Source organism: Pseudoalteromonas sp. SWYJ118, from assembly GCF_015864505.1.
Lineage (GTDB): Bacteria > Pseudomonadota > Gammaproteobacteria > Enterobacterales > Alteromonadaceae > Pseudoalteromonas > Pseudoalteromonas arctica.
Genome location: NZ_JADYXC010000011.1, coordinates 1 through 57,671 on the forward strand (window position 1 = coordinate 1; position 57,671 = coordinate 57,671).

General features: G+C 40.3%; 49 protein-coding genes and 1 other RNA gene (1 of these 50 running past the window's edge). 33 read left to right on the forward strand and 17 right to left on the reverse strand.

From position 1 onward, the window contains the following. Nucleotides 1-226: 226 nt before the first annotated feature. From I6F48_RS11705 to pspF, 7 genes are all read right to left on the reverse strand, one after another. Entirely contained in the window at nucleotides 227-712 is a 486-nt protein-coding gene (locus I6F48_RS11705) for a VOC family protein (protein ID WP_197119477.1), read from the reverse strand. Nucleotides 713-801: 89 nt separating this feature from the next. Then, a complete protein-coding gene (locus I6F48_RS11710) occupies nucleotides 802-1,563 on the reverse strand; it encodes an ATP-binding cassette domain-containing protein (protein WP_197119478.1) in 762 nt (253 codons plus the stop codon). Next, nucleotides 1,563-2,555, reverse strand: a complete 993-nt coding sequence (locus I6F48_RS11715) for a peptide ABC transporter ATP-binding protein (protein ID WP_166421609.1) — start codon at nucleotides 2,553-2,555, stop codon at nucleotides 1,563-1,565. Before I6F48_RS11715 ends, I6F48_RS11710 begins: the two co-directional genes overlap by 1 nt. Then, complete coding sequence (locus I6F48_RS11720; RefSeq protein WP_197119479.1) at nucleotides 2,556-3,449, reverse strand: ABC transporter permease subunit; 894 nt, start codon at nucleotides 3,447-3,449, stop codon at nucleotides 2,556-2,558. Continuing rightward, nucleotides 3,436-4,470, reverse strand: coding sequence for an ABC transporter permease (locus I6F48_RS11725; RefSeq protein WP_165740563.1), 1,035 nt, complete (start codon nucleotides 4,468-4,470; stop codon nucleotides 3,436-3,438). The genes I6F48_RS11720 and I6F48_RS11725 overlap by 14 nt, the downstream gene beginning before the upstream one ends. After that, on the reverse strand, nucleotides 4,470-6,077 hold the full coding sequence (locus tag I6F48_RS11730) for an ABC transporter substrate-binding protein (protein ID WP_197119480.1): 1,608 nt from the start codon (nucleotides 6,075-6,077) through the stop codon (nucleotides 4,470-4,472). The genes I6F48_RS11725 and I6F48_RS11730 overlap by 1 nt, the downstream gene beginning before the upstream one ends. A gap of 15 nt (nucleotides 6,078-6,092) precedes the next feature. Next, nucleotides 6,093-7,157, reverse strand: a complete 1,065-nt coding sequence (pspF, locus tag I6F48_RS11735; RefSeq protein ID WP_165740565.1) for a phage shock protein operon transcriptional activator — start codon at nucleotides 7,155-7,157, stop codon at nucleotides 6,093-6,095. A 186-nt stretch (nucleotides 7,158-7,343) separates the two neighbouring features. Between pspF and pspA the strand changes: the two genes are divergently transcribed. The 9 genes from pspA (at nucleotide 7,344) to I6F48_RS11780 (ending at nucleotide 18,744) form a co-directional block, all read left to right on the forward strand. After that, nucleotides 7,344-8,003, forward strand: coding sequence for a phage shock protein PspA (gene pspA / locus I6F48_RS11740; protein WP_002958333.1), 660 nt, complete (start codon nucleotides 7,344-7,346; stop codon nucleotides 8,001-8,003). 67 nt (nucleotides 8,004-8,070) lie between these two features. Further along, nucleotides 8,071-8,304: an envelope stress response membrane protein PspB gene (gene pspB / locus I6F48_RS11745; RefSeq protein ID WP_024612319.1), complete on the forward strand. Its 234-nt coding sequence runs from the start codon at nucleotides 8,071-8,073 to the stop codon at nucleotides 8,302-8,304. Next, complete coding sequence (pspC, locus tag I6F48_RS11750; protein ID WP_149591832.1) at nucleotides 8,301-8,702, forward strand: envelope stress response membrane protein PspC; 402 nt, start codon at nucleotides 8,301-8,303, stop codon at nucleotides 8,700-8,702. Before pspB ends, pspC begins: the two co-directional genes overlap by 4 nt. Nucleotides 8,703-8,765: 63 nt before the next feature. Further along, complete coding sequence (locus tag I6F48_RS11755) at nucleotides 8,766-10,184, forward strand: YcjX family protein (protein ID WP_197119481.1); 1,419 nt, start codon at nucleotides 8,766-8,768, stop codon at nucleotides 10,182-10,184. Beyond that, nucleotides 10,181-11,206 carry a TIGR01620 family protein gene (locus I6F48_RS11760; protein ID WP_197119482.1) on the forward strand — a complete coding sequence of 342 codons (1,026 nt, stop codon included), beginning with the start codon at nucleotides 10,181-10,183 and terminating at the stop codon, nucleotides 11,204-11,206. Before I6F48_RS11755 ends, I6F48_RS11760 begins: the two co-directional genes overlap by 4 nt. Nucleotides 11,207-11,355: 149 nt before the next feature. Further along, the gene (gene megL, locus I6F48_RS11765; protein ID WP_197119483.1) at nucleotides 11,356-12,537 is read left to right on the forward strand and encodes a methionine gamma-lyase; all 1,182 of its coding nucleotides are present in this window, start codon (nucleotides 11,356-11,358) and stop codon (nucleotides 12,535-12,537) included. A 237-nt stretch (nucleotides 12,538-12,774) separates the two neighbouring features. Continuing rightward, nucleotides 12,775-13,572, forward strand: coding sequence for a phenylalanine 4-monooxygenase (phhA, locus tag I6F48_RS11770; RefSeq protein ID WP_002958327.1), 798 nt, complete (start codon nucleotides 12,775-12,777; stop codon nucleotides 13,570-13,572). 37 nt (nucleotides 13,573-13,609) lie between these two features. Next, entirely contained in the window at nucleotides 13,610-13,954 is a 345-nt protein-coding gene (locus tag I6F48_RS11775; RefSeq protein ID WP_002958326.1) for a 4a-hydroxytetrahydrobiopterin dehydratase, read from the forward strand. Nucleotides 13,955-14,085: 131 nt separating this feature from the next. Further along, nucleotides 14,086-18,744 (forward strand): leucine-rich repeat domain-containing protein, encoded by a 4,659-nt coding sequence (locus I6F48_RS11780; RefSeq protein WP_197119484.1) that lies wholly within the window; start codon nucleotides 14,086-14,088, stop codon nucleotides 18,742-18,744. 44 nt (nucleotides 18,745-18,788) lie between these two features. On the opposite strand, the gene dapD is transcribed toward I6F48_RS11780, so the two are convergent. From dapD to map, 3 genes are all read right to left on the reverse strand, one after another. Further along, nucleotides 18,789-19,616: a 2,3,4,5-tetrahydropyridine-2,6-dicarboxylate N-succinyltransferase gene (dapD, locus tag I6F48_RS11785; RefSeq protein WP_002958324.1), complete on the reverse strand. Its 828-nt coding sequence runs from the start codon at nucleotides 19,614-19,616 to the stop codon at nucleotides 18,789-18,791. Between the two features lie 9 nt (nucleotides 19,617-19,625). Then, a complete protein-coding gene (glnD, locus tag I6F48_RS11790; RefSeq protein WP_007580974.1) occupies nucleotides 19,626-22,244 on the reverse strand; it encodes a [protein-PII] uridylyltransferase in 2,619 nt (872 codons plus the stop codon). 66 nt (nucleotides 22,245-22,310) lie between these two features. Beyond that, entirely contained in the window at nucleotides 22,311-23,096 is a 786-nt protein-coding gene (gene map, locus I6F48_RS11795; protein WP_007580976.1) for a type I methionyl aminopeptidase, read from the reverse strand. 271 nt (nucleotides 23,097-23,367) lie between these two features. Here map and rpsB point away from each other — a divergent pair, with 271 nt between their 5' ends. The 14 genes from rpsB to I6F48_RS11865 all read left to right on the forward strand — a co-directional run bounded on the left by rpsB (nucleotide 23,368) and on the right by I6F48_RS11865 (nucleotide 36,728). Continuing rightward, nucleotides 23,368-24,096, forward strand: a complete 729-nt coding sequence (rpsB, locus tag I6F48_RS11800; RefSeq protein WP_007580978.1) for a 30S ribosomal protein S2 — start codon at nucleotides 23,368-23,370, stop codon at nucleotides 24,094-24,096. Between the two features lie 103 nt (nucleotides 24,097-24,199). Then, nucleotides 24,200-25,051, forward strand: coding sequence for a translation elongation factor Ts (tsf, locus tag I6F48_RS11805; RefSeq protein ID WP_007580981.1), 852 nt, complete (start codon nucleotides 24,200-24,202; stop codon nucleotides 25,049-25,051). 157 nt (nucleotides 25,052-25,208) lie between these two features. Then, nucleotides 25,209-25,958, forward strand: a complete 750-nt coding sequence (gene pyrH / locus I6F48_RS11810) for a UMP kinase (RefSeq protein WP_007580982.1) — start codon at nucleotides 25,209-25,211, stop codon at nucleotides 25,956-25,958. A 49-nt stretch (nucleotides 25,959-26,007) separates the two neighbouring features. Then, nucleotides 26,008-26,529 carry a ribosome recycling factor gene (gene frr, locus I6F48_RS11815; protein ID WP_206008562.1) on the forward strand — a complete coding sequence of 174 codons (522 nt, stop codon included), beginning with the start codon at nucleotides 26,008-26,010 and terminating at the stop codon, nucleotides 26,527-26,529. 58 nt (nucleotides 26,530-26,587) lie between these two features. After that, complete coding sequence (locus I6F48_RS11820) at nucleotides 26,588-27,367, forward strand: isoprenyl transferase (RefSeq protein WP_007580985.1); 780 nt, start codon at nucleotides 26,588-26,590, stop codon at nucleotides 27,365-27,367. Between the two features lie 19 nt (nucleotides 27,368-27,386). Then, a complete protein-coding gene (locus I6F48_RS11825) occupies nucleotides 27,387-28,253 on the forward strand; it encodes a phosphatidate cytidylyltransferase (protein WP_007580986.1) in 867 nt (288 codons plus the stop codon). Then, nucleotides 28,250-29,455, forward strand: coding sequence for a 1-deoxy-D-xylulose-5-phosphate reductoisomerase (gene ispC, locus I6F48_RS11830; RefSeq protein WP_165739361.1), 1,206 nt, complete (start codon nucleotides 28,250-28,252; stop codon nucleotides 29,453-29,455). The genes I6F48_RS11825 and ispC overlap by 4 nt, the downstream gene beginning before the upstream one ends. 1 nt (nucleotide 29,456) lies before the next feature. After that, nucleotides 29,457-30,809 carry a sigma E protease regulator RseP gene (gene rseP, locus I6F48_RS11835; protein ID WP_010553745.1) on the forward strand — a complete coding sequence of 451 codons (1,353 nt, stop codon included), beginning with the start codon at nucleotides 29,457-29,459 and terminating at the stop codon, nucleotides 30,807-30,809. A gap of 96 nt (nucleotides 30,810-30,905) precedes the next feature. Then, entirely contained in the window at nucleotides 30,906-33,377 is a 2,472-nt protein-coding gene (bamA, locus tag I6F48_RS11840) for an outer membrane protein assembly factor BamA (RefSeq protein ID WP_007580991.1), read from the forward strand. An 11-nt stretch (nucleotides 33,378-33,388) separates the two neighbouring features. Then, nucleotides 33,389-33,907: an OmpH family outer membrane protein gene (locus I6F48_RS11845; RefSeq protein ID WP_007580993.1), complete on the forward strand. Its 519-nt coding sequence runs from the start codon at nucleotides 33,389-33,391 to the stop codon at nucleotides 33,905-33,907. Between the two features lie 7 nt (nucleotides 33,908-33,914). Further along, nucleotides 33,915-34,937: a UDP-3-O-(3-hydroxymyristoyl)glucosamine N-acyltransferase gene (gene lpxD / locus I6F48_RS11850; protein ID WP_007580995.1), complete on the forward strand. Its 1,023-nt coding sequence runs from the start codon at nucleotides 33,915-33,917 to the stop codon at nucleotides 34,935-34,937. A 26-nt stretch (nucleotides 34,938-34,963) separates the two neighbouring features. Continuing rightward, nucleotides 34,964-35,416 carry a 3-hydroxyacyl-ACP dehydratase FabZ gene (gene fabZ, locus I6F48_RS11855; protein ID WP_007580997.1) on the forward strand — a complete coding sequence of 151 codons (453 nt, stop codon included), beginning with the start codon at nucleotides 34,964-34,966 and terminating at the stop codon, nucleotides 35,414-35,416. A gap of 2 nt (nucleotides 35,417-35,418) precedes the next feature. Beyond that, complete coding sequence (gene lpxA / locus I6F48_RS11860) at nucleotides 35,419-36,189, forward strand: acyl-ACP--UDP-N-acetylglucosamine O-acyltransferase (RefSeq protein WP_007580998.1); 771 nt, start codon at nucleotides 35,419-35,421, stop codon at nucleotides 36,187-36,189. Between the two features lie 146 nt (nucleotides 36,190-36,335). Then, nucleotides 36,336-36,728, forward strand: a complete 393-nt coding sequence (locus I6F48_RS11865; protein WP_010553743.1) for a septal ring lytic transglycosylase RlpA family protein — start codon at nucleotides 36,336-36,338, stop codon at nucleotides 36,726-36,728. On the opposite strand, the gene cydC is transcribed toward I6F48_RS11865, so the two are convergent. Genes cydC through I6F48_RS11890 form a run of 5 tightly spaced genes read right to left on the reverse strand, consistent with a single transcriptional unit; the run spans nucleotide 36,711 to nucleotide 43,128 of the window. After that, entirely contained in the window at nucleotides 36,711-38,456 is a 1,746-nt protein-coding gene (cydC, locus tag I6F48_RS11870) for a thiol reductant ABC exporter subunit CydC (RefSeq protein ID WP_197119485.1), read from the reverse strand. The genes I6F48_RS11865 and cydC overlap by 18 nt on opposite strands. Then, complete coding sequence (gene cydD, locus I6F48_RS11875) at nucleotides 38,449-40,242, reverse strand: thiol reductant ABC exporter subunit CydD (protein ID WP_197119486.1); 1,794 nt, start codon at nucleotides 40,240-40,242, stop codon at nucleotides 38,449-38,451. The genes cydC and cydD overlap by 8 nt, the downstream gene beginning before the upstream one ends. Continuing rightward, nucleotides 40,232-40,396, reverse strand: a complete 165-nt coding sequence (gene cydX, locus I6F48_RS11880) for a cytochrome bd-I oxidase subunit CydX (RefSeq protein ID WP_002958303.1) — start codon at nucleotides 40,394-40,396, stop codon at nucleotides 40,232-40,234. The genes cydD and cydX overlap by 11 nt, the downstream gene beginning before the upstream one ends. A gap of 12 nt (nucleotides 40,397-40,408) precedes the next feature. After that, the gene (gene cydB / locus I6F48_RS11885) at nucleotides 40,409-41,548 is read right to left on the reverse strand and encodes a cytochrome d ubiquinol oxidase subunit II (RefSeq protein ID WP_231615223.1); all 1,140 of its coding nucleotides are present in this window, start codon (nucleotides 41,546-41,548) and stop codon (nucleotides 40,409-40,411) included. Then, nucleotides 41,545-43,128: a cytochrome ubiquinol oxidase subunit I gene (locus tag I6F48_RS11890; RefSeq protein ID WP_197119487.1), complete on the reverse strand. Its 1,584-nt coding sequence runs from the start codon at nucleotides 43,126-43,128 to the stop codon at nucleotides 41,545-41,547. The genes cydB and I6F48_RS11890 overlap by 4 nt, the downstream gene beginning before the upstream one ends. Nucleotides 43,129-43,429: 301 nt before the next feature. Between I6F48_RS11890 and lpxB the strand changes: the two genes are divergently transcribed. The 6 genes from lpxB to I6F48_RS11920 all read left to right on the forward strand — a co-directional run bounded on the left by lpxB (nucleotide 43,430) and on the right by I6F48_RS11920 (nucleotide 51,387). After that, complete coding sequence (gene lpxB / locus I6F48_RS11895) at nucleotides 43,430-44,587, forward strand: lipid-A-disaccharide synthase (RefSeq protein WP_197119488.1); 1,158 nt, start codon at nucleotides 43,430-43,432, stop codon at nucleotides 44,585-44,587. Continuing rightward, nucleotides 44,577-45,179 carry a ribonuclease HII gene (rnhB, locus tag I6F48_RS11900; RefSeq protein ID WP_197119489.1) on the forward strand — a complete coding sequence of 201 codons (603 nt, stop codon included), beginning with the start codon at nucleotides 44,577-44,579 and terminating at the stop codon, nucleotides 45,177-45,179. The genes lpxB and rnhB overlap by 11 nt, the downstream gene beginning before the upstream one ends. A 2-nt stretch (nucleotides 45,180-45,181) precedes the next feature. Next, nucleotides 45,182-48,673 (forward strand): DNA polymerase III subunit alpha, encoded by a 3,492-nt coding sequence (gene dnaE / locus I6F48_RS11905; protein WP_197119490.1) that lies wholly within the window; start codon nucleotides 45,182-45,184, stop codon nucleotides 48,671-48,673. A 16-nt stretch (nucleotides 48,674-48,689) separates the two neighbouring features. Then, complete coding sequence (gene accA / locus I6F48_RS11910) at nucleotides 48,690-49,646, forward strand: acetyl-CoA carboxylase carboxyl transferase subunit alpha (protein ID WP_197119491.1); 957 nt, start codon at nucleotides 48,690-48,692, stop codon at nucleotides 49,644-49,646. An 82-nt stretch (nucleotides 49,647-49,728) separates the two neighbouring features. Beyond that, nucleotides 49,729-51,033: a tRNA lysidine(34) synthetase TilS gene (gene tilS, locus I6F48_RS11915; protein WP_165728541.1), complete on the forward strand. Its 1,305-nt coding sequence runs from the start codon at nucleotides 49,729-49,731 to the stop codon at nucleotides 51,031-51,033. Then, nucleotides 51,034-51,387 carry a hypothetical protein gene (locus I6F48_RS11920; RefSeq protein WP_165728542.1) on the forward strand — a complete coding sequence of 118 codons (354 nt, stop codon included), beginning with the start codon at nucleotides 51,034-51,036 and terminating at the stop codon, nucleotides 51,385-51,387. Between the two features lie 29 nt (nucleotides 51,388-51,416). On the opposite strand, the gene I6F48_RS11925 is transcribed toward I6F48_RS11920, so the two are convergent. Then, nucleotides 51,417-52,313 carry a GGDEF domain-containing protein gene (locus I6F48_RS11925; RefSeq protein WP_024590733.1) on the reverse strand — a complete coding sequence of 299 codons (897 nt, stop codon included), beginning with the start codon at nucleotides 52,311-52,313 and terminating at the stop codon, nucleotides 51,417-51,419. Between the two features lie 133 nt (nucleotides 52,314-52,446). Here I6F48_RS11925 and I6F48_RS11930 point away from each other — a divergent pair, with 133 nt between their 5' ends. Further along, nucleotides 52,447-54,420 (forward strand): monovalent cation:proton antiporter-2 (CPA2) family protein, encoded by a 1,974-nt coding sequence (locus I6F48_RS11930; protein ID WP_197119492.1) that lies wholly within the window; start codon nucleotides 52,447-52,449, stop codon nucleotides 54,418-54,420. Nucleotides 54,421-54,435: 15 nt separating this feature from the next. Here I6F48_RS11930 and I6F48_RS11935 read toward each other — a convergent pair whose 3' ends face one another. After that, nucleotides 54,436-55,581 carry a patatin-like phospholipase family protein gene (locus I6F48_RS11935; RefSeq protein WP_197119493.1) on the reverse strand — a complete coding sequence of 382 codons (1,146 nt, stop codon included), beginning with the start codon at nucleotides 55,579-55,581 and terminating at the stop codon, nucleotides 54,436-54,438. 239 nt (nucleotides 55,582-55,820) lie between these two features. On the opposite strand from I6F48_RS11935, the gene I6F48_RS11940 reads away from it, so the two are divergent. From I6F48_RS11940 to I6F48_RS11950, 3 genes are all read left to right on the forward strand, one after another. Next, on the forward strand, nucleotides 55,821-56,696 hold the full coding sequence (locus I6F48_RS11940; RefSeq protein ID WP_197119494.1) for a DUF3014 domain-containing protein: 876 nt from the start codon (nucleotides 55,821-55,823) through the stop codon (nucleotides 56,694-56,696). Nucleotides 56,697-56,835: 139 nt separating this feature from the next. Then, an RNA gene (ffs, locus tag I6F48_RS11945) (signal recognition particle sRNA small type) lies at nucleotides 56,836-56,932 on the forward strand. Nucleotides 56,933-57,229: 297 nt separating this feature from the next. Further along, a protein-coding gene (locus I6F48_RS11950; RefSeq protein ID WP_197119495.1) for an acetyl-CoA hydrolase/transferase family protein crosses the window boundary here: on the forward strand, nucleotides 57,230-57,671 show its start. It continues 1,085 nt past the right edge of the window; the window shows 442 of its 1,527 coding nt (coding positions 1-442); its start codon is at nucleotides 57,230-57,232; its stop codon lies off the right edge, out of view.

The following is a 57,671-nucleotide window of genomic DNA, read 5'->3' on the forward strand; positions in this document are numbered from 1 at the left end:
AAAGTTAGGAGGCTGGAAAGATACCAAGCGCACAGGGCGTGCATCTGTGAAAGTGTTATGGCAAGGATGGCTTAAGTTACAAGCCATCCTGGAAGGCTACGATTTAGCAAAATCTCTTGAGTCAGACTTGTGATCAAGAGACAGCTTTTAAAGCGCCTTTTTTATTGTCTTAAATAAAGTTGGTATATTACCAATTCGCTTAATTAAGTATTATTGCGGATTGGTATTAATTACCTCTGGCAATAAACTCAATCCGATTGCCGCTAGGCTCTCTTATCATCATATGTTGGGTTGGACCTTTACCTAAGTTTTCTGGTGCAAACTCTATAATAATATTATTTTGCATTTTTAAGTGTGTATGTAGCTCGCTTAACTTTTTGATACTTTCAACACTGAGTGCTAAATGATGTAAGCCGACATTTTCTGCCCGATTAAACTCTACACGCTTGTCATCATTTTTAACGCGCCACAGTGTAATAGTTATTTTGTTATTAGATAAAAAATAAGCAGGATAGGTTGGGTCATTTCCCAGCACTTTAAAACCAAGTACATCTGTAAAAAATACTTTAGATGAATCTAAATTGGACACTGTTAAACCAAGGTGATCAACACCGCCAACCCAATTTTTAACGTTTTTTGATGTATCAGCAATGGCTGAGGCAGACAAAAGGAGTAAGGGGGAAAGGCTAAGCAATAACGTTTTTTTAAGCATGAGGTCTCTTGTTAATTAAATAAAGTTAACAACAAGACCCATCTAAATACGGTTACCTTACAAAAAAGGTATAAATTTATAAGCTGTTTTTAGCAGCTAAGTAATCGCTGCGTTACTTTTGATTGGGGGTTTTGAAAAACATCTTCAGTAGGGCCGTATTCAACTACTTCGCCTTTATCGAGTACAACCACATAATCACTGATGTGGCGCACTAGGCTTAAATGATGAGTGATCATCACGTACGTAAGGCCTGTGTCGCGCTGCAGCTTAAGTAATAAATTCACTATTTGCGCACGTATAGACGGGTCTAAAGACGAAACGGCTTCATCGAGCACAATCACCTTAGGATCTAAGATTAATGCACGAGAAAACGCTACACGCTGTAGTTGCCCCACACTAAACATATGCGGGTAGTAGTGTTTATGATCGATTAACAAACCCACCTTTGAAAGCGTTGCATCAATCTTTTCAGTTCGTTCGGCTTCATCAAGCTCAGTATTATATTGCAGGCAATCATCAAGCATTTCGCCAATAGTTAACCCCGGGTTGAGCGATGCAGCTGAATCTTGAAAAATCATACGAATATGGCGACATTGATTATCGCGTACGCCATTATCTTCGATAATATTATTCTCGAGCAAAATTTGCCCGCTATCAGCAGTATCAGCTCCTGAAAGTAGTTTTGCTAACGTACTTTTACCTGCGCCTGTTTCACCAATTATGGCAATACTTTCGCCTTTACCCACGCAAAACGAAATATTTTTAAGTACTTCAAACTTTTTACGTGAAAAAAGCCCAGCTCGCACATTAAATGTTTTTGATAGCGCTTGTACTTTGAGTAGCGGTTGCATTATTTCATGTCCTTAATTAACGGAAAATGGCACGCATAACTATGACCATGATGCTTAGTAAGGGTGGGAGTTACCACGCAGGCTTTTTGTGCTTGCGGACAACGCGGCCCGAGGCGGCAGCCAATAGGTAAATGTTGTAGAGTAGGGATAGTTCCTTTAAGTGCATAAAAAGGTTCTTTATGCGCTAAACCTTGTTCGTAGTCTGGCAAACTTTTTAATAATGCTTGCGTGTATGGATGGCGAGGCTGTTTAAATATTTCATGAGTTGGGCCTGCTTCAACCATTTGCCCGCAATATAAAACATGAATACCATGCGACCAATGTGCAATCTCTTCAAGTTCATGAGAAATCATTAAAATAGACATGTTTTTAAGCTGGTTTAAGCTTTTTAATAACCTAAATACTTGCGCGCGAGTTGTGCTTTCAAGCGCTGTAGTTGGCTCATCAGCTATTAATAACTTAGGTGTGCGAGCAATGGCCATTGCAATCATTACTTTTTGGCATACGCCTTCTGAGAGCTCATGAGGGTAACTGCTTAGTACCGCTTCGTGGTTTTTAATGCCCACTTTATGAATAAGTGCTTTTACTCTGTCTTTTCTTTCGCGGTTGCGTTTTAAAAAGAAACCTTTAGTTGCTACCTCAGGGAGTGTTTCGGCAATTTGATCAAATATTTTAGCGGTTGGGTCAAGGCAGCGGCTTGGATCTTGATAGATCATCGCTATATCTTGGCTTACTATTTTACGGCGCTTCTCTGGGCTTAAACGCATTAAGTCTACGCCGCGCCAATGAATACGGTCGGCAGTAATATCCCAGCGTTCGTTCAATACACCAATAATCGCTTTTGCTATTAGGCTTTTACCAGAGCCAGACTCGCCTACAAGCGCATGTACTTCGCCTTCTTTTAAGCTGAAACTCACTCTGTCTACGGCTCTAATTACAGTTTCAGAGGTACGTAGTTCAATTGTTAAGTTACGAACATCGAGTAATTGCATTTAATCAGCCTTACGTGCTTTAAGCACTTGTCGCAGGCCATCGCCTACTAAATTAGTAGATAACACGGCTAAAAATAACAGCACACCAGGTAGCGCTACAGTCCACGGCGCTAAATAAATAAGGCCTAGGTTTTCGGCTAATATTGCGCCCCATTCGGTCGTTGGTGGCTGAGCCCCTAATTTTAAAAATCCCAGTGCTGAAATATCTAATATAGCGGTAGAAAGCGCCATCGTGAATATAACCACAATATGTTCATAAATATTAGGGAAAATACCGCGCGATATAATATGCCAATTAGATGCGCCATCGAGTTTAAATGCGGTAATGTAATCTTTACTTAATTCATCAACAATTAGGTTACGCACTGAGTGAATAAACTGCGGCAGTAGCGCTAAAATAATCGCCCATACGGTATTCATTAAACCTGGGCCGAGTATGGCGATTATGATTATTGCCAATAACAAAGAAGGAATAGAAAGCGTTATATCAAGCAAGTGATTTAAAAAGCTTGAACGCAGCCCTTTACTAATCCCTGCAAAAGTACCCACTAACACACCAAAAATAGTCGTGATTAGGGCGGCTACAACAGAGAGGCCAAACGTATACGTAGCCCCATTCATTAAGCGCGATAGTACATCACGGCCTAAATCATCGGTACCTAAAAGAAAGCGTACATCGCCCATTTCTCGCCACGATGGCGGAATAAGCAGTGCATCACTGTGTTGTTGGTTTACACCATACGGGGCTAAAAAAGGAGCGGTGGCGGCTAATAGTGCAAACGCCATAAATATCCATAAACCAACCAAAGCAGGGTGGTTATTTTTAAATTTTCGCCAAAGTCGCGCGAGTGGCGATTTATTCGACTCTTCAGAAAATAAATTAAACTTTGCCATGAGCCTGATTCCGCGAGAGTGGATCGAATAAAGTGTAAGTAAGTTCAGCTGTAATAGAAGCTAAAATAACAAATAAAGATACCGCCATTAATCCGCCTTGAATTGCAGGAAAGTCACGCTGATAAATACTATCGATTAACCATCGGCCAATACCCGGCCACGAAAAAATAACTTCGGTAATCATCGCAAGCGTTATTAGCGTACTAAATTGCAAACCAATTTGCTTAATTACCGGCAGTAATGCATTACGCAGTGCATGGTGCATGATAAGTTGACGGCGGTTAAGGCCTTTTGCCCTAGCTGTTTTAATAAAGTTTTGATCCATTACCTTAAGCATCGACTCGCGAGTAAAGCGAATTAATACGGTTGTAGGATACATAGCAAGTACAATTGTAGGGAGCGTTAAATGGCGCAGCGCATCAACAAAAGCCATGCCTTTATACGGAAAGCCAGCAAGTGCAATATCAATTAAAATAAACCCAGTATTTGCGGGTATTTCGTAAAGGAGCCCCATTCTCCCCGACATAGGAAACCAGCCAAGCTTTAATGAAAAAACCATTATTAATAACAATGCGAGCCAAAATACAGGCATTGAATAACCCAACATAGTGGTCGAGTTTATAAGCTTGTCGGGCCAACGTTTATGATAGCCAGAGCCTAAAATGCCAGTCGGTACACCAATAACAACCGATACAATTAATGCGTATACGCTTAGCTCTAAAGTGGCCGGTAGCAAATCAACAATATGGCTAAAGACACTGTTACCTGAGGCAAACGAAAGCCCCCAATCACCCTGAAATATTCGCCCTAAAAAGGCAATGTATTGCATAAAGTAATTGCTGTTGTATAAATATTTGTCTTCAAGCTCACTATGCTGTGCAAAGTTACTGCTCGGTATGCCACTTAAATTACTGAGTGGATCACCGGGAAATAAATACGCCAGCGAAAACGTAAATACACTAAGCATTAGTATCATAAAAAGGAATAAACCAAGGCGGCGTAAAATATAATCTAAGATCATTATTTTTTCCTCGCATTGGCAAGTGAAATAGCGCCAAACGGGCCAAGTGTTATGCCTTCCACATCGGCGCTACTCGCTTGAAAGCGCAGGCCATGAGCAATAGGCAATAACGGCAGCTCTTTAATAATCAAACTTTGTGCATCGTCGTAGTATTTTTTACGTTTGTTTAAATCAGTGGTGTCGAGTGCTTGAGTAAGCAATAAATCAAATTGGGGATTACACCAGTTTGCTGGGTTTTTGCCACTAAAAGTAGCGGTACAACTGAGCAGTGGGCTAAAAAAGTTATCAGGATCGGGTGTATCTGCCGCCCAACCAAGTAACACGCTGTCGTGCCTGTGCTCGCCAATACGCTGAATAAACGTGTTCCACTCATATTCTACAATACTTACATTAACGCCTACTTTGCGCAAATCGCTTTGCATAAGCTCAGCCATTTTACGTGCGTTAGGGTTATAAATACGACTCACAGGCATAGCCCATATTGTCATATCAAAGCCATCAGGTAAGCCTGCTTCAATAAGTAACTTTTTAGCAAGTTCTGGATCAAACGTAGGAATATCTTCTTGTGGCTCAAACGCCCAAGAGGTTGGCGGCAAAATAGATTGTGCGCGAGTACCGTTACCGTAATAAACCGCCTGCATTATTTTATCTACATCTATTGCATGCGCGAGTGCTTGGCGTACGCGTAAATCGTCAAACGGGGCACGTTCTGTATTAAACGCCCAATAACCTATGTTTAAGTTTGTTTCTTTTTCAATATTTATATCATCGCGTTGCGCTAAAATACTTAATTGCGCACTACTTGGATGAGCCGTTACATCGCACTCTTTAGTTAGCATTTTAGCTATGCGCGCAGTGCCATTAGGCGTTATGTCGTAAACCAATTGTTCAAGTGCTACATCGTGCTTCCAATAAAGTGGATTACGATAAAAGCGTACAAGGTGATCTCGACGGTATTCTTTATAAATATACGGGCCAGTGCCAATCGGGTACTGATCAAATAAATTTTCTTGATTGTTTTCCTTGAGTTTCATGGCATATTCTTCTGAAAGCACCACAGCAAAATCGGTAGCCATATTGGCTAAAAAGCTACTTTCAGGATTAAACAATTCAAAACGGACTTGATAGTCAGACACGCGGACAATTTTACGAATAAGTTGATCAATCCCCACACTTTGAAAATACGGGTAATTGGCATCGCCCACAAAGTGATATGGATTATATACATCGAATAATCGGCTAAAGGTAAATATAACGTCGTCGGCGTTAAAATCCCGCGATGGGGTAAAATAAGAAGTTGTATGAAACTTTACATCTTTACGCAGGGTAAAGGTAACCGATTTACCATCTTTACTAATTTTCCAATCAGTCGCCAGCTCACTTTGAAATTCTGCCGTAACAGGGTCAATGCTAATTAAACGGTCGTATAATTGGTTAGCAATTATATCAATAGTTGAACCGGTGGTCGTGACTTGCGGATTAAACGACACAGGGTTGGCTTCAGCGCAGTAAACTAAGCCTTGGTTTTTTTCTTCTATGATTTCTTCTTTGCTATCAAGGCAACCAACCAAAGTGGTGGCAAGCAAAACAAGTAATAATTTATGCACCCGCATAACCTCTGACTATTGTTGATCCAACAAGTTGTATTTTTTAAGATAACCACGTAATTGATGATACGTTAAACCAAGTACTTCTGCAGTTTTCTTTTGATTAAATTGGCTATGTTCGAGCGCTTTATTAATCATGTTTATTTCAAAGTCGTTTGAACGTTCTTTTAAGCTACACGGAAATTGAATATCAAGGGTTATATCTGCGCTTGCTTGAGCAATCGGCTGTGCAACTACAATAGGCTCGACATTAACAGTTTGAGTCGCTACAGGTGCTTTAATGCGCGCTTTTGGTCTAAATGGGCTGTCGAATGGGTCTAAAATAATCTGGTGAACGGGGATATGTTCACTACCGTGGCGATATAAGCTTCGTTCAACCACATTTTTAAGTTCGCGAATATTACCAGGCCAATCATAACTAAGCAGTGTTTCTGTTGCGCTTCGGGTAAAACCGCTAAAGAGTTCCCACTCTAAATCGCGCGCCATATTCATCGCAAACTGCTCAGCAAGCAACATAATATCGTCTTGGCGTTCGCGCAGTGGCGGCAGGGTAATTACGTCAAAGGCAAGGCGATCGAGTAAGTCACTTCTAAATTCACCTTGCTCAGCCAAATAAGGGAGGTCTTCGTTTGTAGCACACACTAAGCGTGTATCTACTTTTACAGTTTGTTTGCCGCCAACACGCTCAAACTCACCGTATTCTATAACGCGCAGCAGTTTTTCTTGTACCATAGCTGAGGTGTTTGCTAATTCATCTAAAAACAGTGTGCCGCTGTTAGCGCGTTCAAAACGACCTTCGTGGCGTTTACTTGCCCCCGTAAAGGCACCGCTTTCGTGGCCAAACAATTCACTTTCGAGAAGGTTTTCGTTAAGCGCTGCACAGTTAAGCTTTACGTAGTTTTGATCCCAACGTTTTGATAAAAAGTGTAAGCGCGCTGCTATTAGCTCTTTACCTGTGCCGCGTTCACCAATAATAAGTACCGGTTTATCTAAATTAGCCAGTTGCGATACCTGATCTAATACAGACAGAAAGCTATCTGATTGGCCGAGTAAATTATCCTGTTGGCGATATTGGCTCATATTTCCTAACTCTTGGTCATTTTTACTAACAGTTAGTGTATTTCATAAGTAGGGATAACTAAAGAAATTTGTATATTTAGTTTAACGTAATGAAAATAAAGTGTATTTTAACTTTTAAAAAGTTGGCAAGCATATTGATACTAGTTATAGCAGACTAACTAAGTTTTAATTATAGAGGTAAATGTTATGGGAATTTTTTCACGTTTTGCAGATATTGTTAATTCTAATATCAACGCCATTTTAGATAAAGCAGAAGACCCAGAAAAAATGGTTCGTCTGATTATTCAAGAAATGGAAGATACGCTTGTTGAAGTACGTTCTACATCAGCTAAAACATTGGCTGAGAAAAAAGAAATTGTACGCCGCTTAGATACGCTTAAAGCACAGGTAAGCGATTGGCAAGATAAAGCCGAACTGGCTTTAAGTAAAGACCGCGACGATTTAGCGCGTTCAGCCCTACTTGAAAAGCAAAAGTCGGCAGATGCCGTTGCTTCAGTCGCTAGTGAACTTGAACATGTAGAGTCTCATATTGAGAAATTACAGCAAGAAGTAACGACACTACAAGAAAAGCTAGCAGATGCGAAATCACGTCAAAAGGCAATTATACTTCGCCAGCGTTCGGCTGAGTCGCGCCTTGAAGTGAAAAAGACACTTGATAGCTCAAAAGTAGAAGACGCACTTAATCGCTTTGAACGTTACGAAACTAAAATTGATGGACTAGAATCTCAAATTGAGTCTTACGATTTAGGTAAAAAGACGTTAGCGGACGAAATTGCTAATCTACAAAAAAATGAAAAGATAGATGATGAGCTAGCCGAACTTAAAAAGAAGCTAGCTGATAAATAACTTATAAAGGGGTACTTAAAGTACCCCACTGCTTAAAAACATCAAAACGGATTGTCAGGAGAGGATTATGTTTGATCCAGAGATACTAGTTGCACCATTTATCTTGTTTATGATTTTTGTTGCACCGCTGTGGTTAATTTTACATTACCGTAGCAAAAAACAAGTAAGCCAAGGTTTAAGTGAGCACGAACATCGCCAGTTACTTGAGCTTGCACATAAAGCCGAAAAAATGGCCGACAGAGTCGAAACACTAGAAGCATTGCTTGATCAAGAGTCACCACAATGGAGACGCAAAGTATGAGTGCCAAACGCGAATTATTAAGAGACCCACAACGCGGTAAAATAGCCGGCGTATGTGCGGGATTAAGTGACTACTTTAATATGGAGTTATGGTTAGTTCGCATTATATTTGTTAGTGCGGTACTGCTAACGGGTGGCCCATTATTTGTGGTAGCGTATATTGCAGCCTGGTTTATTTTAGATAAAAAAGAGCCCGCGACAGCGCAAACTAACAGCTCAACTAAAACTGACGATCCGCTAGAAGTAAAATTTAAAGTATGGCAAAAGGGCGAGCCACCGCGCCGCGCATTGCAAGATTTAAAAGAGCGTTTAACGCGTGTAGATACTCGCCTTCAAGATATGGAGCGCCATGTTACTTCAAGTGAGTTTACGGTGAGCCGTGAAATTAACAAACTTTAAAGGATTTAATAGCACCTTATTTGCAGCGTGATAAATTACGGCAAATTAGGTGCAAGACACTTTATGAGCCAATCATTTGCAAAAAAGACCTTTAAAAGCATTAAAGGCAAAGCACAAAAAGCCCTTCATCGCAGTTTAGACCAACACGTAAAACTTGCCGTAACAGGCCTAAGTGGTAGTGGTAAAACAGCCTTTATTACCGCGCTTGTTAAACACTTAACAACCCAAGCGGACGATAAAAACTTACCTTTTTTTGATGTAATGCGCGAGCATCGCCATGTTGCCACTAAAGTTGTGCCGCAAGAGGCGTTAAAAGTCCCTACATTTAATTATACGCGCGCGCTAAGTTCATTATTACCCAGCGATGGAATGCCTACGTGGCCTGCATCAACCGAGCGTATTAATACACTACGCTTAGCAATAAAGTATCAGAGTAATGCAGGGCTGCGCGGGCACTTTTCGCCGCAATCAACGCTTTATTTAGATATTATTGACTACCCGGGTGAATGGCTTCTTGATTTACCTATGCTTGAGCAAAGCTATTCTCAATGGTGCGAACAGCAATATCCGTTACTAACTCAGCCTTCGCGTGTAAATACATCAAGTGATTTTCTAGCTGCTGTTGAGCAACTTGATTTAAATGCGCCTGTAGATGAAAACGCACTTGCTCATATTGCTCAGCTTTATCAAAGCATGTTAGTAGGGCTTAAAAAAGATACCAAACTTGCCATGTTACAACCCGGGCGCATGCTTATGCCTGGCGACTTACAAGGCGCGCCATTGTTATTGTTTTTTCCGGTATCGGGTGAAATAAACAGTGACAATGTCGTTGCGGGGTCTAATTTAGCGCATTTAATTAAGCGTTTTAACGCCTATATAAAAGAAGTTGTAAAACCATTTTATAATGAGCATTTTAGGCACTTTGACCGCCAAATTGTACTTGTCGATGTACTTAGTGCGCTAAACGAAGGGCACGAAACACTACAAGAGCAAAGCAGTGTAATAAACCAATTACTCGCGCACTTTAACTATGGTGAGTCAGGCTTTTTTAAACGTTTATTTAAACCAAACATAGATAAAATATTATTTGCAGCTAATAAGTCAGACCACATAAGTGCAAAACACCATAAAGATTTAGCACTGCTGCTTGATTCGCTCGTGCATGAACAGAGTAATCATTTAAAGTTTGATGGTGTGCAAATAGAAACCATGGCTATGTCGTCAATTACAGCAACGCAGCCGCGCCAAATTACCGACAAAGGCCAAGCGCTTGATTGCATTTACGGTAAACCATTAAACGAGCCTGATTGGCTTACGTATTTACCGCCGCAGCCTCCCACGCGGATGCTAAATAAAAGTGAGTGGCCAGCACAGGGATTTGAGTTTTTATCGTTCTCTCCAATGCCGAGCCCCGATAAACAACTAAAACATATTCGATTAGATCATGTCATGCAGTACCTGCTAGGAGACAAATTAACATGAGTGAGTCAAACCAACCATTTCAAGCAGGGCGTCGTATAGATACGCAAAGCATTGAGCAAAACGAACCCGTTTTAGCACCTGCAAAAATTATTCAGCACGGACAAAGTGATTACGAAGAACTTGAAGATGAAGCATTAGAGCCCGAAATTGATCTTGAGCCTGTGTACAAAAAGTCAAAGTGGCAAACGCTTAAAGGTGTGTTTGCTATTAGTTTTATAGTACTGGTGCTTTTAGAGTTTGCGTACTCGTTAGTATTTGCTTTCGAGCAGTCAATTATTTTAGGCAGTGTTTATTTAACTGCGGTTGTAAGTGGTGTGCTGCTAATAGGGCGCTTATTGTGGCGAGAGTACCGAATGCTGCGCAGTTTAAAGCGTAACCAATTGCACCGAGTTGAAGCCGACAGGCTTTTAAACAGCGAGCAAGTAGGCGGTGCATTACCTTGGCTCGAAAAGCTTAATAAACACCAAGAACTTGATAACTTTGAAACCTTTAAAAACCAAGTAGCGATGCATCACAGCGACAAAGAAATAATGACGCTGTACGCCAACAGTTTATTAATAACCCAAGACACCAAAGCTAAAAAGCTTATAAATCGTTTTGCGACCGAATCTGCACTGCTAGTTGCCCTAAGCCCACTGGCACTGGTGGATATGATGGCCGTACTTTGGCGCGGTACTAAGTTAATTGAACAAATTGGTAAAATTTATGGCATTGGTTTTGGCTACGCAAGCCGTATAAAGTTATACCGCATGTTAATAAGGCAAGTGATGTTTGTAGGCAGTGCAGAGCTTGTATCTGATCTTGCAGCTACAGCACTGAGCGCAGAGCTGCTAGGTAAGCTTTCGGGACGGGCTGCGCAGGGCGTAAGCGCGGGTATTTTTACTGCACGTATTGGTTACAAAGCAATGGAGCTTAGCCGCCCATTACCAAGGCTTGAAAACAAACGCAGCTTACTAAAAGGCACTGTACAAAGCATTGCAGGTAAAATTATGAGCCGTAAAAAGGCTGAACCAACACACTAGATTAGCAGTGGCAATATTTGTGTACAAACGTGCGCTGCATGGTTTTTACACAAATAGCCATCTGAGCATCCGGCATGCTTGCTGTTTGTAAGCGCATACGTTTTGATTGTTGAATCGCAAAAACATAATAATCAAAAAATGAGCCTACAATGAGCAAGCATCATATAAACACCCAGTGTATTCACGGACCACAAAAAGCAAACGACCCGCACGGCGCACTTACTTCTCCTTTGTATCAAACCTCTACCTTTCATTTTGAAAATGCCGCACAAGGTGCTGCGCGTTTTGCAGGCGACGAACCTGGCTATATCTATACGCGTTTAGGAAACCCCACAACCACAGAGCTTGAACAAAAAGTTGCCCAACTAGAGAGCTGTGAAGCCGCTGCTGCAACAGCAACAGGTATGGGCGCAGTATCAGCCTCAGTACTGAGCTTTTTATCGCAGGGCGATCACCTTGTTGCCTCAAGTGCTTTGTATGGTTGTACCTTTGCGTTTTTCTCGCATATGTTGCCGCGCTGGGGAATCGAAGTCACGTTTGTTGATATGACCAACGAGGACGAACTACGCGCTGCCATCAAACCTAATTCAAAAATGATATTTGTTGAAACGCCAATTAACCCCACTATGGCGGTTATTGATTTGGCACTCATTGGCGCAGTTGCAAAACAGCACAATTTAATTAGTGTAGTCGACAACACCTTTTTAACGCCACTACTGCAATCACCCAAAAAATACGGTATCGACATTATAATGCACAGTGCGACCAAGTACTTAAACGGCCACGGAGACGTAGTTGCCGGTATTGTATGTGGATCGCTTGAGCACATAACACACATTAAAATGACCGTACTAAAAGACATTGGTGCAACTATAAGCCCGCACGATGCATGGCTAATTAATCGAGGCCTAAAAACACTCGCTATTAGAATAGAGCGTCATTGTCAAAGCGCACAAACAATAGCCGAATATCTAGAAGCGCATCCACAAGTAAGCACCGTATATTACCCGGGGCTTAAATCGCACCCAGGTTATAAGTTTATTGGTAACCAAATGAAAGCCGCTGGTGGTGTTATTGCGTTTGAAATAAAAGGTACGCTACAAGATGGCGTACAATTTATTGATAGTATGAAACTTTGTACACTTGCAGTAAGCCTCGGCGACGCTGAAACACTGATTCAGCATCCTGCATCTATGACTCACTCGCCTTATACCCCAGAGGAGCGAGCTGCCGCTGGAATAAGTGATGGGCTGATCAGACTCTCGGTTGGGCTTGAAGATGTTAACGACATTATTAGTGATTTAAACCAAGCTTTTACTAAAATTGGTTAGGTGTAATTAATTATATACACATAAAAACAAGCTACAGGCCTTTATTTAAAGGTCTGTATTTTTAGTGTGCCACAGGTGTAGCTTTAACTTTACGATTGGGGTGATCGCGCCAAATACTGATGTTAGCCTATCTATTAAACTTTTCTTCACTTTTGCATAGTATGGGGTCATTCGATATTCATTAGGTTTGAGTATCACACTGACACCGATTTAGGGTTCACACCCAAGAAGGTACTTATGGCTAAAGCAAGTAAATACACATCCAAAACACCAGACGAAAATGGTGTTATACACTGGAGTGATGAAGAAAATAAAATTTGGTCTGAGCTTGTAGCGCGCCAACTTGCATGCATTGAAGGCAAAGCCTGCAACGAGTACATGCAAGGGTTAAAAAAGATTAACCTGCCGCACGATCGTATTCCGCAGTTAAGCGAACTAAACGAAGTGTTACTAGCCACTACCGGTTGGCAAGTAGCGCCAGTACCTGCACTTATCGACTTTGATGAGTTTTTTAGATTACTGGCAAACAAGCAGTTTCCGGTAGCTACATTTATTCGTAGCCGCGAAGAATTTGACTACCTACAAGAGCCAGATATTTTTCATGAAATATTTGGCCACTGCGCCATGCTAACTAATCCTGACTTTGCCGAGTTTACACACAAGTACGGGCAATTAGGTTACGCAGCGCAGAAAAAGGACCGTGTATACCTTGCGCGTATATACTGGTTTACAGTCGAATTTGGTTTAATGCAAACCGAAGACGGTCTGCGTATTTACGGCGGTGGTATTTTATCAAGCCCAGGTGAAACTCAGTACGTATACTCAAACACGCCAGAAATCAGCCCGATGAATGTGCTTGATGTACTGCGTACGCCGTACCGTATTGATATTATGCAACCACAGTACTACACCATAAATTCGATTCATGATCTGTTTGATATATCACAAATGGATATTATGACTTTGGTTGAGCGAGCTAAAGAGCTTGGTTTGCACGACCCAAAATTTCCACCAAAAGAAAAATTAGCCAGTTAAATATTAATGCTAAAAAAGCTAAAAGTAAGGATTTAGAATGTCTTCATTAAGTGCACAAAAATGCGAAGCCTGTCATGTAGATGCGCCAAAAGTATCTGACGAAGAGTTAGCACAATTAATTACTAAAATCCCAGACTGGGTTCCAGAAGTTCGCGACGGCATTATGCAGCTTGAGCGTGTTTATAAATTTAAAAACTTTAAACAGGCTATCGCGTTTACTAACAAAGTAGGCGACATGGCAGAAGACGAAGGCCATCATCCAGGTTTATTAACCGAGTGGGGCAAAGTAACTGTAACTTGGTGGAGCCATTCAATTAAAGGCCTACATAAAAACGATTTTATTTGCGCAGCTAAAACTGACGACGTATTTAACGCGCTGTAAACCACACTAATTGAGCAAACCAACAAAAGCACTTATTTTTATAAGTGCTTTTTTGGTTTTTGAAAGACCTTTATTAAGTAATTCAATTAAGTATAATCAAACTCATTAAACGTAATTCAAATGGAATTGTAATGAGTAATAGCTTTAAAGAATCAGATGAGTGGTTGGCACTTCTTAGTCTATTAAGACAAGGGTTAGAAGATAAAGCCTTTCAACCTATTCTTTGGGTTGGTGCCGGTTTATCTGTTCCTGCTGGTTATCCAACAACAAGTAAGTTGATAGAATCAATACAAAGCAAAAGCTTAAAACCACTTCCTGACTTTTCTCCCGATGATATTACTTTTCCAATAGAATCTATAAATCGTTCATTTACACTATGGGTTAAAAATTTCGCCACTATTAATGGTTATGGTAGATTGAATAAAGCACTTTCCGGAATATTCACACCATTAAGAAGTGAGCCTACGTCAACTCATTTAGCATTAGTAACAAACCCTTGGAAAAGTGTTTTTACTACTAACTATGATAATTTATTGGAAGTGGCTTTCGAAAGGAAACAGCTTAGTTTCAATTTAGTAACTTATGAGAGCAATTATGGGTTAGAGCAAAGCGACTTAATTTCTCTTTATAAAATTCATGGTAGTGTAAATAATATACGGGAGTGGACTCTGGATGAGCAAAGCTATTTAGATTTTGCAGATAAGTACCCATTCATAGATGCAAAGCTAAAGTCTATTTTGTTTCCTCACTCAATTGTTTATGTTGGCTGTTCGATGTTAGATCCTAGAGTTATTAAATGGTATCAATTTTGTGAAGAAAAAAACTTATCAAGCCAACTTGAATATTCAATTGTAATTATACGAAAAAATGACTGGGATGCTCTCCCTAAAGAACTAATACAACTTTATATTAAATCTAATATACATCCATTGTTTTTTAAAGACTTTGATGAGCTACCTAATCTATTTGAGAGTATTAATAATGAGCTTAGTTCGAGTAAAAAAACAGTATCTGATAGCGAAGAACTAGTTAAGTTAAGTATCGAGGAAACTCGGGAAAGAGAGCAGGAGTTATTAGCTGATTTACTCTATGATAAAGTTTCGCCTACTATAATCGAAATAATAGCTTCTATTTGGTTACAAGTTCCTAAAAATATTAGATACACAGATTATTTAAGAACACTAGGAGGGGCAAAAACTAAAAGTAAAGGTGAAATAGCATTTAAAAGTTTATTAGATGATTTTGTTGAGCTTTGCGAGAAATTAATAGGCTCTAAGCTCGAGTTTCAAGATGTAGAAAAAGTTTTTCTACATCTTGAGCTTAGCTTGGGTAAATATTTCCCATCATATGAATCGTTAGAAAGGGTTGCCTTTGATCCACATTCTTTATTTGGTTCACTACAATTACTTACAGCTGAAGAAGGCAGTTTTTGTGATGATCCAAGTATAACTTTGGTTTTCAACAATATTTTAAAAGAATGTTGTGAACTTATAATTGATTGCAGCCAAGCATTACCATCATGGACTAAAGAAAATTTAGACTCCCAACTTAATGATCAAAAGCTTTTATTTGGAAACCTTAGAGAAGAATTAGAAAGATGGAAAGAAAATAGCTTAAATGAGGTTGATGAAATAGTTTTAATTGAAGATGAATATAGGCGTGCTATAGCAAGGCGCTTTGATGAGCTAAAGATTTTTGGTCTCACCTTTGGCAAAAGAACAAGAAAATATCAATTGAGCGTAGCTTATATTTCGCTAACAACAGAAACGGACTCTAGTACTTCAGAAAATAATACGGTTATGTCTACGAGTGAAGCTCTTACATGTTACAACAAACTTGTCATCTTGGGTGAAGCTGGTCAAGGAAAAACGACTTTACTGCAATGGTTAATTGTTCAGTGTGGTCGGCGTTCATTTGAAAATGAGCAAGCGTATTTCAATGAAAAAGTACCTGTTTTAATTCAATTAAGATCTATTTTGGGTAAGGGGGCTTTACCTGAGGAGTTAGATTTTTATGAATTTATGGCTACGGGAATTAAAATTGAAAGTACACATCTAGAATGGATAGAAAGTATTCTAGAAAAGAAACTTGGCATCATAATGATAGACGGTTTTGATGAGGTACCTCAGGAGCAAAGGAAGCAAGTACTTGAGTGGATTGATAGGCTTTGCAGTCGCTATGATGGTAATCAATTTATACTTACATCTCGTCCTTCAGCTTATGAAAATACGTCATTGGAGCATTTAGGTTTCAATGTGATCCAATTACAGACAATGGATAGGAAAGCTCAATCTGATTTTGTTGAACATTGGCATAATGCAATAGCTTTAGAATACGATAAAACAAAGCCACAAGCTTTGATACACGAAGCAACTAGTTTACTGGATAAACTTAGCCAGCAAAAAGTATTAAGAAACCTAGCTCAAAACCCCTTGTTGTGTGGTGTCTTATGTATGCTGCACCATGATAGAAGTGGTTATTTACCAAAAGATAAAACCGATCTATACGAGTCTACGTGTCGTTTATTTCTCGATAGTAGAGACCGTGAAAAGAAAGTGTTAGAAACAGATAAATTTACCTTATTAGATATTCGAAATAAAGAATCGTTCTTATCAGATATAGCCTTTTGGATGACAATAAATGGTAAAACTTCTATATCACCCAAAGATTTAAAGTATAGACTTGAATCTAAATGTAAGGATATGCCTAGTTTATGGAAAAGAGTTACTCCTGATGAGCTCGAGTTATTCTTTTTAGAGCGAAGTGGTCTACTAGTTCAGGTAGGTATAAATGAAATACAATTTACACATAGAACATTTCAAGAATTTTATACTGCTAAGTACATAATATCTGAAAATGATAATAGTGTATTATTAAGTAATGCTGGAAACGATTATTGGAATGGGACTATTCAGCTTGCTGTAGGTTTAAGAACTTCAAAAACAGAAAATGAAAAATATCTCACAGAGTTATTAGTTAAGGCTAATTATTTTGAGACGAATCAAGATTCAAACTCTGCAATATCCCTTTACTTGTTGGTTTTAAGCTGTCAAGAAAGTATGAGAGAAATAACTCCCCATTTTTCTGGTAAGTTAAAAGCTATCATCAAAAAAGTAGTACCTCCTCGAACCGCAAAAGTTAGGGATGCATTGGCATCTGCAGGAGATATAGCAGTTAGATATCTTGTGAGGCCAAAAAGTAGGCAATCAATTGTTAAAGATCATTACTCTGCTTTAGCACTAATTAAAATATCAACCCCAGATGCGTATATAACTTTAAAGGATTACTTCAAAGATAACAGAGACTCATACATCCAAAAGTTATGTAATGATATAAAAAAAATGGATCCTGAAGTAATCAAAGAATCAAACTTGGTTGAAGCTATTACTGAGGATGGTATAGAGTATTATCCTCAGCCTTTTAGGACGATGTTAGCTTTCTTAATGCAAGATAGTTCGTTAATTGAAGACAGTATAAAGCTTGATGATTTATTGAGTTATGAACAAGCATGGAAGTTATCTCAAGGAGTAATTCCTTTCGAAAAACTAAATAAAAGTGGTGTAACACATCTTGAATTAGCTTATTGTCATATGCAGGATTTAAGCTTTTTGAATGACTTTGGTGAGCTTATAAGCTTAAATTTAAATTGGTCAACTATTCGTAAATTTCCGCAATTAGATGAATTGAAAAATCTTAAAAGCCTTGAACTTAGAAATACAAGGATAATTGACTTAGATACTATTTCTGAACTGAGTAAATTATCAAGTTTAGAAAATTTAATAATAGAAGGTTCGTCATTTAAAGATATTACATTTATTTCTAATATGAAACGTCTAAAAAGACTAGTGATAAATAAAGTAAATGTCCATGATTTATCCCCGTTGAATGCTTTGCTAGAACTAGAAGAAGTAAGTTTTTCTAGATGTAAGATAAATGATTTTAATTTTATAGCTAGTTCGAAAAAATTAAACGCTTTAAAATTAATGTTTGTTAGTGTGAATGAGCTATCAACATTGTCTTCTTTGCACAATTTGAAAGAACTATACTTAATCTCCACCTATGTACCTAATTTCGATTTTTTAGAGCAATTATCATCTTTGGAGAAAATTAGTATTGTTTCAAGTAACCTTCCGAGTAAATCAATTGATTTATCCTTTTTGTCAAGTCTCTATAATTTAAAGTTTATATCTTTAAACCGATTAAGAATAAAAGATATATCAGCTTTAGCTTTGCTTAAAAGTGTGGAGGAGTTGAATCTTTCAGGAAATTTAATTGATAACATTCAGCCATTAAAAAATTTCTCAACTCTTAAAAAGCTTAACTTAATGAATAATCAGATTAATGATATAAGAGCTCTAAGAAGACTAAATTCATTAAAAGAGTTAGACTTATCAAAAAATAAAATAGTTAATGTTTCCCCCCTCAAATCGCTAAATAATCTGAATATGTTAAATATATCATCCAATAATATTAATGATATAACGCCCCTAAAAAATATTACTACGTTAAATACATTAGAGCTTGGCAATAACGATATCAACAATGTTGCTTCTATTTCTGATTTGGTTAATATTGAGCGCCTTACTGTAAGTTACACAAAAGTGACAACATTAAATGGACTTGAGAAGTTAGTTAAACTCGAATATATAGAATTGCATGGACTAGTTGATGGTGGGGTTAATGTTACTCCTATACTAAACCATCCAAGTTTACGTTTCGTGGAAGTTGGGTTCAGGAACGTGAAAAAATACGCTAAGCTTGATTTTAAATCGAAGCCATACATTTTTTAATGGCGCAAATTAATTCATATTTGCGCCATTAAATTGACTACGCTTTATTCATCAATTGAGCGTAGTAGGGCGTTTATGCCTACTTTTTCACGTGTTTGTTTGTCTACTTTTTTCACGATGATTGCAGCGTAAAGGCTGTGTGTGCCATCTTTTGACGGTAGTGCACCTGGTACAACTACAGCACCTGCTGGTACGCGGCCGTAGTGAATTTCGCCAGTTTCACGGTCGTAAATACGGGTGCTTTGGCTGATGTAAACGCCCATTGAAATTACTGCGCCTTCTTCAACAATTACGCCTTCAACAATTTCAGAACGTGCGCCAATAAAGCAGTTGTCTTCAATGATGGTTGGGTTAGCTTGTAGAGGCTCTAAAACGCCGCCTATGCCAACGCCACCTGATAAATGTACGTTCTTACCAATTTGTGCACATGAGCCTACAGTCGCCCATGTATCAACCATGGTGCCGTCGTCAACATATGCGCCAATGTTTACGTACGATGGCATAAGTACGACGTTTTTACCTACAAAGCTGCCTTTACGCGCTACTGCGTTTGGCACTACGCGCATACCGCCTTGCTGAAATTGCTCTGGCGTGTAGTCGCTAAATTTAAGCGGTACTTTGTCGTAAAACTGGTTTACGCCGTCGTTCATTGGTTGGTTGTCGCGAATACGAAACGACAGTAAGACTGCTTTTTTAAGCCACTGGTGTACAACCCATTCACCTGATATTTTTTCGGCAACGCGTGCTGCGCCGCTATCAAGTAGATCAAGTGCGTCGATAATAGCTTGTTTTACGTCGCTTGATACTGTGCTTGGGCTAATGCTATCGCGGTTGTCCCATGCGTTTTCGATCATCGTTTTTAAATCTGACATGTGTGTCCTCTATTCTGTTTCGGCGTTGAATTTTTTACGTAATGCCTGATGAATTTTTGCTTGTTCTTCATCAGTCAGCGCTTGGTATTCGTTATTAGATACGACAAAGAAATCCTCGGCACGTTCACCTACCGTTGTAATACGGGCAGCGTGAATATGTAGTAAATGCGCTTGGAAAACTTCGGCTATTTTGGTTAGTAAACCTTGTATATCGACGGCTTGAATTTCTATTAAGCTACGGTCTTTGCGTGCATGTGGGCGTAACACAATTTTAGGTTTAATATTAAAATCTTTAAAGCGTTGCGAGCGGCTCTTTTTAAAGCGAATCTTTTTACGCGGATCGCTTAGTGCTTGCTCAAGCCCACGTTTAATTGATTGCGCTCGACCACTTGCAATAGGGTCGCCACTTACTTCAAGTATTACAAAGCTAAACAAGACGTAACCGTCTTTTGTGGTCAGTACTTGCGCATGTTGTATTTGCGCTTTTTTAGAGCCAATCACACTTACCAATCGGGCAAACAGTGGGCCAGAGTAGGGGCTGTATACAAATACTTGTGTGCCACCATGCATAGCTTTGTTAGATACAACAACACTTGGCTGGCTTAAGTCTGTGCTACTTAATAAATGCTCACTTTGCCATGATATTTGCTGTTCGCTGAAGGCGGTAAAGTAGTTGGCTTTAAAGCGGCTCCAAATTAAATCAATTTTTTCCTCTTGATAACCCAGATTTATTAAGCGTTGTTTAGCTTGGTGCTTTTTATCGCGAATCTGGTCGCGTTGATCCATTGGGTTTTCGAGCCCTAGGCGCAAAGCGCGCTGCGTGTGTAAGTAGAGCTCACGCAGCAGGGTGTTTTTCCAATCGTTCCATAAGTTGTCGTTGGTTGCACGTATGTCGGCAACGGTTAAACAATATAAGTAGTCGAGTTGGCGCTCTGTTTTAACGCGTGTAGCGAAGTCTTTTATTACAGCAGGGTCGTTAATGTCTTTACGCTGTGCGGTAACCGACATAAGTAAATGGTTACTTACAAGCCATGCAACGAGTTTTGCATCCACCGATGAAAAACCATGTAATTTAGCAAATGCTATTGCGTCAACAGCGCCAAGTTCTGAGTGGTCGCCACCTCGGCCTTTAGCAATGTCGTGAAATATACCGGCTAAATAAAGTAGCTCTGGTTTGTCCATTCGAGTGACTATTTCACTGCAAATAGGAAACTCGCTAATGCCTGTTTTATCAAAATATTCGTAAATGTTTTTGATTAATTTGTGAGTGTGCTCATCTACGGTGTAGGCGTGAAACAAATCAAACTGCATTTGCCCAAATATATTACGCCACTGCGGTAAGTAGGCGGCAAGCATGCCGTGCTTGTGCATGAGCGTAAATGCGCGGCCCATGCCGTTAGGATGTTTAACTAAGCGTAAAAAGGCTTCGCGACAGGCTGCGTAATCTTGCAAATCGCCCAATAAACGACGGCGCACTTGGCGAATAGTACGAATAGTACTTGGGTAAATATGCGTTATTGCTGGGTTATCGGCTATGTGCTCAAACAATACAAAGAGTTGGTCGCGTCTAAAAAATACCGACGGATCTTTTACGCGTATTTGATGACCTACTTGCTCAAAGTTTCTGTCGAGTTCAATTGCTGCCACAGCACTACTTTCGGGCATTATACTTTGTTCAAAGTATGAAAGTAGCATTTGGTTAAGCTCGCGCACGCGGCTCATTATTCTAAATAAGCGTTTCATCATACGCTCAACGGAGGCTTTGCCGTCGCTACCAAAACCTAAAATTTCGGCAGCTTGCGGTTGATGATCAAACAATAAGCGGTTTTCAGCTCGACCTGCAGCTAAATGCAGTGCAAAGCGAATGTTCCATAGGTTTTCTAGGCACTCAGAAAGCTCTTGAAACTCTTCGTGAGTTAAGTATCCGTGGCTTATTAACTCTTGCAGGGTTTCGGTTCTAAAATGCTTTTTTGCCACCCAAATAATAGTTTGTAAGTCGCGCAGACCACCGGGGTTTTCTTTAATGTTTGGCTCAAGATTATACGCTGTGCCGTGGCACTTTCTGTGGCGTAAGTTTTGTTCTTGAACTTTGGCAGTAAAAAATTCACCTGAGCGCCATACTGGCGTTTCAAGAATATGCATTTTGAGTTTTTCAAACTCAATGTGGTTACCAAAAATAAGGCGGCTTTCGAGCAAGCTGGTGGCAAAAGTAACGTCTTCACGTTTTTGCTCAATGGCTTGTTCTATCGTACGCACGCTGTGACCAATCTCTAAGTTGAGATCCCATAGCATGGTGACAAACTGGCCTATTTTTTCGCATATTTCTTCGCTTGGCGGTTTAGTTACAAGCAATAAAAAGTCGATGTCGGAGTAGGGATGTAGCTCACCACGTCCGTATCCGCCTACCGCTATTAATGCTAAATCAGGTTCGCGCGCTAAGTCGTAAACATGAAAAAGCTTAATGAGTAGGCGGTCAATAAACTCAGCCCGGGCATTAATTAAATTCCCAACCGGTTGTTTAGAGAATTCGTTATGTAACCATTTATAAAAATAGCTAGAACAATCGCGATAATCACTAAGTTGCTCTGCATCGCTAAGCAACTTTTTTACTTTGTTGGGTAATGCCACGTGGGCTGGCTCCTTGTTGAACCTTTCACACGGATAAGAATTTTCTTATCAAGTGTTTCGGTTTTATTAGTGTTCTATGATCCGCTCGATAGTATCATCTGATCGTAGCGTTAAAATTTCAACACCATTTTCAGTCACTAATAAAGTATGTTCCCACTGCGCAGACAAACTACGGTCGCGTGTTACTACTGTCCAATCATCTTTAAGAAGCTTACATTGGCGTTTACCCGCATTAACCATAGGTTCAATAGTTAAACACATACCTGCTTTTAAGGCCTCGCCGGTACCGGCTTTACCGTAATGCATTATTTGTGGTTCTTCATGAAATCCTGCGCCGATACCGTGGCCGCAATATTCACGTACAATTGAGTAGTTAAAGCTCTCTGCATATTTTTGAATTGCTGAGCCAATATCACCCAAGCGCACACCTGGTTTTACCATTTTAATAGCAAGGTATAAGCTTTCTTGTGTTACTTCTGCAAGACGCTTAGCTTGAATGTTTGGTGTACCAACGTGGAACATTTTAGATGTGTCGCCGTGGTAACCATCTTTAATGACAGTTACGTCGATATTTACACTGTCGCCTTCTTTTAATGCTTTGTCATTTGGAATTCCGTGACAAATAACATGATTAACTGACGTACAAACTGATTTTGGAAAGCCATGATAATTTAACGGAGCAGGGATTGCTTGTTGCACATTAACAATATAATCATGACAAAGTGTATTTAGCTCATCGGTGGTAACACCTGGCACTACATGAGGGCCGATCATTTCAAGTACATCGGCCGCTAAGCGCCCAGCTACGCGCATTTTCTCTATTTCTTCAGGGGTCTTGATAATAGCGCTCATTGAGGCTCCAAAGTTGAGTTTTTAACATTTATCGTCGAACAAATTTTGCACGCGACGTTGAGTATTTAATTTTAATATGGTATAAAGCGCGCCGTCTTTTTACAAATAAATTCTTAAATGATTTTTTGTATTTAAGGCAAACACAATTTTATTTTAACACACACACGTATCGTCACATACACTTGGGTGCATTTGAAGTTTAATTACTTCGGTGTTGGTGCTATGGGATATGTGGAGGCCTAACCCTAAACAACTATAGAGGATCTATAAAATGGCAAACGTTTCAATGCGCGATATGCTTCAAGCTGGTGTTCACTTTGGTCACCAAGCTCGTTACTGGAACCCTAAGATGAAGCCTTTCATCTTCGGCACACGTAACCGTGTACATATCATCAACCTTGAGCAAACTGTACCAATGTTCAACGACGCACTTAAGTTTTTATCAAGTGCTGCAGCAAACAAAGGTAAAGTTCTTTTCGTTGGTACTAAGCGCGCAGCAAGCGACGCAGTTAAATCAGCTGCTTTAGAAAGCGACCAGTTCTTCGTAAATCACCGTTGGTTAGGTGGTATGTTGACTAACTGGAAAACTGTACGTCAATCAATCAAGCGTCTTAAAGACCTTGAAGCACAAAGCCAAGACGGAACTTTCGAGAAATTAACTAAGAAAGAAACGTTAACGCTTAACCGCGAAATGGAAAAGCTTGAAAAGAGCCTTGGTGGTATCAAAAACATGGGCGGTCTTCCAGACGCGCTTTTCGTTATCGATGCTGACCACGAGCACATTGCTATCCGTGAAGCTAACAACCTAGGTATTCCAGTTGTTGCAATCGTAGATACTAACTCTAACCCAGACGGTGTTGATTACATCGTACCTGGTAACGATGATGCTATCCGTGCTGTAAGCCTTTACACTAGCGCTGTTGCAGCTGCTATTACTGAAGGCCGCGAGAATAACATCGTTGCTCAAGCTGAGAAAGACGATTTCGTTGAAGCTGAGTAATTAGCTGTCATCAAGTCTTCATCTTTTTAAGGTGAAGACTTGCTATTCTTGTCGAGCGGGTAACCCGCTTATCTAACCTGATTTCAGATTTGAGGATTTACTAATGGCTGTAACTACTGCCCTAGTTAAAGAATTACGCGAGCGCACAGGCGCTGGCATGATGGATTGTAAAAAAGCGTTAACTGAGACTGATGGCGACATCGAGTTAGCGATTGAAAACATGCGTAAAAGTGGCGCTGCTAAAGCTGCTAAAAAAGCAGGTAACATTGCTGCTGAAGGTACTATCATCATCAAGCAAAACGCGGGTGTTGCAGTACTAGTAGAAGTTAACTGTCAAACTGATTTCGTTGCAAAAGACGTAAGCTTCTTAGCATTTGCTAATAAAGTTGCTGACGCTGCAATTGCTGACACTATCTCTATCGAAGACTTACAAGCTAAGTTTGAAGAAGACCGTGTTGAGCTAGTTACTAAAATTGGCGAAAACATCAATGTACGTCGTTTACAGTATGTAACTGGTGAAAACCTAGTTGAGTACCGTCATGGCGATCGTATCGGTGTTGTTGTTGCGGGTGTTGCTGATGAAGAAACACTTAAGCACGTTGCAATGCACGTTGCTGCATCTAGCCCTGAATACTTAACACCTTCAGATGTACCAGCCGATGTTGTTGCTAAAGAAAAGCAAGTACAAATCGAAATCGCGATGAATGAAGGCAAGCCTGCTGAAATCGCTGAGAAGATGGTTGTTGGCCGCATGAAAAAATTCACTGGTGAGGTTTCTCTTACTGGTCAAGCTTTCATCATGGAGCCTAAGAAAACTGTTGGCGATATTCTTAAAGAGAAAAACGCAACAGTTACTAGCTTCGTACGTGTAGAAGTTGGTGAAGGTATCGAGAAGAAAGAAGAAGATTTTGCTGCTGAAGTTGCTGCTCAAATTGCTGCTGCTAAAGCTAAGTAAGATTACTATTTGTGAAGGATAATGAAATTAGATGCAATTAAAGTACTATTTGGTTTTGCTTCGCAGCTAGAAATTCTTTAAAATAACCGCGCTTTTATGTTTAACATAAGCGCGGTTATTTTTTATCCATAATTCAATAAAAGTTGGCCCCAATACTATGACTATCAATCGCAAACCTATTTTTAGACGTGTTCTTCTCAAATTAAGTGGTGAAGCTTTAATGGGAGACGAAGGCTTCGGCATCGATCCTAAAGTTTTAGACCGTATGGCACAAGAAATTAAAGAGCTAGTAGAGCTCGACGTAGAAGTGGGTTTAGTTATTGGTGGAGGTAACTTTTTACGCGGTGGATCACTTGCAGAAGCAGGTATGAATCGCGTAGTAGGCGATCACATGGGTATGCTTGCAACTGTTATGAACGGCCTTGCAATGCGTGATGCGCTACACCGTGCATTTGTAAATTGTCGTCTTATGTCGGCTATTCCGCTTAATGGTGTATGTGACGCTTATAACTGGGCTGAAGCAATTAGTTTATTGAAAACTGGTCGCGTAGTCATTTTTGCAGCGGGTACTGGTAACCCATTTTTTACTACCGATTCTGCAGCATGTTTACGCGGTATCGAAATTGAAGCGGATACAGTAATTAAAGCGACTAAGGTTGATGGCGTATACAGTGATGACCCTGTTAAAAACCCAGATGCGACGCTTTATACCCACTTAAGCTACAATGAAATCATTGAAAAAGAATTAAAAGTTATGGATTTAGCGGCATTTACTCTAGCCCGCGATCACAATATGCCATTGAGCGTATTTAACATGAATAAATCAGGCGCGCTAAAACGCGTAATTATGGGTGAAGAAGAAGGTACACTTATTTCTTCACAAGCCTCAGATGAAATAATCAAATAATTAGGATTAAACCGTGATTAACGATATTCAAAAAGACGCGCAAGCGCGCATGCAAAAAAGTGTAACTGCACTAGGTAGCCAATTATCTAAAATTCGTACTGGCCGTGCACATCCTGCAATCCTAGATGGCATTATGGTGTCGTACTACGGTGCACCAACGCCTTTAAACCAAGTTGCTAACGTAACAATTGAAGATTCTCGTACACTTGCTATTGGTGTATTTGATAAGTCTTTAGCGCAAGCTGTTGAAAAAGCAATTATGGCATCTGACTTAGGTTTAAACCCTATGTCGGCAGGTACTGTTATTCGCGTACCACTTCCTCCACTTACAGAAGAGCGTCGTAAAGACCTAATCAAAATTGTACGTGGCGAAGTTGAAGGCGGTCGTGTTGCTATTCGTAACATTCGTCGTGATGCTAATGGCGATGTAAAGGGTTTATTAAAAGATAAAGACATATCTGAAGATGAAGCGCGTCAATCGGATGATGCGATTCAAAAGCTTACTGATAAGTTTATTAAAGAAATGGATACTTTATTAGCTGCTAAAGAAACAGAATTGATGGAAATCTAAACAGCTAATTTTATTAGTTTTGAAACGCCGTCTAGGGTATACTAGGCGGCGTTTTTTTATGGAATACTCGATATTTATGGTTCTAGATGCTGACACAATTTCACAGCAATGTTTACCCAAACATGTTGCTATCATCATGGATGGGAACGGACGTTGGGCGCAAGCTAGAAATAGACCTCGTGTGTATGGGCATAAAAAAGGCGTAGACGCAGTTCGTCAATCTGTTCAGTTTTGTACTAAATTAGGGATACAATCGTTAACCTTATTTGCTTTTAGTAGTGAAAACTGGCGCCGCCCTGAAGACGAAGTAAACACTTTAATGGAGCTTTTCTTATTTGTTTTAACAAAGGAAGTTAAAAAGCTTCATAAAAACAATGTAAAACTGACCATTATTGGAGACTTATCACGATTTTCTGAAGGATTACGTAGCAAGGTAGACGCTGCGCATAAGCTGACTGAAAATAACACCGGGTTGCGTTTAAATGTTGCAGCTAATTACGGTGGTCGTTGGGATGTTGCCAATGCGGCAAAACAACTTGCTTTGCAAGTTGCGCAGGGCACACTAAACGCAGAAGATATTACAGAAGAGCGCTTAGCACAGCATATGAGCATGGCAGATCAGGCTGAACCTGATTTACTTATTCGCACTGGTGGCGATGTTCGTATTAGTAATTTTTTACTATGGCAAGTTGCTTATGCAGAACTTTACTTTACCGAGACACTTTGGCCAGATTTTAATGAAGCAGCATTTGCTGAGGCCATTGCGTGTTACGTTGCCAGAGAGCGACGTTTTGGTTGTACGGGCGAACAAATAAAACAATTACTCGCTCAAACCTAAATAGAATAAGGGTCACATTTTGTTAAAACAACGAATTTTAACCTCTCTAGTGCTAGCTCCATTAGCATTGGCTTTGGTTTTTTATACACCGCTTACGTTATTTAGTTACTTTGCTGGTGCAATTGTATTATTAGGCGCATGGGAATGGTCTGCATTTATGGGCCTTTGCGACAAGCTTAAACGTGCTGCCTTTGTTGTGTTTATTGGCGCTTTACTTGCCTTGCTTAATTTACATTGGCCTATTGAATCATTATGGGAAAATGGCAAGCTAGTCGGTGATGCAAACTACGTATTTACGCTTTCGTTTGCTTGGTGGATTGTTGCTAGCTATTTAATTTGGCGCTACCCAGAAATGGCTAAAGCGTGGAATGAAGGCCTAGTTATGCGCGGCATTGCAGGGCTACTCACGCTTGTACCGCTATGGCTTGCTCTAAATACACTACGTAGCGCGCAATATGCTGAATCAACTCATTTTGGTTCGGTGCTAATTTTAGTGGTACTCGGTATTGTATGGAGCGCAGATGTGGGGGCTTACTTTACGGGTAAAAGTTTTGGTAAACATAAGTTAATGCCTAAAGTAAGCCCTAATAAAACAATTGAAGGGTTAGCAGGCGGTGTAGTCGCTTCTATTATTTTTGTATTAGCATTTTGTCACTTTACCGATGTTGATTTAGTTGTATGGCCTGTGTACGCGATAATGACAGCATTTATTGCGTTGTTTTCTGCGGTAGGTGATTTACTGGAAAGCATGTTTAAACGTGAAGCTGGTTTAAAAGATAGCGGTCGATGTTTACCAGGACACGGCGGTATTTTAGATAGAATTGACAGCTTAACGGCTGCTGCTCCAATGTTTGTTATGTGCTATGCGTGGACTCTTAGTTTATGAGCCAAAAGCAATTGCTGGTTATTTTAGGCGCAACGGGCTCAATTGGTTTAAGTACACTTGATGTTGTGTCGCGCAATAAAGAGTTATTTGATGTTTTTGTTTTGGCTGCAGGACAAAATGCAAAGAAAATGGCGGAGTTGTGTATTGAACATGAACCGCTTTATGCGATTATGGCTAACCAGCAGGCCGCAGAGCAATTATCTGCGTATTTAGCTAATACTCAGTGCCAAACTCTTGTTATGCACGGTGAGCAAGCAATGAGTGACTTATGTGCTCATCCTGATGTTGACATTGTAATGTCGGCAATTGTAGGTGCAGCTGGTTTACTACCCACATTAAGTGCTGTTGAAGCGGGTAAAAAAGTACTACTAGCTAATAAAGAATCTTTAGTTATGTCAGGTCAGTTGTTTATTGATAAAGTTAAACAACATAAAGCCACTTTGCTGCCAATAGATAGCGAACATAATGCAATTTTTCAATGCCTACCGTCTTCGTTACAAAATGCCAAAGGCGATCAAAAACTACAGCAACATGGCGTAAGTAAAATTTTGCTTACCGGCTCTGGTGGCCCATTTTTAACGCGTGATATAAATACGTTAAAAGATGTAACCGTAAGTGAAGCCGTTGCACACCCTAACTGGTCGATGGGTCAAAAAATATCAGTAGATTCCGCAACTATGATGAACAAAGGTTTAGAGTTTATTGAAGCTAAGTGGTTATTCAATTGTGATGCGAGTGATATTGATGTGGTTATTCATCCACAAAGTATCATTCATTCAATGGTGCAGTACCACGATGGTTCTATTTTAGCGCAAATGGGTAACCCCGATATGCGCACGCCAATTGCCCATGCACTTGCGTATCCTGAGCGAATTAATGCGGGTGTTAAACCGTTAAACTTCTCTGAAATTTGTGATTTTTCGTTTACTAAACCTGATTTTTCTCGTTATCCAAATTTACAATTAGCGATTGATGCGTGTAGTGCAGGGCAGGGCGCGACAACAACGGTTAATGCAGCAAATGAAATAGCTGTGGGCGCATTCTTAAACGGTAAAATTGGTTTTACCGATATATACAAAATAAATGCACAGACGCTAGAAGCTGCAACTTACACCAATGTGCAAAGCCTAGATGAAATTTTAGAGTGTGATAAATTAGCGCGTATTAGCGCTTCAGAATTTATAACAAAAGTGGCGCATTAATATGTTTGATTTTTTTTGGAATCTTGGCTCATTTATTTTAGCGCTTGGTATTTTAGTGGCCATACATGAATATGGCCATTTTTGGGTTGCACGAAAAATGGGCGTTAAAGTGCTGCGTTTTTCAATTGGTTTTGGTAAGCCACTGTTAAAATGGCATGACAAATATAATACCGAATACGTGATTGCCGCTATTCCATTAGGTGGTTATGTAAAAATGCTTGATGAGCGAGTTGATGACGTACCAGCAAATCAACGCCACTTGTCGTTTAACTCTAAATCTGTACAAGCGCGTATTGCTATTGTTGCTGCGGGACCAATGGCTAACTTTTTGTTTGCCATTTTTGCTCTTGCGGTGATGTATATGGTAGGTGTGCAATCGGTTAAGCCAGTTGTTGGCAGCATAACCGAAGGCAGTCGCGCAGAGCAGGCGGGCATTATGCCTTCTCAACATATTATAAAAATTGGTGATGATGACATAACGACATGGCAAGATGCCACATTTGCGCTTATGTCTAACTTAGGCGAAGAAAGCGTTGAAGTTATTGTTCGTGATAAAAACCTTCAACCACGCGTTAAAACGCTTAATTTAGAGGGTTGGAAGCTTGACCAGCGAGACGTACCACCACTGAGTTCGTTAGGTATTGTGCCATTTAGACCTCAAGCAACTTTAACAATTGCCGCCGTAACTAAAGACTCAGCCGCAGAACACGCTAATTTACAAGTTAACGACACAATTTTGGCTGTAAACGGTGAAACAATAAGCAATTGGCAGCAATTAGTTAATCTTATTACGCAATCAGCTAACAAATCTTTACAATTTAGTGTAAAAAGACAAGATACTATACAAGCCATTACAGTTACCCCTAAAGGGCGCATTGATAATAACGGTATTGAGCAAGGCTTTTTAGGTGTTGCTCCTGTTGTACAGCAATGGCCTGATGGCTATGTAGAGACAAGGCATTACGGCCCGCTCGATAGTATTGTGCGAGGCACAAAAGAAACTTGGCGCTTAATTACACTCAGTTTTGACATGATTGGTAATTTAATTACAGGCCAGGTTTCGGTTAAAAATTTAAGTGGTCCTGTGGGCATTGCAGTAGGCGCTGGAACTAGCGTAAGCTATGGGTTAGTGGCCTTTTTAAGCTTTTTAGCCTTAATAAGCGTTAACTTGGGTGTATTTAATTTATTACCCTTACCAGTGCTTGATGGCGGACACTTAATGTATTACATAATTGAACTTTTTCGTAAAAAGCCGGTCTCTGAAAAGACACAAGAGTTTGGTTTTAAAGTGGGTGCCTTGTTGCTCATTTTTCTAACATGTTTCGCTTTGTTCAATGATGTATCGCGTTTGTAGTTACAGCGTGGCAAATTACTAATTAGAACACGATTGTAAAGCACCACTAGTAAGGTGTTATGCGGTAATACAGTTGTAAAGGATAAAGATAATAAAATGGCTATAAAAAAACATTTGGCAATAACAAGTTTATTGGGTGCAAGTTTTGCAGCCCTAGGCCAAAACTCCTTTATTGTTGAAGACCTGAAAGTTGAAGGTTTGCAGCGCGTAGCACTTGGTGCAGCGCTAACACATATTCCTATTAACGTAGGCGATAATGTTGATGACTATACGATTTCAAAAACAATAAAGTCACTTTATCGTTCTGGGCACTTTGATAACATAAAAGCACTTCGTGATGGCAACAACGTTATTTTTAAAGTAACGGAACGTCCTACCATCAGCTTTATTGAGTTTGAAGGCAATAAAGACATTAAAGACGAGCAGCTTAATGAGTCTCTTGATCAGCAAGATATTCGCCAAGGTGAACCACTTGATAAAACCGTTATCGATAGTATCGAAAAAGGCTTAGTTGAGTTTTTCCACAGTATTGGTAAATACAACGCTAAAGTAGATATCAGTATTACTAAGCTGCCACGTAACCGCGTTAAACTTAAGTTAGAGTTTGATGAAGGTGATGCTGCTTCTATCCGCCAAATTAACTTAGTGGGTAATGAACTTTTTTCTAATGAAGAGCTTCTTAAACTTGCTGAATCGCAGCAAGATTTACCTTGGTGGCAGTTTATGGGTAGCGACCGTTACCAAAAGCAAACCATTGAAGGCGATTTAGAAAAAATTCGTAGTTATTATTTAGACCGTGGTTACCTGCGTTTTAATATCGACTCAACGCAAGTTTCAGTGAGCCCTGAACGTGAATCGGTTTACGTTACAGCTAACTTAACTGAAGGCGTAAAATATAAAGTTAAAGGTTTTGACTTTATTGGTGACTTGCTTGGCCGTGAAGACTTAATTAAAAGTGTTATCCCACTTAGAGCGGGTGAGCTTTATAACGGTTCTGTAGTTACTTCATCTGAAGAGTTTATTAAAAGCTACTTAGCACGTTTTGGTTACGCTAATGCTGAAGTGCGTACAATTCCAGAAATTGACGACGAAAAGCAAGAAGTACAATTAACACTATCGGTTAATCCAGGTAAGCGTGTATACGTTCGTCGTATTATTGTTGGTGGTAACCAAAATACGGCAGATGAAGTACTTCGTCGTGAAATGACACAACTTGAAGGCGCATGGTTATCTAATCAAAACCTTGAGCGTTCAAAACTGCAAATTCAACGTCTACCTTACATGGAAACTGTTGATTTTAACGTAGTGCCTGTACCCGGTGTGGATGACCAAGTAGATGTAGACTTTACTGTAAAAGAGCAATCTGCAGGTAGCTTTAATGCTGGTCTTGCTTATGGTTCTTACTTAGGTCTGCAGTTTAATATTGGTGTAACAGAATCTAACTTTTTAGGCACAGGTAACCAAATTGGTTTAAACCTTAATACGTCTACAGGTTCTGAAAGCTTAAGCTTATCGTACACAGACCCATACTTTACGCCAGATGGTGTATCGCAAGGCAGTAGCATCTTTTACAGAAACTACGATGCAAGTAAATTCAGTCTTGTTGAATATAAATCGAAAAGTTATGGTTTAGGCACAAATATTGGTTTTCCAATTGATGCTGTAAATCGTGTTAACTTTGGCGCCCGTTGGATTAAAGAAGAGCTTTCGGATATTGCAGAGTACGAGCAAACGCGTGTACTTCGTGAAACATTCTTAGATCCAGATAACCCAGATGCAGGCTTTGACTTTACTAAGTATGAGCTGAGTGTTGGCTGGTCGCGTATCACCGTTAACCGTGGTTTATTCCCAACAGCGGGTTCGCGTCAAACTCTAAACTTAACAGCAACAACGCCTAACTCAGATCTTCAGTACTTTAAACTGAACTACGATTCGCGTTTTTACTGGCCTATATCAAATGACCACCGTTGGGTATTCTCAACGCGTGCAGCACTTGGTTATGGTAATGGTTATGGTTCTACAAACGGGTATGAGCAAACACTTCCATTCCAAGAGTACTTCCGTATAACGGAAATGGAACTACGTGGCTTTGACCGTAATACAATATTACCACGTGCTGTGTCGCGTATACCGCAGTCTATTCCGGGTACGCCAGGTGCAGACGGTACTACAACCGGTAGCATTGGTGGTGCATCAGAATTTGATATTCTAGTGCCACAAGGTCGTATTGGTGGTAATGCCAAAGCAGTGGCAGGTATGGAGCTAATTGTTCCTACACCATTCTTAGATGAAGAAAATACCAGCTCTGTACGTACTAGCTTCTTTGTTGATGCTGCAAACGTATGGGATACTGAGTTTAACGTAGACCGCTATCAAAACTTAGGCGTTGATGAACGTGCTAAATTAGATGACTATTCAGACCCAATGCGTTTTAGGGTTTCAACCGGTCTTTCATTACAATGGATCTCTCCAATGGGTCCAATGCTGATCAGTTTTGCGTATCCATTGCAAAAAGAAGAAGATGACGATACGAAAACCATCAGCTTTAACATTAGTAACACTTTCTAAAGGAGTTTTTTGTGAAAAAATTATTTAAATCAACAGCTGTAGCAGTTTTAGCAACGTTAATGATGGGTACTTCTGTGAATGCATTTGCACACAAAGTAGGTATTGTTGATATGCAGGAAATCTACAAGCAAATTCCTCAAATGGCTAAAATTGAACAGTCTTTACAAACTGAGTTTGCTGAACGTCGTCAAGAGCTTGAAAAGTTACAAGGCGATATTCGTTTTGAAGCTGAAAAATTTAAACGTGAAAGTACAACGATGAGCCAAGCTCAAAAAGATACTCTGCGTGAAAAAATTCAAGGCATGCAAAAAAATCTTGCTGAACAAGGTCGCCCTTTAGAGCAAGAAATTAAAGCGCGTCAAAACCAAGAGCTTGCTAAAGTTCAAGGTGTAATCATCAAAACAATTGAAGAGATTGCTAAAGACGGCGACTTCGACGAAGTTAAAGTAAAAGACACTACTATTTACTTTAACCCTAAAGAAGTGACTGATCTTTCATCTAAAGTTGTAGCCGCTGTTAGTAAGAAATAATCACTCTATGCAAAATTATACGCTTTCGCAAATTGCGGAACTTCTAGGCGCCGAACTTCAGGGTGATGGCGCTTTAGAAATAAAAAAAATAGCGACACTTGCAAATGCCCATTCTGGGCATATTGCATTTTTAGCGAACTCAAAATATCGATCGCAACTTGAGACTACTCAAGCTAGTGCTGTAATAGTAAGCCAAGCCGATGCAGAGTACTTTAGTGGTAGCAAAATTATTGTTGCTAATCCGTATGTAAGTTACGCAAAATTAGCGCAATTTATGGATACAACACCACGCTCAGCCTCGACGGGTATTCATCCAAGTGCAACTGTTCATTCAACAGCGATTGTTAGTGATAGCGCCGCTATTGGTGCTAACGCAGTCATTGAAGCTCATGCAGTGATAGGTGACAACGCGCAAATTGGTCCGAACAGTTTTATCGGGGAACGTGTTAAAATAGGTTCTGGCACTAAGCTTTGGCCTAGTGTGACTATTTATCACGATGTTGAAATTGGTTCAGATTGTTTGTTTCAAGCAAATAGTGTTGTAGGTAGTGATGGGTTTGGTTATGCAAATGAGCGCGGGCAGTGGGTTAAGATACCTCAACTTGGTTCAGTGATCATAGGCAACAAAGTTGAAATTGGTGCAAGTACGACAATTGATCGTGGTGCACTGGACAATACCATCATTCATAGCAATGTTATTATCGATAATCAGTGTCAAATAGCGCACAACGTTGAAGTTAATTCAGGCACCGCAATAGCGGGCTGCACTGTACTTGCAGGAAGCGTTACCATTGGCAAGAACTGTCAAATTGGTGGCATGGTTGCAATTAATGGTCACATGTCTGTATGTGATGGTGTTATAATTACCGGCATGAGTATGGTGACAAAATCAATCACCGAACCAGGTATTTACTCATCTGGTATGCCCCATACAACAAACAAAGAATGGCGTAAATCAATAGCTCACTTGCGTAACCTTTCAGACATGAAATCTCGTCTTAAAGCGCTTGAAGCATTGGCTAAGTCATAACGTTGAACACTAATAAGGATGCTATTTTGGCAAACGAATTAAATAGCCTTGATATTCAAGAAATTTTAAGTTTATTACCGCACCGTTACCCGATGCTATTAATTGATCGTGTTATTGATTTTACACCTGGCAAGTCTTTACATGCTATTAAAAATGTTTCTATAAATGAACCAATTTTTACTGGGCACTTTCCAAATCAGCCAATTTTTCCTGGTGTGCTAATATTAGAATCAATGGCGCAAGCAACGGGTTTATTAGGTTTTAAAACAGTAGAAAACCGTAGCGAAAACGAATTGTATTTGTTTGCTGCTGTTGATAACGCACGTTTTAAACAACCTGTAATTCCTGGTGATACAATGCATCTTCATGTTGAGTTTTTAAAAGAACGTCGCAACATTTGGAAGTTTGCTGCAGAAGCTAGAGTCGACGGCAAAATAGTGTGTAGTGCCGAAATTATGTGTGCGAGAAGAGAGTTTTAATAGTGATCCATTCTACAGCAATAATCGAACCTGGCGCTAAACTAGGCAACAATGTCTCAGTTGGTCCGTATAGTTATATTGGCAATGATGTTGTTATCGGTGATAACTGTATTATTGAGTCTCACGTTGTTGTTAAAGGGCCGTCAACTATTGGCTCTGGCAATCATATTTTTCAGTTTGCGTCTGTGGGTGAAGCCTGCCAAGACAAAAAATACAACAACGAGCCAACCACTTTAATCATGGGTGATAACAACGTTATCCGTGAATGTGCCACTATTCACCGTGGTACGATTCAAGACCAAGGTGTTACTAAAATTGGTAGTAATAATTTGTTTATGGCTTATACACACGTTGCACATGACGCGGTAATTGGCGATAACGTAATTTTTGCTAACAACGCAAGTGTGGCCGGCCATGTACATGTAGGCGATTGGGTTATCCTTGGTGGTAATTCGGGTGTTCATCAGTTTTGTAAAATTGGTGCACATGCCTTTATTGGTATGTATTCAGGTGTTAACAAAGATGTACCACCATTTGTTACTACCATTGGTATGCCAGCAGGCCCTGCAGCTATCAATAAAGAAGGCATGAAACGTCGTGGTTTCGAAAGTGATGAAATTATGGCTGTACGCCGTGCATACAAAGCATTTTATCGTAAAAGCTTAGGTGCTGAAGAAGCTATTGAGTCGCTTAGTGAAGATGCCGCAAAGTATCCTGCTGTGAAATTGATGGTCGACTTTGTTAAAAACTCAGAGCGCGGCATCGTAAGATAATTCGCGGGTTTGCTTTAAGCATTAAAAAAACCACCCTAGATGATAAATCGAAGGTGGTTTTTTATTGCCCTGCTTTAAGCTAATTCAGTTAATACTCAGGGTAATTGAGTTAGTATGCGGGTAATTTATATAATAAAAGCCGTCCTATGCGTTTACCTAAGTTAGTAGTCACTCTTTTTATTACTTCAGTTTTAGCCGCTTGTAGTAGCCAGCCTATTGTTAAATCATCTGCTGGAGAAATCACTCAAGTTGGGAAAGCATCTTTTTATGCTGATAAATACCACGGAAGAACAACCGCCAACGGAGAACGCTTTAGCCAACAAGCTGCAACAGCAGCCCATTTAGAATTTGATTTTGGTACTACGGTGGTTGTTACCAACCTCGCTAATAACAAATCAGTCACGGTAAGAATCAACGATAGAGGCCCGTATGTGCGAGGTCGTATTATTGATTTATCAAAAAGTATGTTTAAAAAAATAGCCGACCCTAAGGTCGGCGTTATTGATGTATCAGTAAAGGTTTTAAAACCGGGTAGTTAGCGAAACATAACCAGGATAAGCCACACTGAGCTCTTTATGAGAGCCTTGTGCGACTATTTGACCGTCTTCCAACCATACAACATTATCCATTTGAGCAAGTAGAGCGGGATCGTGCGTAATTGTCAGCACGCTCGCGTTATTCATAACATGCATTATTGCTTGCATTACCCCTTGCTTAGACTGATTATCAAGACCTTCTGTTGGTTCATCAAGAACCAAAATAGCCGGACTTTTAAGCAAAGCTTGTGCAATAGCTATACGTCTAGACTGACCTTGCGATACGTTACGCCCGCCAGTGCCTAGTTGTGTTTTTAAACCTTCTTTTAGCTCATTAAACCATGGGCTTAATTGCGCTAATGAGAGCGCTTCAATCATTTGCTCTTTAGTTGCATTTGGCGCGGCATAACGTAAATTTTCACTCAGTGTGCCATCAAAAATATGGTGCTGCTGAGCGAGTATATTTATCACACTTGCGCGTATATCATTATTTAACGAATGTAAGTCAACAACGCTATTTTGATTATTTAGCGTTATGCTGCCTTGTTGTAAAGGCCATAAACCAGTCAGTAAATTTACAAGCGTCGTTTTACCGCTGCCGCTTCTACCAACAATCGCTACTTTTTGCTGAGGCATTAGCTCAAAGCTAACATCAGTTAGTGCTGTTTGTTCACCATATTGATAGCTAATATTGTTAAGTGCCAATGTGTTATTTTGCGCACTAAAGCTTTCATCTGCTTCTATAATTGTATTTTTATCTTGTGAGCTAGCTGCTTTATCTTCAAGTGTAAACAACCGCTCTGCTGCTTTTAATACGTTAGGTAGCTCAATAAACGCATTAGGAAGTAGTAATACACTCTCAAAACTTGCCAGTACAAACAGGCTTAACATAGCAAGTTCTACATTTACCATAGTATTGGCGTAAACCAACGGGACTATGGTGACTATGCTAGCAAGCATGGCTAATTGAACAACCAACAAGCTTAACCCATCTGAGTTTGCTAGTGCTTTGTGGCGAATAAATAATTGCTTATTGTACTGCTCGCTTAATTCGTCGCACTTATTAAGCTGCTGCGAACGGGCTTGATAAATACTAAGCTCTCTAAGGCCTGTAAGTGTATCTGAAAGCTCAGAGCGAAGTTGTGCACTAAGTTGTGTTTCTTTATGGCTGTTTTTAGTGAGCTTTGCGCTGAGTAGGGCAGGTATAACCACACCAATAAGTATAATGCCAGTAAAGCAAATAAGGGCGACGTTGCCATTATAAGCCGACATAAACAGCATGATGATTGGCACACTTAAAAGAGCGACCAGCATAGGAAGTAAAACGTTTAAATAAAACTTGTCGAGTGCGTCTACATCGTTTTGTAATCGGTTAACTAGATCAGCGCTGCGGCTCATTGCTAAATCAACATTGTTAAGCTTACTTAACGTTGCAAATACATTGGTACGTATTTCACTTAGTAATAAAAACGTGGCGTTATGAGTAACTAGGCGTTCGCCATAGCGCGATGCTGTTCGCACAATTGCTAAAAACCGAATCGTTCCTGCTGGAGTAAAGTAGTTCATTTGCACGCCCGCAAGACCTGCAGCCGCCATTGACGCTAAAAACCAGCCAGAAATAGCCAACAAGCCCACATTAGCTAATACCGTAATCGTTGCTAAAAATGTACCCAATAGCATCGCTTTATAATGAGGAGCACAAAGCTTTAATAAGCGAATAAAATTATGCATGCGCAACCCCTTGTTTGGCCGTTTTTAATAAATCAGCAAATGCACCATTTTGCGCTGCAAGTGTTTCAAAGTGACCTTGCTCAGCTATTTTTCCATCGTGCATAACAATGATATTACTGGCATGTTTAACGGTATTTAATCGATGAGCAATGACTAACACTAAGTTATTTTTAGCATATTCATTAATAGCATCTTGAATAAGCTGCTCTGTTTGGCTATCAAGGTGCGCTGTAGGCTCATCAAGCACTAAAACTGGTGCTTGTTTTATGAATGCACGTGCGAGTGCGATGCGTTGCTTTTGTCCGCCAGAAAGCCCTTCGCCTTGCTCACCTATCAGTGTGTTAAAACCATCGGGTAGGGTATTTATAAATTCAAGCACACCAGCTTGCTTTGCTGCATGTTCAAGCTCTTGCTGTGTGGCAGTTGGTTTGGCCAATTTAATGTTGGCAGCAATGGTGTCGTAAAACAGCGTCGCTTTTTGTGGTATCCATGCAATGTTATTTTGCAGGTAAGTAATATCGGTTGTGCTTAAACTCTGATCATTAATAGATAGGTGGTTTATCACCTCAGGGTGAAACCCTAATAAGCAATCAAACAACGTACTTTTACCTGAGCCACTACTGCCCACAACTGCAATTAAGCCTTTATTTGGCAGTGTTAAATTTATATTTTTAATCCCTTCGTTACTATCTGGGTATATAAAATTAAGGTCGGTAATACTTATTGAGTTAATTGTATTTAAAGTTAAATTGTTTTCAGGCGTGCTTGTAGTCACTGACGCATTTTCGTCACTTGGCAGTGGTGCATTTAAAATCGCAACCATATCGGCAGCGGCACTAATGCCTTGTAAGCGTGCATGGTAATGGCTACCTAGCTGGCGCAGTGGTAAATAAAATTCAGGCGCTAAAAGTAGCACCACAAAGCCAGTAGCAAAATCAAGAGTGCCAAAAAACAGTCTAAAACCAATAATTACTGCGACTAATGCCACGCTAATGGTGGCTAAAAACTCAAGTGCAAATGATGATAAAAACGCGATTTTTAAAACATCGAGTGTAGCGTGTCTAAAATCATCTGAAATTTTAGCTATTTGTTTAAGCTCGGTACGTGTTGCATTAAATAGCTTGAGTTGAGTTAAACCTTGTACGCGGTCAAAAAAGTAATTGCCCAGTACAGCAAGTTGCTTCCAGCGTTTTTGGTTTAAAGCTTCGGCTTTTGAGCCTACTAAAATCATGAAAAAAGGAATGAGCGGGGCGGTTAATAAAAATATCAACCCAGCTTTATAATCTGTCGGAAAAATAACAACCAATATTGCCAGCGGAATAAGCGCGCTGTAAGCAGCACCAGGTAGGTATTTAGCATAATAGTCGTGGAGTGCTTCTACGCCATTATGTAGGGTATTTAATGTAGCGCCTTGGCCGTGTTGTTCTATATAGCTTGGCCCAAGTAAGCTGAGCTTATTTAGAAGTGTTTGGCGCATTGCCGATTTTATTTTAAGTGCAGCATATGCACTCAAGCGTTCGCTTAATGCTAAAAATATTGCACGCAGTAAAGTAATACCTGCTAAGGGCCACAGTAAGTGTGTAACGCCGCTTAAGCTGCTGCCTTCAAACATTACATTATGAATAGCTTGAGCCAGTAAATAAGCACCTGCAATCATCAGTAATGCGTTAAAAGTACCCAGTGCAATGCTTAACTTTAACCACACTGCAGCGGGTTTACTTTGACGCTTTAAAAAAGCGCGCAGTGATTGCTGCTGCGCGCGATCTGGTCGGGGGTTAGTCGTCATCTTTTGTGTTGTTAGCATCGTTTAATAAATCGTGCATGGCTTGTTCATCATCAGCAATGCTGTTTTTATTTTGATGAAATTCGTACCACATTACATTTATTACACCTAAGGTACAGGCCAAAAGTACACCTAAAATCCAAGCGAAATACCACATAGTTTAGTCTCCTTAGTAGCTACCGTGAGTGTTGTTTTCAATTTCTTCAACCGTTACTCTGCGCCACATTTTTACATAACACCAGGTGGTGTAAGTTAAAATAAGTGGAACAAAAATACACACTGCAACAAACATTACATTGAGCGTTTTATGGCTCGATACCGCATCCCAAATTGTTAAGCTAATATTTGGATTGTTGCTTGATGGCATAATAAATGGGAACAGTGAAACACCGGCCGTCATAATCACGCCAATTAACATTAAGCTTGTTGAAATAAGTCCAAGTGCTGGTTTGTTCAATTTAGAAAACAATAGCGCACTTAGTGCCATTACAAAGGCTAAAATAGGGAAGGTCATTGTCCACGGACGTGTGCTGTAATTACTTAACCAAGCACCTTGGGCTGTTGTTACTACTTTAGCTAAAGGATCTGCGTGGCTTTGCGTATCGGGCATAGATACAATTTGGTAACCCGTTAAATTAGCAACCCAAAAACCAGCAGCTGCAAATAATACAATAAATGCAATTAGAGAGTAGCGACCATATTGACCCGAACGCTCTGCTACTGCACTTGCTGTACGAAGTTGTAACCACATACCAGCATGAGCAACTAACATGGTAATACTAATCAAACCAGCAAGTAATCCAAATGGGTTAAGCAAGCCAAAAAATGAGCCTTGGTAGCTAACACGCATTAGGTTATCAATATTAAACGGTACGCCTAAAAATAAGTTACCAAATGCAACACCAAAAACTAATGCCGGAATTGCGCTGCCTGCAAGCAAGCCCCAATCCCAATTGTTGCGCCAGCGTTTTGAATCTACTTTACTGCGGTAATCAAACCCAAGTGGTCTAAAAAACAAGGCAAAGAGTACTAGCATCATGGCAAAGTAAAAGCCCGAAAATGCAGCGGCATAAACCATAGGCCATGCTGCAAACAATGCGCCGCCTGCAGTTATAAACCATACTTGGTTACCGTCCCAATGCGGACCAATCGTGTTTATTACTGTACGGCGCTCTGAATCTGTTTTACCTACTAGGCGAAGCAACATAGCCACGCCCATATCCATACCATCGGTAATAGCAAAGCCAATAAGCAGCACACCAATGATCAACCACCAAAGCATTTTTAATGTTTCATAATCAAAAATCATGATTGCTCTCCTTTAGTTTGCTCAGCTTTGTTTGGTAACTCAAAATGGTATTTACCGGTATGCAGCGAGCTTGGCCCTTGCTTAACAAAACGGATCATCAGCCAGCCTTCAACAATGGCTAAACCAGTGTAGAAAACAATAAATCCAGTTAAGCTAATTAGAATGTCGTTTATTGTTAGTGACGACGTGGCTAAAAAGGTCGGTAGTATTTCAGATATAGCCCAAGGTTGGCGACCATATTCAGCAACTATCCAGCCAAATTCAATAGCTATCCAAGGTAGTGGAATGCTCAATACAGCAGCCCATAACAACCAGCGCTTTTGCTCAATAACACGGTGTGCGTTGTAGTAAAATGCTAATATAAATACACCAAGCATCGCCACACCACAGGCAACCATAATCCTAAATGACCAGAACATAGGGCCCACTTTAGGGAAAGAGTCTTTAACAGCTTTTTGAATTTGCTCCTCGGTAGCATCTACAACATCAGGTGTGTAGCGCTTAAGCAGCAAGCCATAACCTAAATCATCTTTCAGGGTATTAAATGTTGCTATATTTTCAGGCGTGTCTTCACCATTTCTGAGCATCATAAGGTATTTATAAGCTATCATACCGTTACGGATTCGTACTTCGTGTTGTTTTTCTAGGTCGTTAATACCGGTAACTTGCTCATCGAGCGAGCGAGTTGCAATTAATCCAAGTGCGTAAGGTATTTTAACCGCAGCATGTGTTACTTGCTCTTCTGAATCAGGGAAACCAAATGCGGTAAACGCAGCCGGAGCTTCTTCTGTGTGCCATTCGGCTTCAATTGTTGCCAGTTTTACTTTTTGAACTTCGCCTACTTCGTAGCCTGATTCGTCACCAAGTAAAATTACACATAAAATTGACGCTAAACCAAAACCAGAAGCGACTGAAAACGAACGCTTAGCAAATGCAAGGTCGCGGCCTTTTAATATGTACCAACTACTTATACCCAATACAAACATTGATGCAGCTACATAACCTGCCGATACCGTATGAATAAACTTAACTTGTGCTACAGGGTTAAACACAAGCTCTGCAAAGCTAGTCATTTCCATGCGCATGGTTTGATAATTAAACTCAGCACCTACCGGGTTTTGCATCCAGCCATTGGCTATTAAAATCCAAAGCGCCGACATGTTAGTACCGATCGCCATTAAAAAGGTTGCACCTAAATGTTGGCGTTTAGAGAGTCTGTCCCAACCTAAAAAGAACATACCAACAAAGGTCGATTCTAAAAAGAATGCCATTAAACCTTCAATTGCCAGGGGAGCCCCAAAAACATCACCTACGTAATGGGAATAATAAGACCAGTTAGTACCAAACTCAAACTCCATGGTAAGGCCTGTGGCCACACCAATTGCAAAGTTAATACCAAACAATTTTCCCCAAAACTTAGTCATATCACGATAAATTTCGCGACCGGTCATTACATAAACCGATTCCATAATAACTAAAATCCAGGTCATACCTATCGTTAACGGTACGAATAAGAAATGAAAGAGAGCGGTAACAGCAAACTGTAATCGCGATAGATCCACAAAGGTTTCATCTATCATTATTGGCTCCTTGAGAGTGACGGATTAACAGGGCAACATTTAATTGGCAAAGTTAAGTTTTAATGAACTTTCAGTAATTACTGAAAGTTTGTAATATTATTTACGTTTGTGCAATTTTTGTCAATATGTATATTAGTAAAACTTAATATATATTTTATATGCTACATCAGTATTAAAAACAAACAATACAATAAATTAAATTTAGTGATAAAAAACCAGTTATTTAAAGCATTTAACCAAACAGTAAAACACGGTAAACTAACAAGCATGAACGCCTGGTTTACTTGTGAAATAAAATCAAATGAATAAAGATAAAAAACAACTACGAATTGGTATTGTGGCAGGTGAGCTGTCGGGCGATATTTTAGGCGAAGGCTTAATTAAAGCCCTTAAAAAGCACTTCCCGGATGCTATTTTTGAAGGGATAGCAGGGCCTAAAATGCAAGCGCAAGGCTGTAAAACACTTTACGACATGGATGAGCTTTCAGTAATGGGGCTTGTTGAGGTACTTGGGCGTTTACCGCGGTTGCTTAAAATACGTAAACAACTCGTGCAGCATTTTGTAGATAACCCACCTGATGTATTTATTGGTATAGATGCACCCGATTTTAACTTACGCGTTGAAAAGCCACTTAAAGATGCGGGCATTAAAACAGTACAGTATGTAAGTCCATCTGTTTGGGCGTGGCGCGAAAAGCGTATACATACAATAAGTGCAGCCACTAACTTAGTGCTTGCGTTACTGCCATTTGAAAAAGAGTTTTACGATAAACACCAAGTGCCATGTACATTTGTAGGACATACCTTGGCTGACGATATAGCGCTTGAGCACGACGATACTAAAGCACGTGCAGAACTCGGCTTAAGCCTTGATGACAAAGTACTGGCGTTACTTCCTGGTAGCCGAGGCTCAGAAGTTGGTTTACTAAGCGAAACTTACATTAAAACAGCTGCAGAGCTGCAAGCTAAAAACCCCAATCTTAAAGTTGTGGTGCCACTGGTTAACGAAAAACGCAAAGCGCAGTTTACTGATATATTAAACGCTACCGCGCCAAACCTTAATGTTAACCTGCTTGATGGACAATCAAAATTAGCGATGCAAGCTGCTGATGCTATTTTATTAGCGTCGGGCACTGCAACACTTGAAGGTATGCTTTATAAAAAGCCAATGGTAGTGGGCTATAAAATAAAGCCTTTGAGCTATTGGATATTTAAAACTTTATTTACGTTTAATATTAAGTATTTTTCGTTGCCTAACTTATTAGCAGACGAAGAGCTAGTGCCTGAGTTTTTACAAAGTGAGTGTAATGTGGCTAATTTAATCAATGCGCTTACCCCAATGCTTAATACCGATAACATTGAGCTAAAAGCACGCTTTTTAGCTATTCACGAAAAAATTAGATTAAATGCCAGCGAACAAGCAGCTAATGCTGTGGCGGAGTTAATAAATGCAAATTGATAGACCTAATGTATCCTTAATTGCCGGTGTAGATGAAGTAGGGCGCGGCCCGCTTGTTGGTGATGTAGTTACTGCCGCCGTCATTTTAGATCCCACTAAACCAATTGCTGGCTTAGCGGATTCTAAAAAATTAACAGATAAAAAACGCCAAGCGCTTGCGATTGAAATAAAAGAAAAAGCATTGTGTTACGCGTATGGTCGCTGCAATCCAACAGAGATTGATGAACTAAATATTCTGCACGCTACTATGCTTGCCATGACCCGCGCAGTAGAAGCGTTAAGCACACAACCAGAATTTGTATTTATAGATGGTAACCGCTTACCTAAACTAACAATGCCCGCGCAAGCCGTTGTTAAAGGCGATAGCTTAGTAGCTGAAATTTCAGCAGCGTCTATTTTAGCTAAAGTAGCACGCGATGACGAAATGATTGAGCTTGATAAACGCCACCCTGAATATGGCTTTGCAGGGCACAAAGGGTATCCAACAAAAGCACATTTTGCAGCGCTTGAGCAGTACGGCGCGATTGATGAGCATCGTAAAAGCTTTAAACCTGTGCAGCGTGTATTGGCGCAAGCCAATGGTGAGGGTTAAGCATGGCTGCTCCTGATTTTGTTCATTTAAGAGTTCATTCAGATTTTTCGATGGTTGACGGCCTTGCTAAAACAAAGCCAATAGTTGCTAAAGCGCAAGAGCTGCAAATGCCCGCTATTGCGATTACCGATCAAATGAACTTTTGTGGCTTAGTGCGTTTTTATGGCGCAACACATAACGCCGGTATTAAGCCTATTGTGGGTGCTGACTTTTGGGTTCGTAGCCCAGAATTTCCTGACGAGCCAAGCCGCTTAACTATATTAGCCAAAGACAACGACGGCTATAAAAACATTACCTTATTAATATCTAAAGCGTATCAACGTGGGCATGTGTTTCATCGCCCAGTGATTGACCGAGAATGGCTGGTGGAGCATAAAACGGGCTTAATTATTCTCTCTGGCGCTAAAGATGGTGACTTAGGTAAGGCGTTACTAAAAAATAATCCAAGTGTTATTGAGTCGGTAGTTAGCTTTTATAAGCAGCATTTCAGCGATAACTATTACCTTGAGCTTGTTCGCACTAACCGACCGCTTGAAGAAGACTACTTACACATGGCGGTAGAGCTTGCTACAAAAGAGCAGTTACCTGTTGTAGCGACCAACGAAGTAGTGTTTTTAAAGCCTGAAAACTTTGAAGCGCACGAAATTCGCGTTGCTATTTTTGATGGTTACACGCTTGACGATAAACGCAGGCCTAAACGATTCTCTGAAGAACAATACCTAAAAACATCAGAGCAAATGGCTGAGCTGTTTAGCGACATTCCAGAAGCCCTACAAAACACAGTAGAAATAGCTAAACGTTGTAATGTAACGGTTCAGCTAGGGACTTACTTTTTACCTGATTACCCAACTGGCTCACTCAAGATTGATGAGTTTTTAGTTAAAGTGTCAGAAGATGGTCTTGAAGAGCGACTGCAGTTTTTATTCCCCGACGAAGAAGAGCGAAAAGTAAAACGTGTTGAATACGATGAGCGACTTGATATAGAGCTTGGCGTAATTAACCAAATGGGATTCCCAGGTTACTTCTTAATCGTAATGGAGTTTATTCAGTGGAGTAAAGATAACAATATTCCGGTTGGGCCTGGTCGTGGTTCAGGTGCAGGTTCGTTAGTTGCATACGCCCTTAAAATTACCGATTTGGATCCACTTGAATTCGACTTGCTTTTTGAGCGATTTTTGAATCCAGAACGTGTGTCAATGCCCGATTTCGACGTCGATTTCTGTATGGATAGACGAGACGAAGTAATTGATCACGTGTCGGCTTTGTATGGGCGAAATGCCGTATCGCAAATTATTACCTTTGGTACCATGGCTGCAAAAGCGGTAATACGCGATGTAGGGCGAGTGCTTGGGCACCCTTACGGGTTTGTTGATCGTATTTCAAAAATGATTCCAGGCGATCCTGGGATGACACTTGCTAAAGCGTTTGATATAGAACCGCGCTTGCAAGAAGCCTACGATGGCGATAACGAAGTAAAAGATTTAATCGATATGTGTCGCATTCTAGAAGGGTGTACACGTAACGCCGGTAAACATGCGGGTGGCGTAGTAATATCGCCAACCACTATTACCGACTTTGCTGCACTTTATTGCGATGACGAAGGTAAGTTTCCGGTCACACAGTTTGATAAAAACGACGTAGAAACTGCAGGCTTAGTTAAGTTCGATTTCTTGGGTTTACGTACACTGACTATATTGCAGTGGGCGGTCGAAATGACCAACGTGCGCATGGAGCGCCAAGGTAAAGACCTCGTTGATATAAACACCATTCCACTGGATGATAAAAAAAGTATTGAGTTGCTACTTCGCGCTGAAACGACTGCTGTATTCCAGCTAGAATCGCGCGGTATGAAAGACTTAGTACGCCGTTTAAAACCCGATTGTTTTGAAGATATGATTGCATTGGTGGCCTTGTTTCGCCCGGGTCCGCTGCAATCAGGCATGGTAGATAACTTTATCGACCGAAAATTGGGCCGCGAAGAAATCTCATACCCAGATGCGCAATATCAGCACGAAAGCTTAAAACCAATACTCGAGCCAACTTACGGCATTATCTTGTATCAAGAACAAGTAATGCAAATTGCGCAAGTGCTAGCAGGTTACACGCTAGGCGGCGCCGACATGCTTCGCCGTGCAATGGGTAAGAAAAAGCCCGAAGAAATGGCAAAGCAGCGTTCAACATTTGAAGATGGCGCAAGAAATAACGGCATTGACGGCGAACTCGCAATAAAAATCTTCGACTTAGTAGAAAAGTTCGCAGGTTATGGTTTTAATAAATCTCACTCAGCGGCATATGCATTAGTATCGTATCAAACGCTGTGGATGAAAACGCATCATCCTGCAGAGTTTATGGCTGCAGTAATGTCGGCCGATATGGATAACACCGACAAAATAGTTATTTTGGTGGATGAATGTGAAAACATGAAGCTCACCTTATTGCCGCCAGACGTAAATGCAGGCGAGTTTAAGTTTACAGTAAACCTGCAAGGCGAAATTGTTTACGGCATTGGCGCAATTAAAGGCGTGGGTGAAGCACCGGTTGATGCAATATTAGAAGCACGTGCGAAAGGGGGCCCATTTAAAGATTTATTCGATTTTTGTGCTCGAGTTGACTTAAAACGCGTAAATAAACGCGTAACCGAAAAATTAATTTATTCAGGTGCGCTTGATAAGTTAGGGCCAGAAAAAACACAACCAGGGCGTGCTACATTACTAGCTAGCTTAAAGGATGCAATGCGTGCGGCTGACCAACACAATAAAGCGGAGCTGTTAGGGCAAAGTGATTTGTTTGGTTTATTAGCCACCGAGCCTGATGAGGTTGAACAAGCCTTTATTAAAGCCACAGGACTCACCGATAACGAGTGGTTAGAAGGCGAAAAAGAAACGCTAGGCCTTTATTTAACTGGGCATCCGATAAATCAGTACCGCCGCGAACTTAAGCATTATACCAGCGGAAAAATAGTTGATTTACAGCCCACTAACCGTGATGTGTTTGCAACCGCTGCTGGTTTAGTGATTGCCTCTAGGGTATTAATTAATAAAAAAGGAAATCGTTGGGCCTTAGTAACTTTAGATGACAAGAGTGCACGGATTGATGTACGCTTGTATTCAGACGAGTTTGAAAAGTACCAAGATATGCTCCAAGTTAACAATATCTTGGTAATATCTGGACAGGTCAGCTTTGATAACTTCTCCGGTGGTATTACAATGACCGCCAGAGAAATAAACACCATTGCTCAAGCGCGTGAAAAACGCATTAAAGCGATTAAAATGACGCTGAACATGGTGCAAGTCGAGGCAGGTTTCTTCGATAAATTACAAAAAGTACTCGAACCCTATAAAATGGGAACGTGTCCGATCAAGGTTTATTACCAACGTCCAGATGCGTTGGCGCAATTAACTCTTGGGATCGAATGGTGTGTTACGCCAAGTGACGACTTAATTCATAAGTTATCACTCATGGCGGCGCAAGACGTAGAACTAGAATTTAACTAATTAGGTAGTTTAGAGCATGAGCCTCAATTATCTTGATTTTGAGCTTCCAATTGCAGAATTAGAAGCAAAAATTGAAGAATTACAAAATATAAGCCGCGCTGGCGAATTAGACCTTGAGTTAGAAGAGGAAGTCAGCAAATTAAAAGAAAAAAGCGCCAAGCAAAAACAGGAGATTTTTTCTAATTTAGGCGCCTGGCAAGTATCACAGTTAGCACGTCATCCGTTGCGTCCTTACACTCGAGATTATATCGAGCGCATTTTCACGGAATTTGACGAGTTTTCTGGCGATCGTACATTTGCCAACGATCCGGCTATTTTAGGTGGTATTGCGCGCTTAGATGGCGAACCGGTAATGGTTATTGGCCAACAAAAAGGCCGTGACACGGCTGAAAAAATTAAACGCAACTTTGGTATGCCAAAGCCAGAAGGTTACCGTAAAGCATTACGCTTAATGGAAATGGCTGAGCGTTTTAAAATGCCAATCATGACCTTTATCGACACACCGGGTGCATACCCAGGTGTTGGCGCTGAAGAACGTGGCCAATCTGAAGCAATCGCACGTAACTTAAAAGTAATGGCGACACTTAAAGTGCCGACAATATGTACAGTTATTGGCGAGGGCGGTTCAGGTGGTGCATTAGCGATTGGTGTTGGCGACAGAGTTAACATGTTGCAATACAGTACTTACTCTGTAATTTCGCCTGAAGGTTGTGCGTCTATTCTTTGGAAAAGCGCCGACAAAGCCCCACTTGCAGCAGAAGCAATGGGTGTAACCGCAGAGCGAGTTAAAGAACTAGATTTAATCAGTAACTTAATTGATGAACCTCTAGGCGGCGCGCACCGCAATTACGATGCGATGGCACGTAACTTAAAAGTTCGCCTTAAACGTGACTTAGCAGACCTACAAGCGCTTACGCTTGAAGAAATGCTTGATCAACGTTACAAACGTTTAATGTCGTTTGGTTATTGCTAAACACATTAAATGTTAAAAAAAGCCGCTTATGCGGCTTTTTTGCTTTAAAATGTTCAGAGTTTTTATATAAAAGTGCGCCCATATGCATACATCAGCAATTTATCAGCAATTAAAAAAATCATTAAATAGCTATATTGAGCAAGGTAACACCGCTTTTACAGTGGCGCTTTCTGGTGGCGTTGATTCTGTGGTGTTGTTGCATTTAATGCGCACTTTAAAAGAAGATAACCCTGCAATTAATGTATCGGCTATTTATGTCCACCATGGCTTGAGCCAGTATGCTGATGACTGGCAACACTTTTGCAAAAACGTATGCATTGAGCTTAATGTGCCTTTTGAAGCTGCGAAAGTTGTAATTGAGCAGCAGTCGCGCACGAGTCTTGAAGCCCAAGCACGCGACGCCCGTTATAAAGCACTTGATGAGCTAAGCCCACAAGACAGTATTATTTTACTGGGCCAACACTTAAACGATCAAGTAGAAACGTTTTTACTGCGCTTAAAGCGTGGCTCAGGTTTAAAAGGGCTTGGTTCTATGTATAAAGAGCGCTTGCTGCAAAGTGGGCGTATATGTTTTAGACCATTGTTAAGTGTAACGCGCAGCGATATAGAAGCGTTTGCAGCGCAGTTTAATATTAACCACATAACCGATGACTCTAATACAGATGAAAGCTTTGACCGTAATTTTTTACGATCGAAAATAGTACCTGTGTTAGCTGAGCGCTTTAATGGGTTTGAACAATGCACTGCACGAAGTATTGAGCTACTACAGCAGCAACAAACATTACTTGATGAATATACTCAGCTTGATTTAAATAAGTGTATTAACGAGCATCAAGCACTTTGCATTGGCCAGATAAGCGAATACAGCGCAGCGCGCATTGCAAATATAGTACGTGCGTGGCTTGCACTATTTACACAAGTGATGCCATCGCAAAAGCAGCTCGAGCAAATTATTAATCAAGCAATGTGCGCAAAAAACGATGCACAAATGCGTATTGATTTGCTCGATGGGCAAATACGTCGTCATCAAGGTTATTTGTATTTTGTAACACCAAGTGAAGTGTTAACAGATATTGAGCTGAATCATTCACAGCTAAAACTGGCAGACGGGCGCTTATTAATTAAAAGCACCGGTTGTGGAGTAAGACCTCCACACGCTAATGAGCAAGTAATAGTGCGTTTTGATTGCAATAGCGCACGCATTAAACCACTTAAAAAGCCTGGTAGTAATACAGTTAAGCATTGGTTTAAAGATGCAAAAATAGCGCCCTGGCTTCGCGCCAGTGTGCCGCTTATTTTTTATAATGATGAATTAGTTCAAGTGGTTGGTTATTTTATAAGTGCTAAGCATATTGATGAAAATGGTATTTTTTGGGAGTGTAAATAAATGAGTAAACAGCCGCATGTTGGTTTGTCGTTAGTTACTAAAGCGCCAGTGGGTATGCTAATAACGGCCGTTATAGCTATTATTGCTAATATTTTACTTGAGCTAAATATAGTTACGCTAGGTTATGCAGTTGCGGGTGGAATTGTATCTGCAGTGCTTTTATTAGCTTATTGGTTAGGTAAAGGTGGATTGTTTTTTATTTTAGGCGTGAGCCTGCCACTGCTTTTAGTATTATTTACACCGCTTGCTACTATTACTGCATTACTTAATTTAATTAGCGGATTCTTTTTTGGTTTTTGTGCCGCGTTGTTTATTTATAATTTGGTAAGTGCAAAGCCTAGCGGGGGAAGCTAGGCTTTTTATTTAATGCAGTTAAGTAAAGACTAATATGCTTTTGCGCAGTTTCTGCCAGATGCTTTTGCTTTGTATAAACCTTTATCGGCGCGAGCAAATATTTCAGTTTCGCTGTCTTGGCTGTTAGCTAAAGTAAAACCAATACTGGTTGTTACTTTATACTTAGACATTAGGGGCGATTTTCTTACTAAGCACATTATCCGCTCAGCAATCACTTTATTCGTTGTAAACTCAGGGTCTTCAATAAGTAAAGCAAACTCATCACCACCAAATCTAAATACCGAATCAGTGCCGCGTATGCTGCTACACAGTACTTTTGAAAACTCTTTAAGTGTATCGTCACCAATTTTATGGCCAAAGTTGTCGTTAACTTGTTTAAAGTTATCTAAATCAAGCAGCATTAAACTAAATGGACGCTGGTAACGACGGCAGTTTTCAAGTTTTTGCAGTAAAAAGTCATTAAACTGACTACGGTTATTTAAGCCGGTTAATGCATCCTTTGTGGCAAGCTTTAATACTCGGCTATACATCATCGCATTACGAAGTGGATAAACCAGCGCAGTATGCAAAGTATGTAGCTTTTTCTCAATGGCTTGACCAAGCGGGAATTTACTAAAATAAATTAGTTGCCCTAAGTGTTCTTTACCAATCGCCAAATCAAAAATATAGGGTGTACTATTTGTATCACTCTGTGATGTTTGTGTAGTTCCCAGTGTTGACTGAAACTGTAAACCAGAGAAATTTAACAATTGTTTTGTAAATTTTGCGTATATAGCTAAAACATCCTCAATCACTAAGCTAGTTTGTAGCTCTGTAACGAGTTTATGTGTTTCTGTTATTTCATTTGTTGGCGAATGTTCAGCCGAAAACGGCAAAAAATCACCGCGACCAGACACACGCTGCGTCAAAATATGGACGTTTTCCATTAAATTCTCCCCCGAGGGTGTTACTTTGCAATTACTAAGCGATTTTTGTGCCATATTTTAAAACTGGCTGAAAAACAGAAGGTTGCTATATTTAAAGTAAGTCCCTTGGTTTAATTGACGCGTGAGGCCGAATTTGCAGAGTATTAACGTTCAAATTTTTGGCTTGCTAGTGGCAGCAGTTCTTTTTGTGTGGTTTTTTAAACGCATTGGCTTGCCGCCTATTTTGGCGTACCTAGCAACGGGGGTTTTAGCCGGTAGTCATGGTATTGGTTGGCTAGCGCAATCTCATGAAATAGAGTTTGTAGCAGAGCTTGGGATTGTGTTTTTGTTATTTAGTTTGGGGTTAGAATTTTCTATTTCGCGGCTAATGGCAATGCGAAGCCTAGTATTTGGGCTGGGCTCGTTACAAGTAGGTATAACCAGCTTACTCTTCATTATTATTTTATATTGTTTAGACTTTTCCCTGCTCACCAGTTTTACCATTGGTACAATTATGGCGCTTTCTTCTACGGCTGTAGTGGTTAAGCTATTAAAAGAAACGGGTGAGCTTAATCAGCGCCGTGGGCAATTGGCCGTTGGTGTACTGCTTTTTCAAGATATTGCTGTTGTTCCTCTATTAATAATACTTCCTTTATTTGCATCAAGCGACTCTCAAAGTATTGGCTGGGCTTTAGCGTTTGCCCTAAGTAAGGGCGCATTTGTATACGTGCTTCTTTGGGCAATTGGTAAATGGGTATTGCCCATTGTGTTTAAAGAAATAGCGCAAGTACGAACCGATGAGTTATTTGTGCTTACCACTATATTAGTAGCGTTATTTGCGGGCTTTTTAACGTATATGTTTGGCTTGTCTATGGCATTGGGCGCTTTTTTAGCGGGAATGATGTTAGGTGAGAGCCATTACAGGCATCAGTTAGAGGCCGATATACGTCCATTTCGCGATATTTTAATGGGGCTGTTTTTTGTCACTGTGGGTATGCAGTTAGATATTTTATTTGTACTGGCGCATATAGTAATAATTATTGGCGCATTGCTTGGTTTACTCGGATTAAAAATTACAGTAGTAGCACTTAGTGCGCGGCTAATGCATGAACGAAACCAAGATTCACTCGCCTGTGGCATCATGCTGTGGCAAATGGGGGAGTTTGGTTTTGTACTTATCGCACTTGCTGGCCAGCATCAGTTATTAAACTCAGAGCAAGTTTCATTTTTAATTGCCCTTGGTGTGTTATCAATGGCATTTACACCATTTTTGATTGATAAAACGCCATTTATTTTAAAGCGTTTGGGTATACTCGATCTCCCTAGTTTAGCGCTGGAGAGTGAGCCACAAAGTAGTACACTTTATAGCGACCATGTTGTTATTTGTGGTTTTTCGCGAGTTGGGCAAACTATAGCGCGTTTTTTAAAGCCCGAAGCAATAGACTACGTTGCCATTGAAAGTAACCCAATTTTAGTACAAGAAGGCAAAGCGGCGGGTGAGCCTGTTATATTTGGCTATGTTAAACAAAAAGATATTTTAAAATGCGCAGGAGTAGAGCGAGCTCGCTTGGTTATTATTACTTTTACAGAGCTTGATCACGCACAAGTTGTTATTGATGCCATAAAACAAATAGCGCCCAACGTTAAAATACTCATTCGTACCCGTGACGATAGCCAGTTAGATTATTTAAAAGGGCTAGGCGTAACCGAAGTAGTGCCCGAGTCGTTAGAGGCGAGCTTAATGCTCGTGTCGCATGTGTTGTCTATGTCGGGCGTACCCATGACACGTATTGTGCGCCGAGTGAGTAAAGAGCGTCGAAACCGTTACCCGCTAATGCAAAGCTTTTACGCAGGGTATTTTAAAGATAGCGAAGATGCCTCAACCGACCGATTAGAATATTTACACGTTGTTGCGCTACCTCAGCAAGCTTATGCCGTGAGTAAAACAATTGAAGATCTTAATTTAGAAAAGCGGCGAGTACTCGTAAAAGCACTTCGCAGAGAAGGAGCCGAAATAGACACGCCATCAGCGCAAACAATCTTGTTAGCTAACGACGTTTTAGTACTACAAGGTAAACCAAGGCGAGTAGAGCGGGTAGAGCACTACCTGCTCGACGGAATAGAGTAACGTGCCTGTTTGGGCTTAATCTAACTCTAAAAACTCACGCATTTTAGGCAACTGCGCCATGCCATCTTCATAGCCAATTTGCATTAAGTGCTGGGTGTAGCGTTTTTCAAACAATAGGTAACTGGTTAAACTCGATTGCGAATGTTTTTTAACACCGATTGTACGCAGCAATACTTTAATCGCCCACGGCATATCGTCGTAATACTGCGCAGCAATAGCATTAAAGTTTTGCGAAGGGTTAATAACAAAGGTATCAATTTGTTTTAGCTCTTGGTGTTTATCGCGTGCAGGTAATAGTCCTAAAGTGCGATTAACACGTTCCAAACGCTCCAAATCAGACTGCATTGTGTCGGTAAATACGCTATCGAGTAAATGCCCTGCAACAGCAGATAGACCCGGATAATGTGGCGAGTAACCCGGTGGGTGTAATTCTTTGGGTTGGTCGACCCCAATAATAAATATTTTTTCAGCGCCTAAATGAATCGACGGACTCAGCGGAGAAAGTTGATGTATAGAGCCATCCCCAAAGTAATGGTTATAAATATTTACACTTGGAAACACCATAGGGATGGCACTCGATGCCATTAAATGCTCAACGTTAATACGCGTAGCTTGGCCTTCGCGTTTAGCGCGTTGCCATGATGTTTGTGTATTTGATTGAAAAAACGCAACAGAGTCGCCCGTGGTATAACTAGAAGCCGTAATAGACAGCGCATCTAAATAATTACGATGTAAATTGCGCTCAATGCGGTGTAAATCTAAAATTTCGTTTAATAAACCACGCAGAGGGCGGTTGTTTAGCAAGCTCGCTGGTGGATGGTTAATATGTTCTGACTGAAAGCTCGTTAAAATATTACGCGCAATATGACCAAATACGCTTAAAAAATCACTTTTATAGACCATAGAGGTTGAAAAGTTTTTCCAAACTGATTCAAGCTTTCGTACAGCCAAATGCGCACAGGAGGCGTAACATGCTAACGCAGCTGAGTTAATAGCCCCAGCAGAGGTGCCATTTATTACTCTAAATGGCAATGGAGCAGTACGAGGCATACTATGAGCTAGCGCTTTAAGGACACCCACTTGATAAGCAGCACGTGCGCCACCACCTGTGAGTAATAAGGCAATTTTTGGTTTTTCTGGATCGACTTGCTTGATTTTCATATTGGTGGTTAAACTGTTCTACGTCTTTACTTTATTTATTAACTGTAAGTCTTTAAGCTAGAAGAATCAAAGGATAACTGCCCTAATACTTATTACATTGTTTAATCACCCAATTTAGTACTTAACTTACTTTGCTATAATTGCCGTATTATAAAATGTAATAGTATTTGTGTAAGAATGAATTTAATCCACTTAGCGTACTCTAAGTGATATCGCATTTTAATTTTTATGGAGTTCGTATGTCAGATAAACCAGAAGCATCAGATGTTCAAAAACGTCCACCTAATAACAATATTATTTTCGCCGTTATTATTTTAATAGTCGTAGCATGTGCGGCCGCCTTCGTATTGCTAACACCCAGTGACGAGCAAGCAACACGCACTGAGGTAGAGCCCACAGTTAAAGAACAACCTATGATGGAGCTTAAACCCGAGAACGACCCCGTGGTAGATGCGCCGTCTGTAAATCCAGAAAAGCCAGCAGAGCTTGAAGTACCAGCACAAAGTCCAAGTGAGCCTGTGCCAGAAGTAGAGCCACTACCAACGCTTAACGAAAGTGATGCAGTTGTTGTTGCTAAAATGGACGAGTACCTAAGCGACTCAGTAATGAGCTTAATGGTGACCGACGATGTTATTCGTCGTGGTGTGGTATATGTAGATAACTTAGCAAAAGGAAAAATAGCTAAAAAACACATGCCTGTTGTACAGCCAGAAGAAAAATTTAGCGTGAATGAAGGTGATATCTTAACTATTAACCCTAACAGCTACGAGCGTTATACACCGTATGTGAAAATATTTACCAGTATGAGTGCAGCGCAAGCCGTTCGCATGTACGAAGAGTACAAGCCACTTATTAATAATGCATACAGTGAAATTGGTTACGGCGATGACGAATTTAATCAAACGCTAACCGATGCAATCGATTTATTACTTGATACGCCAGAGCCTGAAGGTGACTTGCCGTTACTTCGTGATTCAGTAACTTACCAGTATGCGTTTTCGGAGTGGGAGCAATTACCAGATGCACAAAAGCAGCTTTTACGTATGGGTCCAGAAAACATGAAAAAAGTAAAAGCAGCATTACGTAATATAAAAGCGCAGTTAGAGAACAATTAATACGCACTAAAATAGCTAAATACGCCGCGATTGTATATGAAGTATGCAATCGCACTTTCTTTTTAGATTATCCCTTGAATAACAGAGCAAAAGTAGAGATAATCCCTCCCGCGCCAACCAAGGCCCTCAATGGTAGTCTTATTGGTCCTCTCGCAACACTAGCAGGCGAACCTGGTCAGGCCCGGAAGGGAGCAGCCACAGTTTGTGACGTGTGTGCCGAGATGTGGCTGGTAAGACTGCCACCCAAATTCCTCATTTGGGTGTTTGAACTAATAAACTTAATTCCTCAAAAAGAATTCCTCTAATTAAATAATACTATTTATTTATAGATTACTTTATAAATTACTTTATAGATTGTTATGTCATTTTTGTTAAAAATATTACTAATAACTACATGATAGTATTAATTAAAAGTAAATTAGCCTCCCTTTTAAACATGTTGCTCATCCTCGGTTCGTAAATACGACTTAAGTCTAGATTGTGTAGTACGAAGTTAGGATTAGAATAATGTCAAATTTAGAGAGGAGCTCAGTATGCACTTGGAACGTATTCGCAATAGTAACCTGCACGACAAGGTGATGCCGGCAGAACAAGCAAGCCAATTTATTAAAGATGGAATGACTGTAGGGATGAGTGGTTTCACTCGCGCCGGAGAAGCTAAAGCAGTACCCAGAGCATTAATTGAGCAAGTCAAAAAAAATCCAATCAAAATAAATTTAATGACGGGTGCGTCATTAGGTAATGATCTCGACAAGCTATTAACAGAAGCGGGCATTTTAGCGCGTCGTATGCCTTTTCAAGTAGACAGCACTTTACGTAAAGCGATTAATAACGGTGAAGTAATGTTTATTGATCAGCATTTATCTGAAACAGTTGAGCATTTACGTAACCATCAATTAACCATGCCTGATGTGGCTGTTATTGAAGCCGTTGCCATTACCGAAAAAGGGCATATTGTGCCGACTACATCGGTTG

What these genes read in the sequence shown, in the direction of transcription:
- I6F48_RS11705 (WP_197119477.1), bottom strand. Translation starts at nt 712, where the DNA reads ATGCTTAAAAAAACGTTATTGCTTAGCCTTTCCCCCTTACTCCTTTTG.
- I6F48_RS11710 (WP_197119478.1), bottom strand. Translation starts at nt 1,563, where the DNA reads ATGCAACCGCTACTCAAAGTACAAGCGCTATCAAAAACATTTAATGTG.
- I6F48_RS11715 (WP_166421609.1), bottom strand. Translation starts at nt 2,555, where the DNA reads ATGCAATTACTCGATGTTCGTAACTTAACAATTGAACTACGTACCTCT.
- I6F48_RS11720 (WP_197119479.1), bottom strand. Translation starts at nt 3,449, where the DNA reads ATGGCAAAGTTTAATTTATTTTCTGAAGAGTCGAATAAATCGCCACTC.
- I6F48_RS11725 (WP_165740563.1), bottom strand. Translation starts at nt 4,470, where the DNA reads ATGATCTTAGATTATATTTTACGCCGCCTTGGTTTATTCCTTTTTATG.
- pspF (WP_165740565.1), bottom strand. Translation starts at nt 7,157, where the DNA reads ATGAGCCAATATCGCCAACAGGATAATTTACTCGGCCAATCAGATAGC.
- pspA (WP_002958333.1), top strand. Translation starts at nt 7,344, where the DNA reads ATGGGAATTTTTTCACGTTTTGCAGATATTGTTAATTCTAATATCAAC.
- pspB (WP_024612319.1), top strand. Translation starts at nt 8,071, where the DNA reads ATGTTTGATCCAGAGATACTAGTTGCACCATTTATCTTGTTTATGATT.
- pspC (WP_149591832.1), top strand. Translation starts at nt 8,301, where the DNA reads ATGAGTGCCAAACGCGAATTATTAAGAGACCCACAACGCGGTAAAATA.
- I6F48_RS11755 (WP_197119481.1), top strand. Translation starts at nt 8,766, where the DNA reads ATGAGCCAATCATTTGCAAAAAAGACCTTTAAAAGCATTAAAGGCAAA.
- I6F48_RS11760 (WP_197119482.1), top strand. Translation starts at nt 10,181, where the DNA reads ATGAGTGAGTCAAACCAACCATTTCAAGCAGGGCGTCGTATAGATACG.
- megL (WP_197119483.1), top strand. Translation starts at nt 11,356, where the DNA reads ATGAGCAAGCATCATATAAACACCCAGTGTATTCACGGACCACAAAAA.
- phhA (WP_002958327.1), top strand. Translation starts at nt 12,775, where the DNA reads ATGGCTAAAGCAAGTAAATACACATCCAAAACACCAGACGAAAATGGT.
- I6F48_RS11775 (WP_002958326.1), top strand. Translation starts at nt 13,610, where the DNA reads ATGTCTTCATTAAGTGCACAAAAATGCGAAGCCTGTCATGTAGATGCG.
- I6F48_RS11780 (WP_197119484.1), top strand. Translation starts at nt 14,086, where the DNA reads ATGAGTAATAGCTTTAAAGAATCAGATGAGTGGTTGGCACTTCTTAGT.
- dapD (WP_002958324.1), bottom strand. Translation starts at nt 19,616, where the DNA reads ATGTCAGATTTAAAAACGATGATCGAAAACGCATGGGACAACCGCGAT.
- map (WP_007580976.1), bottom strand. Translation starts at nt 23,096, where the DNA reads ATGAGCGCTATTATCAAGACCCCTGAAGAAATAGAGAAAATGCGCGTA.
- rpsB (WP_007580978.1), top strand. Translation starts at nt 23,368, where the DNA reads ATGGCAAACGTTTCAATGCGCGATATGCTTCAAGCTGGTGTTCACTTT.
- tsf (WP_007580981.1), top strand. Translation starts at nt 24,200, where the DNA reads ATGGCTGTAACTACTGCCCTAGTTAAAGAATTACGCGAGCGCACAGGC.
- pyrH (WP_007580982.1), top strand. Translation starts at nt 25,209, where the DNA reads ATGACTATCAATCGCAAACCTATTTTTAGACGTGTTCTTCTCAAATTA.
- frr (WP_206008562.1), top strand. Translation starts at nt 26,008, where the DNA reads ATGCAAAAAAGTGTAACTGCACTAGGTAGCCAATTATCTAAAATTCGT.
- I6F48_RS11820 (WP_007580985.1), top strand. Translation starts at nt 26,588, where the DNA reads ATGGAATACTCGATATTTATGGTTCTAGATGCTGACACAATTTCACAG.
- ispC (WP_165739361.1), top strand. Translation starts at nt 28,250, where the DNA reads ATGAGCCAAAAGCAATTGCTGGTTATTTTAGGCGCAACGGGCTCAATT.
- rseP (WP_010553745.1), top strand. Translation starts at nt 29,457, where the DNA reads ATGTTTGATTTTTTTTGGAATCTTGGCTCATTTATTTTAGCGCTTGGT.
- bamA (WP_007580991.1), top strand. Translation starts at nt 30,906, where the DNA reads ATGGCTATAAAAAAACATTTGGCAATAACAAGTTTATTGGGTGCAAGT.
- lpxD (WP_007580995.1), top strand. Translation starts at nt 33,915, where the DNA reads ATGCAAAATTATACGCTTTCGCAAATTGCGGAACTTCTAGGCGCCGAA.
- I6F48_RS11865 (WP_010553743.1), top strand. Translation starts at nt 36,336, where the DNA reads ATGCGTTTACCTAAGTTAGTAGTCACTCTTTTTATTACTTCAGTTTTA.
- cydC (WP_197119485.1), bottom strand. Translation starts at nt 38,456, where the DNA reads ATGCATAATTTTATTCGCTTATTAAAGCTTTGTGCTCCTCATTATAAA.
- cydD (WP_197119486.1), bottom strand. Translation starts at nt 40,242, where the DNA reads ATGACGACTAACCCCCGACCAGATCGCGCGCAGCAGCAATCACTGCGC.
- cydX (WP_002958303.1), bottom strand. Translation starts at nt 40,396, where the DNA reads ATGTGGTATTTCGCTTGGATTTTAGGTGTACTTTTGGCCTGTACCTTA.
- cydB (WP_231615223.1), bottom strand. Translation starts at nt 41,548, where the DNA reads ATGATTTTTGATTATGAAACATTAAAAATGCTTTGGTGGTTGATCATT.
- I6F48_RS11890 (WP_197119487.1), bottom strand. Translation starts at nt 43,128, where the DNA reads ATGATAGATGAAACCTTTGTGGATCTATCGCGATTACAGTTTGCTGTT.
- lpxB (WP_197119488.1), top strand. Translation starts at nt 43,430, where the DNA reads ATGAATAAAGATAAAAAACAACTACGAATTGGTATTGTGGCAGGTGAG.
- rnhB (WP_197119489.1), top strand. Translation starts at nt 44,577, where the DNA reads ATGCAAATTGATAGACCTAATGTATCCTTAATTGCCGGTGTAGATGAA.
- dnaE (WP_197119490.1), top strand. Translation starts at nt 45,182, where the DNA reads ATGGCTGCTCCTGATTTTGTTCATTTAAGAGTTCATTCAGATTTTTCG.
- accA (WP_197119491.1), top strand. Translation starts at nt 48,690, where the DNA reads ATGAGCCTCAATTATCTTGATTTTGAGCTTCCAATTGCAGAATTAGAA.
- tilS (WP_165728541.1), top strand. Translation starts at nt 49,729, where the DNA reads ATGCATACATCAGCAATTTATCAGCAATTAAAAAAATCATTAAATAGC.
- I6F48_RS11920 (WP_165728542.1), top strand. Translation starts at nt 51,034, where the DNA reads ATGAGTAAACAGCCGCATGTTGGTTTGTCGTTAGTTACTAAAGCGCCA.
- I6F48_RS11925 (WP_024590733.1), bottom strand. Translation starts at nt 52,313, where the DNA reads ATGGAAAACGTCCATATTTTGACGCAGCGTGTGTCTGGTCGCGGTGAT.
- I6F48_RS11935 (WP_197119493.1), bottom strand. Translation starts at nt 55,581, where the DNA reads ATGAAAATCAAGCAAGTCGATCCAGAAAAACCAAAAATTGCCTTATTA.
- I6F48_RS11940 (WP_197119494.1), top strand. Translation starts at nt 55,821, where the DNA reads ATGTCAGATAAACCAGAAGCATCAGATGTTCAAAAACGTCCACCTAAT.